Source organism: Thermococcus sp., assembly GCF_027023865.1.
Classification (GTDB): domain Archaea; phylum Methanobacteriota_B; class Thermococci; order Thermococcales; family Thermococcaceae; genus Thermococcus.
Window position 1 is genome coordinate 1 of sequence record NZ_JALVUC010000010.1, and the last position, 52,396, is coordinate 52,396.

Below are 52,396 nucleotides of genomic sequence, written 5' to 3' on the forward strand. Positions count from 1 at the left end.
ATGACCGACGTCAACAGGCGCGCTGTCAAAATCGCGAGGAAAAATTTAAAAATCAACGGCGTTAGAAACGCCGAGGTTAGATGGGGGAGCCTCTACGGGCCGGTTAGGGGCGAAAAATTCGATACCATCATTACTAACCCCCCGGTGCACGCCGGAAAGGATGTCCTGAGGGAAATAGTTATAAACGCTCCCCGGCATCTCAACGATGGAGGCCTCCTGCAGCTCGTTATCAAGACAAAGCAGGGGGCAAAGTATATTAAGGCTCTAATGGATGACCACTTCACTGAAGTGAGAGAACTGGCTAAGGGATCTGGCTATCGCGTGTATGCCGGGATCGCCTAGCCTGGGATGGCGCGGGCCTTGAGAGCCCGTGTCCACTTGGACACCGGGGTTCAAATCCCCGTCCCGGCGCCAAAATCCTCTAAGAAGGATGTGGAGGTGTATTCGCAATGACCGAGAATTTCAGACACATCGTCCGTGTGGCGGGTGTTGACCTTAAGGGAGATAAGCAGCTGAGATGGGCCCTCACGGGCATTAGGGGTATAGGAATAAACTTCGCCACGATGGTGCTCAGAGTCGCTGGCATAGACCCGTATATGAAGACTGGCTACCTGACTGACGAGCAGGTTAAGACAATAGAGAAAATCCTCGGGGACCCAGTTGCCCACGGTATTCCTGCTTGGGCAGTCAACAGACCGAAGGACTACGGAACCGGTAAGGACATGCACTTTACTACCGCCAAGCTTGCCATGGCTTGGCGTGAGGATGTCAACAGGCTGAGGAGGATAAAGTCCTACCGTGGCATAAGGCTCGAGCGCGGTCTGCCCGTTCGCGGCCAGAGGACGAGGTCGAACTTCAGGCACGGTAGTACACTCGGTGTCAGCAGAAGGAAGAAGTGAGGTGATGTAAATGGGAGACCCCAAGAGACAGAGAAAGATGTATGAGACTCCATCTCACCCGTGGATCAAGGAGAGGCTCGACCGTGAGAGAGTCCTCATGAAGAAGTATGCCCTCAAGAACAAGAAGGAGCTCTGGAGACACGAGACCCAGCTCAAGGAGTTCAGGAGAAGGGCTAGGAGACTCCTCGCCGCCCGTGGAAAGCAAGCTGAGATTGAGAGAGATCAGCTACTTCAGAGGCTCAGCAGACTTGGCCTCCTTCCTGCAGATGCGATGCTTGATGACGTTCTCTCGCTTGCCCTTGAGGACGTCCTTGATAGACGCCTCCAGACGATAGTCTTCAAGAGGGGCCTTGCTAGGACCATCGGGCAGGCTAGGCAGCTCATCGTCCATGGCCACATTGAGGTAAACGGTCAGGTTATCCGCTCTCCAGGTTATCTTGTCCTCAAAGAGGAGGAAGGGGTCATAACCTACTCGAGAAACTCTCCCTTTGCCAAGGAGAGCCACCCCGAGAGGATGGTTATTGAACAGGCCAAACAGGGTGGTGAAGCATGAGTGAGGAAGTTCAGCAGGTTAACCTCAAAAGGAAGGAGAAGTGGGGAGTTGCCCACATCTACTCCTCCTACAACAACACCGTCATCCACATCACCGACCTCACCGGGGCCGAGACGGTCAGCAGGTGGAGTGGTGGTATGGTAGTCAAGGCTGATAGGGACGAGCCTTCCCCATACGCGGCTATGATAGCCGCCAGGAGGGCCGCTGAGGAGGCCATGGAGAAGGGCTTTACCGGCGTTCACATCAAGGTTCGCGCCCCAGGAGGAAGCAAGAGCAAAAGTCCCGGTCCGGGTGCTCAGGCCGCAATACGTGCCCTCGCCAGGGCGGGCCTCAGGATAGGAAGGGTTGAAGATGCCACTCCCATTCCGCACGACGGTACCAGACCGAAGGGCGGGAGAAGGGGCAGGCGTGTCTGACCCCTTAAAACCTCTTTTTTGGTGATGCCTATGGAGCCAAAATTCCGGATTCTTGAGAGAAGAGATGACTCGATTAAGTTCATCGTCGAGGGCATCGACGTTCCCTTTGCCAACGCCCTCAGGAGAACCATCCTCGCAGACGTTCCTACCTTTGCCGTTGACGAGGTCGAGTTCTTTGAGAACGGTTCTGCTCTCTTCGATGAGATAATCGCCCACAGGATAGGAATGATTCCACTCACCACTCCCATTGAGAGGTTTTCGCTTGATGCACTTGAACTCGATGATTACATCGTTACCCTCTCTCTGGAGGTTGAGGGTCCTGGGATGGTGTACTCCGGCGACTTGAAGAGCAGCGATGCAGGTGTAAGGCCAGCCAATGAGGACATCCCGATAGTAAAGCTCGCCGAGGGACAGAAGCTTACACTCAACGCCTACGCAAAGCTCGGCCGAGGAAAAGATCACGCCAAGTGGCAGCCCGGCTTCGTATACTACAAATACCTCACGGAGATACACGTGAGCAAGGAAGTTCCGGGCTGGGAGGAACTCAAGGTCCTCGCCGAAAGACGCGGTCTGCCAATTGAGGAAACCGGAGAGGAGTTGGTCGTAACTACCACCAAGGCCTTCTACCTGCCGGGGAAGTTTGACGAGTACACCGGTGATAAGATACGTGAAGAGGTAATCCCCGGTTCGTTCGTCTTTACCGTGGAAACCAATGGTGAACTTCCCGTTGAGGAAATAGTGACCACAGCCCTTAAAATCCTTATGAGAAAGAGCGATAGATTTATAAACGAGCTTCATAAACTAGCCGACTGACGCGGGGGTAGCCGAGCCTGGCCAAAGGCGCGGGATTCAGGGTCCCGTCCCGTAGGGGTTCCGGGGTTCGAATCCCCGCCCCCGCACCAGTATTTACGCTCACCCCGTTAAACTGTCGGTTTCCCTGCGAGAGCTTTAAGGAGGTATGTTCATGGTTAAGAGAACCGGACCCACTGACATCAACCTGAGGAGGCTCATCCGCTACCTCAGAAAGAAGTCGAACGAGGAGGGCGTCAAGATATGGAAGGACATAGCCTGGCGCCTTGAGAGACCTAGGAGGCAGAGGGCTGAAGTAAACGTCAGCAAGATCAACCGCTACACCAAGGAGGGAGACACCATCATCGTTCCAGGAAGCGTCCTTGGTGCGGGCAAGCTCGAGCACAAGGCCACCGTTGCCGCTTGGAAGTTCAGTGAGACAGCCAAGAGAAAGATATTAGATGCCGGTGGAGAGGTCCTCACCATTGAGGAGCTCATCGAGAGAAATCCCAAGGGTATTGGAGTAGTTATAATGGAGTGATGGGCCATGAGGATTATCAATGCTGAAGGACTTATCCTTGGAAGGCTCGCCTCGAAGGTCGCCAAGATGCTCCTCGAGGGCGAGGAGATAGTCATAGTCAACGCTGACAAGGCCATCATCACCGGCAACAGGGAGGACATCTTTGCCAAGTACAAGCAAAGGACCGGACTTAAGACTAGGAGCAATCCAAGAAGGGGGCCGTTCTATCCAAAGAGGAGCGACGAGATAGTCAGAAGAACCATTAGGGGAATGCTTCCTTGGAAGACCGACCGTGGCAGGAAGGCCTACAGGAGGCTTAAGGTCTACGCGGGAATCCCAAGGGAGTTCCAGGATGGAGCGTTCGAGACGATAATTGAGGCAGATGCCTCGCGGATTGCTACCCCTAAGTACGTCACCGTTGGAGAGATTGCCAAGTTCCTCGGTGGAAAGTTCTGAGGTGAGAAAGATGAGGGTCATCCAGACTGCTGGTAAGAGAAAGACGGCCATCGCGAGGGCCACCATCCGAGAAGGAAAGGGTAGGATAAGGATCAACCACAGGCCGGTTGAGGTAATCGAGCCAGAAATTGCTCGCTTCACCATTATGGAGCCGCTCGTCCTTGCCGGCGAGGAGATTGTGGGCAAGGTTGACATCGACGTAAGCGTTGAAGGCGGCGGCTTCATGGGGCAGGCCGAGGCCGCGCGCGTTGCCATAGCTAGGGCTTTAGTTGAGTGGACCAACGACATGAACCTGAAGGAAAAGTTTATGAAGTACGACAGAACCATGCTCGTTGGGGACAGCAGGAGAACCGAGCCCCATAAGCCCAACCGCTCAACCAAGGGTCCCAGGGCCAAGAGGCAGAAGTCATACCGCTGATGCCTTTCCTTTAATATTGAAAGGGGTGATACGGGTGATAGTCCCCGTCAGGTGCTTTACCTGTGGAAGGGTTATAGGAGACAAATACTACGAGTTTAAGGCTAGGGTCGAGAAGGGTGAGGACCCTGAGAAGGTGCTCGACGACCTCGGCGTTGAGAGGTACTGTTGCAGGAGAACCCTGCTGAGCCATGTCGAGCTGATTGACCAGGTAATGTCGTACAGGGTGTACTGAAAAACCGCATTTCTTGGGGGGCCGTGGGGTAGCTTGGTCTATCCTCTCGGCTTGGGGTGCCGGAGACCCGGGTTCAAATCCCGGCGGCCCCACCAAAATTTGCACTGGTTTCCTGAAAGTTAGTGGGGGTGGTGGCAGTGTTTGAGTATACCCGCTTTGAAAAGGCCCGCATTATAGGGGCTAGGGCACTCCAGATAGCGATGGGAGCGCCAGCCCTCATAGACGTCCCGGAAGGGATCACGCCGCTTGAAGCTGCTCTGCTCGAGTTCAGGAAGGGTATAATACCTCTCACCGTAATAAGGCCGAGCTGATGTGAGATGACGGTGATAGCGAACGTTGTCGGCAGGGTTGCAGTGCTCAGGGGTAGCAGATACTCCGTTGAGGTGGATGTCCTGACAAACTCGGGCTTCGGTCGTTTTGCTTCACCCGTAGATGAGAGCCCGAGCCTCTACATAGCGGAGGCTCATAGGGCCGTCAGCGAGGTTGACGAGATAATCGGTCCCGAGCTTATAGGCCTCGACGCGAGCGAGCAGGAGCTTATAGACAGTTATCTCTGGGAGATAGATGGCACAGATGACTTCAGCCACATTGGGGCAAACACCGCTCTTGCCGTTTCGGTGGCCGTTGCGAAGGCCGCCGCAGGTGTGAGGAAATCTCCACTTTACAGCTACCTCGGTGGAACGTTCACGACAGAGCTTCCTGTGCCGATACTTGAGGTTGCCAGTGGGGATGACTTTGATTACTACGTTACCGTCCGTGACCTCATGGAGATTACGGATATAGTTGATGCAGCCATAAAAGTCAGCGAAAACGTGGTTGCTCCTGATATGGGCGTTGAAGCACTATCCAAATCGACTGAGAGGGCATCCAACGAGCTGGGTCTTGATGTTGCGCTCGGCCTTGCCCAAAAGAGACCTCTCGAAACCGAGGAAGTGCTCTCCCTTGTGGAGGACAACAATATAGCCTATATAAAACCCCTCGGCGACGAGGAGCTGTTCCTTGAACTAATCGCGGGAACCCATGAGGTGTTCATAGACGGCGAATACCTCTTCCGTGAGAAGGGCATCCTCGACAGGCGCTACTTCAACGCGCTTTCCATAAAACCCATAAACCTTGGCACTCTCACCGACTTATACAATCTCGTAAACGACGCGAAGTCGGAGAGGATTGTTCCTATCCTCTCGGAGGCTCGCTACGAGTCCTCCGATGAGGCCCTGGCTCACGTTGCGGTGGGCCTCCGCTGTCCGGCGATGGTCTTCCGGAAGGACTCCATCGCCAAGCTCAACGAGCTGATAAGAATCGCCGAAGATTTGGGCGAAAGGGGAAGGATAATAACCTTTGAAGGATGAGGAGGTGTAAAGAATGGAGGAATACCTTGTTCCACTCGACCAGTACCTTGCAGCGGGTGTCCATATAGGCACCCAGCAGAAAACCCAGGACATGAAGAAGTTTATCTACCGTGTCAGGCAGGACGGCCTCTACGTCCTCGACGTGAGGAAGACCGATGAGAGGCTTAGGGTCGCCGGCAGATTCCTCGCCAGGTTTGACCCAGAGAACATCCTAGCCGTGAGTGTCAGGCTCTACGGTCAGAAGCCCGTCAAGAAGTTCGGTGAGGTCACCGGTGCCCGCGCCATACCGGGCCGTTTCCTCCCGGGAACCATGACTAACCCCCAGGTTAAGAAGTTCGTTGAACCTGACGTTCTCATCGTCACCGATCCGAGGGCGGACCACCAGGCCATGAAGGAGGCCATCGAGATTGGCATCCCAATAGTTGCCCTAGTTGACACCGAGAACTTCCTGAGCTACGTTGACCTTGCCATCCCCACCAACAACAAGGGAAGGAAAGCTTTGGCTCTTATCTACTGGATCCTCGCGAGGGAGGTCCTTTACAACAGGAAGGGGATCGGGAGCAGGGAGGACTTCAAGGTTCCGGTTGAGGACTTTGAGATGAGGATCATTAGGACTTGAGGGGGAAGCTTTTTAATTCCCCCTTCTTACTCTGGCTCACGCGGGGGTGCCCGAGCCTGGCCAAAGGGGGCGGACTTAAGATCCGTTGCCGAAGGGCTACGCGGGTTCAAATCCCGTCCCCCGCACCAAAGGTTTAAAAGCCGTCCCGTGTAGGTGTGGACGGTTCAATGTCACGAGGTGATCATGATGGCGAGATTCCCTGAGGCTGAGGCCAGAATCTTCAGGAAGTACGTTTGCATGCGCTGCGGCGCCACCAATCCGTGGAAGGCCAAGAAGTGCAGGAAGTGCGGCTACAAGGGCCTTCGCCCGAAGGCAAAGGAACCGCGCGGTGGAATGGGACGCTGAGATTGTTCAGCTTTGCGTCTATTCCTTCTTTTCAGTGTTTTGAATTCTAAAATACTCAAGGTTGTCATTCGCCTTTCAGCTTGGAGACCATTTCCTCGAGGAACTTAACACCCTCTTGAAGGAGTTTTTCCCCTTCCGGCGTGAGGATGTAGTACTTCCTTGAGGGCTTCCCAGTGTGACTCTCTTGCCATTCCGCAGTCACATAGCCCTCTTTCTCAAGCTTGTACAGAACGACATAGGAGCTAACGGTGGCAGGTTCAAACTCAAACGCCTCCCTTATCCTCTCCTTAAGCTCGTAGGCGTACATTGGCCTCTCCTTTAGAAGCCTCAGAATGTAAAGCCACAGTACTTCCTTGGTTATCTTGTTCCGGAGCCTCTCCATAGGGGTCGTCATGCTCTCACCCTGTTTTACAATCTGGAAATATTTTGCGTTTGTTTAATTTAAACGTTTTGGCGATAAGGTTTTATCTTCCGAGGTCTAGTTTTTCCTAGGTGATGGGATGCAGTTCGACGTTAACACCATGATGGGCGACGTGGGTGTAGGTGCGGTGGTGGGCTTTGTTACTGGCTACGCCATAAAGAAGGTGATGAAGCTGACGCTGGCTCTCATTGGAGCCTACGTTGCAAGCCTCTTCTGGCTCCAGCAGAAGGGAGTTATAGTGATAGACAAGGATAAGCTCTTTAACCTCGTTGGGCAGTGGAGTCAGGAGATACTAACAGCAGGAGAGAAGGTAATAGGCCTCCTCCCTGGGACGACGGCTTTCCTTGGCGGGTTCATCCTTGGCTTCCACAAAGGTTAAATTTCCTTCCCCGCTTCATTTTGCATGAGCTATGAGAGGAAGGTTCTGGTTCATCATTCCCTTGCTTCCATAGTTGCCCTTGGAATTACTGGGCTTGCCAGGCTTCTCTATAGTGTTATCATAGCTCGCAGGTTCGGCGTTGAAACTCTTGGCCTTGCCAACGCCCTTATCTCCCAAGCATTCTTCCTTGCAATTCCCCTCAGTTTCTTTGCAGTTGCCGTTAGTAAGTACTCCGCAGAGTTTCTGGGCAGAAATAGTGGGGAATCCATCAGGGCTATCACCCTTCCCGCGTTCCTCCTCCCCTTCGCCGGTTTGATACTCCTTCCATTCAACGTTTACATTGCTATGCTGGCGGTGTTCAGAGGGGTACAACTTACCCTCAGGGGCTTTCTCTATGGAATTCACCGGGGGGAGCACTATGCGTATATAATATCCCTTGCCTTTCTCGGCTTTTTGGTGGGTTTTCTTCTGCCGAACGCCCTAGCACCTTACATCCTCTTCCTCGGGATTATATCCGCCCTAGCGTGGGCTTACCTTCTCCGCTTTCGGCTCATCAGCCGCCCTCGCGGGAAGGAGCTTCGGCTCATAACATCCTACTCTACTTTTGCGTTCCTCGGCACTCTTTCGGGTGTTTTTCTCATCCAGGGTCCTTACTTCATGAGCGAGCGACTCTCCAACGCTGAAGTTGCAGGAATGGTCTCCGCGGTTCTCTCCACGGTGTTTTTGCTTACATATCTTCCCCAGGTTCTTCAGTCTGCCATAATGCCCCTCTTTTCTTACAAGCATGGGAAGAACGAACGGGAGTACATAAGGCGCCTGGCGGATGAGAGTACCCTCTTTCTCATTCTTGTTACCTCTGCAACCGTTTTTGTCCTCATGCTCTTTGGTAGAGAGCTTCTCTCGCTCGTCTTTGACTTTAGAATAGGCCCCTCACTTTACATTGCCCTCATGGCGGTTGAGGTTTACATAGCCTACAACCCGAGCATAGTGGCCTTGAACTCCACGTCCTACGTTAAGCATGCCACCGCGGTTTCCCTCGCCGGCGCCAGCGTGGCTCTAATCTCGTGGTTTCTCCTCATACCTGCCTTTGGGGACGTTGGGGTCATGATTGGCCTGTTCCTAGCTTACGCCTCCATCTTGGTCGGCGTTGCGTGGCTGTCCAACAGGCTCCTACAGGTTTCCCCCAGGGTTTATGAACCTTTGGCAGTCTCCCTTCTCCTCCAGGTGGCGGTTTTCGTCTCAAAATCCGTGCTCCTCGCAGGTTTTATTGTGTTCCTCGTCTATGAGAGGAAAAACCTTTTGAGAATAATCTCATCCCTCGGGACTTGAATCCTCCGGAAAGCACACAGAATAGCCTGGTGGGGCCGCCGAGATTTGAACTCGGGTCCCCGGCTCCCGAAGCCGGAAGGATAGGCCAAGCTACCCCACGGCCCCACTATCCGGTGATAAGGGAATTCGCAGGACTTATAAAGTTTACGGATTTACTGGATGCGTTGGAGGGGGGAACGTGAGGGTTTCCATAGTGATACCAACGTACAACGAGAGGGACAACCTTGAAGAGCTGTTTGAGAGGATAAGCAACGCTATGAAAGGTTATGACTATGAAATCATCGTTGTGGACGATGATTCTCCTGATAGAACATGGGAGTTTGCCCAAAAGCTCTCGGAGAGGTACCCCGTGAAGGCCATTAGGCGGATGGACGAGAAGGGTCTCTCCTCTGCTGTAATTAGGGGCTTCAAAGAGGCCTCTGGAGATGTTTTCGTTGTCATGGATGCTGACCTTCAGCACCCGCCCGAAAAGATCCCCGAGCTGGTAGAGGCGATAGAGAAGGGAGCAGACATAGCGATAGCCAGCCGTTACATCCCCGGCGGGGCAGTCAAGAACTGGTACTGGTACAGGAAGCTTATCTCCAAGGGTGCGATAATGATAGGTCGGCTCGCCCTCCCAAAGATAAGGGACGTGAAAGATCCTGTTAGCGGATTCTTCGCCATCAAAATGGGGGTCGTTGATGGAATCGAGCTTAATCCGATAGGCTTCAAGATACTCATGGAGATACTCATAAAGGGACACTACAACAAGGTCGTCGAGGTACCCTTCACCTTTGGTCTCAGGAAGGCCGGCGAGAGCAAGCTGAGCGGGAAGACGATGGTTAAGTACCTGAAGCACGTTTACCGTCTTATGCACTGGGAGGGTGAGCTGGACAGGATAATCAAGTTCACTCTGGTCGGTCTCTCGGGGGTTTTTGTCAATGAGGGATTTCTCTGGGCTTTCGTTAATTTCCTAGGCTGGGGTAAGATACTCGCCAACATCCCGGCGACCGAGCTGGCCATCCTCAACAACTTCACTTGGAACGACCTCTGGACCTTCAAGGACCTCAAGAGAAAGCCCCCCTGGAGGCGGCTCCTTGACTACCACATTGCCGCACTGACAGGGGCGCTGGTTCAGTGGGTTCTCTATGCTGGCTTGGTCTCCCTTGATTTCAACTACCTGATCTCGAACCTAATAGGAATAGTGGTTTCCTTTGTCGTCCGTTTCCTCTTCAATAGGCACGTTACATGGGGGTAATCCGCACCGTTTAAATACTACCGCACCTTTATACGTTAGGGGTGAGAGGGTGTACGTTGGGGAGCTGCTCAAGAGCCTTGACAGGGTTTCGAGTGGGGTTCTAGGTCTCGATAACCTCTTGGGTGGTGGCTTCATTCCAGGAAGGATATATCTCATCGTCGGTCCCCCTGGAAGCGGAAAGACAACTATAGGCGTCCAGTTCCTCGTTGAAGGCGCAAAAAACGACGAGAAAGGCCTCTTTATCTCCTTATATGAGAACCCCACGATTATCACCCAGAACATGCTCCGCTACAATCTAGGACTCCTTGGCTACATCCAGTCGAAGAGGATCGTTTTCCATGACTTCGGTGAGGCCCTATTTAGTGCAGGTCGGAAGTTCACCTGGGATGAGGTTCTTGAGGCAATACTCGAGCTTATACAGCGAGAAGAGGGTATTAAGAGGGTCTACATCGACTCATTCAACTCCCTCGAATCGTCGGTCATTGACCCCGAGAACAAGAGGATGGCGATGGGCAGGTTCATGCGCAAGCTCCATGGTATTGATGTCACCGTTCTTTTCTCCTCGGAGATGCTAAGCTCCGAGAATTACACCGACGAGTACTATCTGTCGGATGGTGTTATCGTCCTCCACCACTTCATGCGCAACTTCCAGATGGTTCGTGCCCTTCAGGTCCTTAAGATGCACGGCGTTTCCCACGACAGCAACCTCAAGAGGATACGATTCACAGACGAGGGCCTGAGGGTCTATCAGGAGGCACCCTTCTGAGGTGGGATGATGGATAGAGGAGAGGTGAAAAAGCTGGTCAAAGAGGCCTACGAGTTCGGCTACTTCGTGGGCTACAAGGGGCACAGTGCCTGGGCTGAGTGGGTCAGGAACACACGGGAGAGGCTCTACTCTGAGGCCGAGGGGCTCGGTGTTTACGACGTCGTCAAAGCCGCATACAACAGAGGGCGCGAGGAAGGTGCCAAGAAGCGCGGGGAGGAGATACACTTTAGCCTCATCGAAAAGGGGACCGTCCGGGAGGAGAATCCGAAGCCCAAGTTCAAACAGGTGAAGGTTAAAACACCCCCTGAGGAGAAGCTTGAGGAGGAGTTCATCCGCTTCACCGAGAGCACGAAAATCCTTCTTCCTCCGGAGATACTGAGCTCCATAAAGAACCTCGAGATTCCGAAGATGCTCCGCCTCGACAGAAAGTAGTCCGATGGTCTTAAATAATCTCCACCCTAATCAAGCGGGGATCACCATGAGGAGATTTCTTGACAGTGCCAAAGTTTTGGATTCCACCAGGGTTCTACACTACATAGGTGAGATAAGCCAGTTCCACAGGATACAGGGTTCAAAGGATCTCGTTGGAGCCGTCCGTTTTATCCAGGAGGAGCTTAGCATCTGGGATCTTGACCCCGTTCTCCACAAGGAAACCTACGACGGAAAAACGGAGTACCTAACCTTCAAATCTCCGGTAGCTTGGGATCCGGTTGAGGGCTTCGTTGAGGTTCTTGGTGAGCGGCTCACTACATCACTCACCCCCCTCGTTGTGATGGCCCATTCCCAGTCCGGAGAGGCTGAGGGTGAAGTCCTCCACGTAACGCGGGAGTCCGACTGGAAAGACGCCGGGGGAAAAGTAGTTCTCGTTGAAAATGACTGGAGAAACGCCTACAGGAAAGCCAATGAAAGCGGTGCGATAGGTTTCATCGCCTACCGCCGCGACACTGGAGAACACGTTCCTTACATCGGACTTTTCCTGACCGAGAAAGACCTAGAGTGGGCACATTTACCAGCGGTGGCTGTCCCGGAGACTCTCGCGGAGAGGATGATCGCGAAACTCTCCTCCGGAGAGTCTGTTACGGCCAGACTCGGGGTAGATGCAGAGCTTCACGAGCGCCAGACCCTCCCGGTGCTGTACGCTGAGGTTGGAAAGCCTCCGTTCATCCTCTTCACGGCTCACATCTGCCACCCCAAGCCTGGAGCCAACGACAATGCCTCCGGAAGCGCAATGCTCATGGAGCTTGCACGCGTCCTGGGAAACCTCCACAACGATTCTGACCGCTTCGGCTTTGCGTTCCTGTGGGTTCCTGAGTACTATGGAACTGCGGCCTTCATCGAGAGGCATGCTGACCTCAGAAATTACTACGCGGTGACAAACCTCGACATGGTGGCCGGCAGTCCAGACCGGAGTGGCTCAACAATAATGCTAGTTAGAACGCCCCTTTCAAGATTCTCAGTCGTTTCCGGCGTCCTTGAGTATTACCTTGCCCTCGCGAACGGGCGGGGGAGTGACCTGGCCGGAAACCCCACGCCTGCGGTTCCCTTCAGGGCCTACCCCTATGAGATGGGGAGCGACCACGACCTCTTCAATTTCTTCGGGGTTCCTTCGGTAATGCCCATCACCTGGCCGGACAGGTTCTACCACTCGAGCGGCGACACCATTGACAAAGTCAGTCTAAATGTTGCCTCCATCATCGGCAGGGCTGTTCTTGCGGCTTCACTCGCTCTCTCCCGTGCCAGTTCTGAGGAGCTGGAGCGCTTTGCAAGGGGCTACACGATGAAGTACCTCGGTGAACTTGCTATGGATACAGAAACTGAAGTGGCCGAGAGGCTCGTCATGACCGGTTTGGCCCGTGACGCTTCCTTCCTCGGCTTTAGGTTGGGGCATCCCTTTGAGGCTCATCCCTGGGTGGTATGGAGGAAGAAGGGGATCTTAACGGCTGACTTCATTAGAAGGAGAAAAGAAAGCCTCGCTGTGGACTACGAGCGCCTCACGCGCGAGAGAAAGGTTCTCACCCTGCTCCACGAGCTTCTCATGCTTGGAGAACTGCTTCCAAAGGGAGAATCCTTCAAGGCACTTTCTGAGGAGTACGGTCAGGTCGATGAGGGAAGGTTGGAGAGGTTAATTACCATTCTAGAAGAGGCTGGAGTCGTCTCAGTTCTTGGTTGAGTCAGCTCCAAGTTCCCTCTCCAGCTCATTTATCCTTTTTATTAGACTCCGTTTTATGTTCTCGAGCACTTCCCCGGGAGAGACCGCGGTGTATGTGTAGCCTAACCACCCCTGCTCAATTAGATCCCTCCTAAGTATGCCGCTCCTGTACATTCTGATGACGTGTTCCCTGACCGAACGCTCGCTTATCCCGAGCTCCCTCTGAATCTCGGTTATGCGCATAGGCTCCTTCTTTTCAAGAAGAAGGCGGTATATCATCAGCTCTGTCTTCTTGACTCCCAGTGAGCGCAGTAATGCCTCAAGTCTCTCATATACGTCGGTCATTCGTCTCACCCTGGATGAACTTCTTCGAACCCATGAAGAATGGACTTCATAGGTGTTAATAAGCCTTTTCATTACCATCTCCAGTAGCTCCTTGTAAAGAGCACAAAGGCGGTTACTATCTCAAGCCTGCCGAGCCACATCAGAAAGAACATCAGAATCCTCGTGGACGGGGGGAAGATGAGGTAGTTGGCCATAGGGCCGACGGCCCCGATCCCGGGTCCTATGTTTCCAAGGGTTGCGGCAACGGCACTCATCGAGTCGGCGAGCGTCAGGGTTGTCCCGTTGGTCGTCCCGTTGATGACGACGATGAGGGATGAGACGATGAAGATAACGAAATAGAGGATGATGAAGGCTAGCACGCCTCTAACAGAACGCTCGTCAACGGGCTTTCCACCCAACTTGATGGGTTTTACCGACGACGGATGAAAGGCTTGGATGAGCTCCCTCTTGAGGGCTTTAATTCCGATTATCCAGCGGACCACTTTTATAGACCCAGCTGTCGAGCCGCTCGAACCCCCGATGAACATAGCGAAGAAGAGCACTGCCTGTGCCGGGAGAACCCAGTTGGCGAAGTTCATCGTGGCGTATCCTGTGGTGGTTACTATTGATGTTACCTGAAAGAGGGCCTGCCTGAAAGCTGGAAGGAACGAAAAGCCATACTGCCTGTTGAGCATGGGGACAAGGAGGAGGGAGAGTGCAACGAGCACCGACATGTAAGCCCGGAACTCCTCGTTCCTGAGAATCCTGAAGTCACCCCTCAGAAGGTACCAGAAGAGCGCAAAGTTTGCTCCCGCGAGTATCATAAAGACTATGATAACCCATTGGGTCGCTGGCGAAAACGCCCCCGCTGAGGCCGCTAGGGGGGAGAATCCACCCGTGCTCATGGTTGTGAACGCGTGGACCAGTGCCATGTAGGCCGTCATCTTCGGAGCCAGTCCGATGTAGTGCAGTAGTGTCAGTATCCCGGTTTCCAGAAGGGTCAACCCTATGTAGATTGCCCAGAATATCCTCGCCGTCTGGCCTTATATGGGGGGTGAGCTTCTGGAGCTGCGGCCCGGGCGCTTCAAGGCTCATCAGTTCCGCTCCGCCGACGCTGAGCCTGGGGAGAATTGCTATGGCAAGGACGACTATGCCCATACCTCCGAGCCACTGGGTCAGCTGGCGCCAGAAGAGGATGGCCTGTGAGGGTTCACTGAAGTTGTTGAGAACCGTTGCTCCGGTCGTCGTAAAACCGCTCATGCTCTCAAAGAGTGCGTTTACAGGGTTCGCCAAGGAGCTCTTTCCCGAGATGATGTAGGGCAGCGCCCCCATGATCGCCACGGCGAGCCATGAGAGGGACACCAGTAGAAACGCCTCCTTTGTTCCCACCTCCGGGTTTCTATCGAGCATACGGAGGAGGAGGCCGAGAACAACGCTAATGAGCAGTGGTATCAGGAAGGGTTTCAGAGACGTTCCATCGTTTAGAGCCACAATCAGAGGCAGGACGAAGGCGAACCCAAGGAGTATTATTATTTCACCTAACAGGGCGAATACCGCTCGGATTCTCATATCTCCAGCTCTCCTAACATTTCGTTTTCAACGATGAGAATGGCAACGTCTCCCTTCTCCAATCTAGAGTTTGCCCCGGTGATTATTACCTCCCCGTTTCTTACGATTGGACCGAGGATTGCTCCCACTTCCTCCGGTGTTTTTCCTGCCAGTTTGTCCCCGACCTCTACGGCTAAGACAGTCACGCCCGGTATTCCGGAGACGATGCCGAGAATACGTTCACTCTTGATTCCAATGGTTATCCTCTCGGCGGTCTCGATCTCGGGGCTAACAACGAATACACCATTTTTCTCAAAGAGGTCGCTGAAAAACGCTTCGTGGACTATGGAGAACATCCTACTGACTCCGAACTTCATGGCCATGAGGCTCGCCAGAAGGTTGTCGCCGTCATCCCCGAGACATGCGACGCCCAAATCCGATAGGTTAAGTTCCTCTTCGTGCCATAACTCCGGATCAAAAACGTTTCCCTGAATGACTAGAGTAGAATTGAGCTTTTTCGAGGCGTATTCAACCTTTTTCCTGTCCTTCTCAACGAGCTTGACGTTGTATCCCTTGGTGGAGAGCATCTCTGCGAGCAGTATTCCCGTTTCACTCCCCCCCATTATCAGAACGTTCTTCGACTTCCTGGGTTTGTACGCTTTCTTTATCTCCCCGAGCGTTCCCACCACGAGCTTTCTTCCCTTGACCTCAACGTTCCATATGTTCCCTGGGGCTGAGAGAACCTCTCCCACGTAGAGGTCGCCGTACACCTTTCTCAAAAACCTTACCTCGGGGTACTCGACGACGTTTATTACGCTCCGTGCAACGAGCGGAACGGCACAGACCATTATGTCGACACCAAGAACCTCCCTCCCGCGCCCCCATACGTGCAGATAGTCCATGTTCTTGACGCGGGCAATGGTTTTTGGATTTGAGAGGGTCTTCGAGAGGGAGCAAACGATTATGTTAACGTTGTCGTTGTTGGTCGTGGCTATTACGTAGTCGGCCTCTCTTACACCTGCTCCTTCAAGTGTTTCCGGGAGTGTTGCGTCGCCTTCAACGGTTAGGACATCGAGAGAGTATTGGAGTTCCTCCACGAGCTTTCCATCTATGTCGACGACCGTGACGTCGTGCCTCCTTGAGAGATGCTCGGCGACTCGTCTTCAACCCTACCGGCACCAACCACTATTATCTTCTTCATTATTATCCCATTTCACTATGATGTGAGAACTTTAAAAGGTTGATGCTTCCGAGATGAATTCCCTCGGGCAGAAAAAGCTCTGCTGAGGGTGCATCCTTTAAAAACGGCACCATCCTGATTCCCTCACGCACGTCGAAACCCTCTATAAACGGGTTTATCGTGGGTAGTATCAGGAACCTACCCGCCCTGACGAAGACCTTAACCTTCCGCGAAACCCCTCCCCTCTTGAAGGTGTATGCCGGGTGTATGTGGCCAAGGTAAGCTTCGTTGAACTCTACCCTTGGAAGGGTGGTGTGCCCGTGAAGGAACAGGGTATCATCCAGAAGCAGGTAATCAGCAACCTCAACATTTCTAAACTTCTCCGCGACTTCCCCTATCCTTCCGTCGTGGTTGCCCTTGGTTATAGCCGTTGGGATCCCACGGAGGTCGGAGAAGAAGCCCATTAGGAGTCTCTTGATCATAAAGCTCAGTCCTATTGGTTCCTTTACGTCGCCAAGGATGATGAGAAGGTCGGGGTCTTCCTCTAATATGAACTCCGCCAGCCTCTCCTCGAAGTGCGTTCTCACCCTAAGTCCCCTGGAGAGCTCGAACCCTATGTGCGGATCGGCTATGAGAAGCGTCCTTCCGCGCGGTGTCTCCACGTTAAGGGAAAGCCTTTCAAACTCCTTAAAAAAATCCATGGAACCACCGGAAGAAACGGTAAAAAAGGAAGGGTGTCAGATCAAACCGCGCTCCTTCCTGCGCTGCCTCTTTAAGCGCCTGACCCTCTTCTTTATCCACTTCCACCTCATCCTTCCCTTCTTTTTCCACTTCCTAGGTCTGCGCTTCATGAGCATCACCCCTGAATTCCTCTCCAGCTTACCTTAAGGTGCCCCTTTTTAAGCTTTTTGCAGTGGGAGGGTTGAATCCCTTCTTCCAGCCCAGGGAGTTCCATTGAAGTTTCTCCACCAAAAGAACGGCATTTAAAGGCTGATTTGTTCATCTTATTTTCACGTTTTTGTTAGTTCTCTGTTTGATAATTCTAGATTGATTGTGGCTTTAGATACTTATTGCGTTTCTCTATAAATCGCAATATCGATAAATAAACTACAAAGTTGTCAATTGGTGCGTATGGCTTTTATAATTCGCGTCTTTAATACTACAACTGTCCCGCTAACCTTATCTGTCCTTAGGCCAAATTTCTCCGGTGGTACCATGAAGGTTGCCTATGTCCAGATGAGGCCGGTTTTTCTCGAGCCTGAGGTCAACTACTCGAAGGCTGGGGAGCTGATTCGAGTGGCGGCGGACAAAGGTGCAAAGCTCATCGTCCTTCCCGAGCTTTTTGACACGGGCTACAACTTCAGGAGCAGGGAGGAAGTTAATAGCGTCGCCGGGGAAATCCCTGACGGGCCAACAACACAGTTCCTCATGGAGCTTTCGAGAGAACTTGGGGTTTTCATAGTCGCTGGAACCGCTGAGAGAGACGAGCGGGGCAGGCTTTACAACTCCGCAGTTGTTACTGGACCGATAGGAAGTGGCTACATCGGCAAATACCGCAAGGTCCACCTATTCTATAGGGAGAAGCTCTTCTTCGAGCCTGGCGACCTTGGCTTCCGCGTTTTCAATATAGGCATCGCGAAGATCGGCGTCATGATATGCTTTGACTGGTTCTTCCCGGAAAGCGCGAGAACACTGGCACTGAAGGGGGCCGACATAATAGCCCACCCCAGCAATCTCGTTATGCCCTACGCTCCGCGGGCGATGCCGATTAGGGCCTTGGAGAATCGTGTTTACACGGTGACCGCTAACAGGGTCGGTGAAGAGTTCGGACTGAGGTTCATAGGTAGGAGCACGATAGCCTCTCCAAAGGCGGAAGTCCTAGCGATGGGCAGTGAAGATGGGGAGGAGGTCGGGGTGGTTGAGGTTGACCTCTCCCTCGCGAGGGACAAGAGGATTAACGAGATGAACGACATCCTTAAAGACCGCCGGCCGGAGCACTACTCGCTTTGAGCTTCGCCACCTTTTTATCCGGTTTTTTGAAGATTAAGACATTTCCAACTGCCTCAATTCCGTGTTCCTCGCGCCTTATGAGCCCGTGCTCCCTGAAGAAGATGCTTCCTATGGCTAGTTGCGTCGCTATGTCCCAGTAGTGGAAGTCAACGTCGCTTATCTTCCTGAAGCCCGGGATGATATAGTAACCCCGTTTGAAGGTGCCCTTCACGAAGTCGTAGCCCTCGTGCATCGAGGCGATGGTGTAGTTCTCCCTGTGTCCTTCGACCAGGAACTCCCTGTAACCTGCCCTGTAGAGTATTCCGTAGACCCTGTCCATGTCCTCTATCATGAAGACTCCGTCGTCGCTGAGGACAAGCGCGATGTTGGCGAACAGCCTCACCGCGTCGAATGGGTCGAAGTGCGGCATCGTGTAGCCCCAGAGAATCGCTGTATCGTGCTCCCCGACGAGGCTCGCGGTTTCCCTTGCGTCTCCCTGAACCGTTCTGAGTTCTGGGTTTATACCGGCAGTTTTAAGCCAGTCGTGGGCCAATTCTAGGTCTTCCTTTCTGGCATCGAGCACGGTGAGGAGCCTTGCATCGGTCGCCTTTGCAAGGGCGGTCCCCGCTATCCCCGTGCCGGCGCAGAGGTCGAGAACCCTTCCATTCCGCGGAAGCTGTTCCCGGATTGATTTAAAGAACTCCACTATCCTGTTGAACCTATCCCTCGCCCTTTCATCTTCTGGATTCATCCTCCAGTTTATGTAGCGGTAGAGCTCCTCCAGGGACATGACACCACCACAGGGAGAAGTGAGTCGAGTAATTTAAGGCTATCGGAAGGCTTCATGGTGGCGAGAGGGAGTGCGGCGATAAGACCGCCCGCGTTTACGTCTTCTACCTCTCGGATGGGGGATTCTTCAATGGTGATTTTCCGGACTACGCCCTGGAGCACGCGGCCCGCATCGCTCTGATAGAAAAGAAGGAGGGTGGTGAGCTGGTCAGGGTTCTCGAGGGATGACTACCTCCCGACGCTCGCCAGCCTGTATATCGCGAGGAAGACGAAGGCCAAGAATATCCACACCGAGTAGTTTACCCACTCCACCGATACGCTCTCCAGGTTGTAGAGGACCACAATAAAGGACATCGCAATGAGTCCAAGGTTAATCATCGTGTTGAACTCCGCCCAGGCCTTCCAGCCACTTGGCGAGAAGTGCCGCATCCTCGCGAAGAAGCCTGGGTCCCTTCCGGTTATCGTAAGGCCGAAGAACATGGTTCACACCATCAGGGGTATTCCCACGGCTCCCCATGCTTTTGACATGAAGCCGTTCGGGTTTCCCGATGCATCGAAGTGAACAGTCATTGGCTCCGGAAGGGCGCTCCAGTTAAGTGCGACGAGGAGCAGGTAGGCTCCGAGGGCGACCAGTTGCAGGAGCAGGTATGGTCTTATGTTCACCTCTATCTTCTTCCCAGGGGGCTTCTCCGGGGCCTCCCTTGAGAGTTCCTCAAGTTCGTACGTCCTCTTGGCGACGGCCACGGATACGCCCACGCCGGCAAGGACCCCGACGATTAGGGCGAGTAGGAAGGCCTGTATGGAGACCCCCGTGAGGGCCATGATAACCAGGACGAGGGAAAACCCCACGAAGAACAGTCCCCCTGCGGTGTTCGCCTTCCTCCAGGCTTCCTCCGACATGTAGGTGTACCCAATCCTGACTCCTATGAAGGAGTTCTGTCTGTTCCTGAAGGCCAATGTCAGAATGCCAGCGACTAAGAGGGTCAGGCCTATGAAAAGGTCAAAGGCGGTTTGAAACTCCATCCTACCACCTTCCGTTAACCTTCTCAATGACCAGCACGGTCTCCTTGATTTCATCCCTAAGCTCTTCCAAAACCTCCCTTCCAAGCTCTGTCAGGCGGTAATACTTCCTCGGTCGTCCTCCTGCTTCAGCCCACTCATCCTCGACCAGGCTAAGCCTCTTCAGTCCCTTCAGAATGTCGTACAGGGCACCTTCACTCGGAACTAGCTTCCCATTGCTCAGCTCGTTGAGTTTCTTCCTTATAGCGTAGCCGTGAAGCTCGCCTTCCTTCTCTAGAATAGACAGGACCAAGTAGGAATATAAACCCGAGCGGAGCTCTTTTCTGAGCTTCTTGAGTGCCTTTTCCTTCGGGTTTCCGAGCAAGTTGTTCCCTCCCTCGTAGGTGGGAGGGAAATAATAAAAAGCTTCACCACTTAACAGTTTCTTTCTCCCGTTCCGCCTTCACCCCTGGCAGGAGCTTTATGAGGTAGAGCCCAACAGCGAGCATCACCGCGTAGCTCACTCCGAGGATGATGTAGCTCGGGCTGTAGTGCCAGTAGGCCGCGAGGGAATCCACGAACCAGTGGATTAAAATCAAAGCCGTCAGGGCCTCCCTGCCCTTGCCTTGCCCGTATGCCCTTGAGAAAATCACGGTCGTGGATGCGTGAAAGAGGAGCGCCAAGAACCTTTCGAGTGCGCTTAGTAACACTACTGAGCCACCACTTACCATGCTTATCAGTGATACGTAGATGGCCTCCCCAAAACCGAAGCCGGCCCCTATGTAAAGGGCTTTTCTCTGGCTTTTGCCCCGTGAGGCGTAATACTTAGCGACCTCCTGAAGGAGCCCGGCTATAAAGCCCGTCCAGAGGACGAGGAAAGTGATGTTTGAAACGCCAAGGAAGGTGGGGATCGATTGAATCAGTGGTTGGATGAGGAGCACGATGAAGAGGAGGACCATGCCGAAGATGACCTCCGCGATGCCAAGCCTCCTCACGTAGGCCCAGATAATCAGAAAAGCCAGTAGGGCGCCCAAAATAGGATAGAGGGCACTGGCAGTGGCTTTAAAGGGCACGCCCTTGAGGTGGAATCCATCCACCTTTCCGTCCCTTACGGTGACGGTAACGGTGTAGGTTCCCTTTGAAGCGGTGACGCGGTAGTAATACGTAATGTAGGGCCCTTCCTCCTCGCGTTTCACGAATTCATATGACTGTATCTCGCCGTGAGCCCTTATCAGGCTCTTGCGTATTGCCTCGAAGGAACCCTCGGTGAGGGCTTTTTTCATAATGGGTGAGAGATACGGCTCAACAATCGAGTAGTTGCCAGTTTTAAGGGCCCCAATCATAGCATCCTGCGGTGTGAGGGCTTTCTCCTGCCTTTTGGAGACCCCCACTATCCAGAGCCCCGCTATCTTTCCACCTTGGATGACGAGCTTGAAGCTCACGGAAGCCCTTTCAAAATCGACCCTAACGTACTCGTATCCCCCTTCTGCGCCGGTGTAGCTCGCGTTGACGAGCCCCCCGTACTTCTCAACGAGCGAACTCCTCAGCTCCACGAACTTGGATTCTGGAAATGCCGACTGCATCTGGGGGCTTAGATACGGCTCGAGGTAGGAGTACTTCCCTGACCCCATGGCTTTTATGAACGCCCCAGCAGCTCCACTCTGGGCAGTGACTAGGGGAATGAACAGGAGAAGAAAAACTATGGGGAGAACCCAGGCCCTCATCTGCCTCCCCTCTACTCGGGCTCTACCATAACGGCCGTTCCAAAGGCGTAAACCTCGGCCATCCTCTGCCCAACGTTGGAAGTCATGAAGCGCATCCCGACGACGGCGTTGGCACCCATCTTCTCCGCGTTCTCTATCATCCTCTGGAGTGCTATCTCTCTCGCCTCGGCCATCATCTCGGTGTACTCTTTGACCTCACCGCCAACGAGGTTTCGGAAGCCGGCTATTATGTCCCTGCCTAGGTGCGTTGCCATCACAACCCCTCCCCTGGCTAACCCCTTAACTTCAACAATGCGGTAGCCAGGAATGCCCTCTGTCGTCACTACAATCATACCCATCACCCGATACATCGAACTTCGAGGTATATTGGGTGGAGGACTATAAAAGCGTTTCGAAAGGGAAGATGAAGAAGAAAAGGAATCAGACTGAGTTGTAATATATGACGTAGGTGTTGGAGTCGTCGTATATCTCCTGAGGGGCAACACCGTCGAGGTATTTCCAGCTCCAGCCGGGGTTGGCGTCGATATCAGGTCCGCCTGCCGCCATGTAGGCCGCCCACACGAGCTCGGAGCAGTAGTAGCTGTCGCCGTAAACATGCTTTGTCCACCACTTCCAGTCGTAGGGCTTGCCAAGCTGCTGGAGGGCGAATTCAACCGCTGCCTGCCTTACGTAGTTGGTTGTTTTAACCCTGAGAACCGCGACGGTGTCGTACCTCTTGAGGAAGTCGGAGAGGTAGACCAGCCTGACCTCGCTCGGGTTGTCCCAAGCTTCAACAACCACCCAATCATTGGCATTGTAGTCATAGTAGGCTATTATCCCTGTGTGGGTCCAATAACCGGGTATTACGAGGTCGCTGACAGGGTTGTGCCCCATGACAATGTCGCCCGGGATAAGCCCGTGCGGGTACGGATGGTGGTAGTTCGAGCCTCCCAGACTCCCCGAAGCCGCGACCGGGTGCATCATGGTCACGAGAACCAGAAGTCCAACTATAACCCCTGCTGTCGCAAGTTTGCTCCTCATTTGAAGGCACCTCCGGATTTTGGATTTTAAGTGACCCTTCATGTCTAATAAATGTTGTGTATGCTATTTTCTGGGCTCTAGTACACCCTGATGTCCCTTTAAATTTTGAATATCCCATAATCAAACAGGTTGTTCAATGTACTAATTGAGATTCCTTCATGTTTATGGTTTGATATTGTACTTGACACTGGCCGCCGATGGCCATTTAAACCGTTCCTTAAAATGTAATTGGGTGGTGGAATGCACGATGTCCCAATGGGTGAGATACTAAAAAAGCTCCGTGAGCTTAACGCTGAGAGGGTGCTCATCCAGACTCCCGAGGGGTTGAAGTCGGAGGCACAGGTACTCGCGGACTTCCTTGAGGAGAACGGGATATATGCGATAATAAGTGGGGACGTGAACTACGGTGCCTGCGATCCTGCCGATACCGAAGCGAAGAGGCTCGGTTGCGACGCGCTGATCCATCTCGGCCATAGCTACATGGCGCTCCACCTTGAGATTCCAACGATATTCGTCCCTGCCTTCGCGAAGGTCGACGTCGTTCCTGCCATTGAGCAGAACATCGATGAAATCAAAAAGCTCGGGAGGAGGATTGCCCTCGTCACAACGACCCAGCACATCCACCAGCTTGAGAGGGCAAGAGCTTTCTTGGAGGGGAACGGTTTTGAAGTTCTCATCGGAAAAGGTGACTCCCGCGTCAGCTGGCCGGGGCAGGTTCTGGGATGCAACTTTAGTACCGCCAAGGTGGACGCGGATGGTGTTCTCTTCATCGGTGCCGGCTACTTTCACCCTACAGGCGTTGCTATGACAGTTAAGAAACCTACCTTGGCAGTCAATCCCTACTCGGGCGATGCGGTATGGATGGACAGAGAGGCCGAGAGGCTTATCAGGAAGCGCTGGGCGCAGATAGCGAAGGCGATAGACGCTCAGAGGTTTGGCGTAATCACGAGCACCAAGAAGGGTCAGCTCAGGCTCTCTGAGGCGAAGCGCATGGTGAAGCTCCTCCGCGAGCACGGGAAGTACGCCAAGCTCATCGCTATGAACCACGTAAATTATTTTGCTTTAGAAGGTTTCGACTTTGACGCTTACGTTGTGGTCGCCTGTCCCCGTGTCCCGGTAGATGACTACGAGAGCTGGAGGAAGCCGGTGCTTACTCCGAGGGAGGTGGAGATACTGCTCGGCCTGCACAATGAGTATGAGTTCGACGAAATAGTCGGTGTTGAGCGGGGGACGGATGAACCACTGGGGTTATCATTAAAGGGACCTGTGACTTAATTGATGAATATTTGGATTTTTTATCTAATCTCTGAATATTTCCCATGGGACTTTTCCTAATAATGGGAACATATATAAGTTCCTACTTCAAACACGCTGTGATGACAACCGGAGAAAATATTGGCGGGCTTTTAGGGGAATATCTTTCCTCATGGGAGATAGATAAGGTTATTGAGTTGGCGCTGAGAGATGATGCCGCCCTGAGGGGACTCTTTAAGCTTCTCCACAGTCGTGATGACGAGATGAAACTTCGGGCATTGATGGCCATTGAAGGGGTTTTAGAGGCTTTACCTGAAGTTAAACGGCTCTTTCTTGTTCGTGAATTTCTTGATGACCTGATAAATGCTGCTAAAAGCGACAATGACGCGGTCTCAATCCGTGCACTCAAGGCCATCGCTCTCCTCATCAACGGCATTCCCCTAGACCCCGGAACGTTTGTGGATTTGGGTCATGTTCTTAAAGACCTCGTGAAGTCTCGGAGAGAGGATGAGGTTCTCTTAGAGATTCCCCAAGTACTCAAAAATATGCGCGTCCTCTCCCCAAGCCCGCAGGTTCATGATGTCGTGGCTAGACTGCTCAGGTCTAAGAATCTACGGTTAAAGGCGATGGGTCTGCGCCTTCTCCTCAACGTGAGTGTGTATACCGGGGATCCATCCCTTCTTAAGGACATCTTCTCTGCTATCGGGGATATGCTGAGCGGAGAGCATGTCTCGCTGGCGGACTTTGCACTTGGTATCCTCCTTGAAATAGCTGAACATCCTCTTATTGAGGAAATACTAGATGACGTTGCGAGAACCTTGACCCTCGTGAAAAACCTGGCCCTGGGGAAGAACCCGGAGCTGGGGGAGAAGGCCCGCTTGGTGGCAGAGAAACTTGAGGACGCGATTTGCCGGTACTATAATGGAAGGCCTGAAAAGGCAAAGGAGAAGATAAACGAACTCCTGATAGAGGAGCGCTTCCATGAGGCAATCGACCTTGCACTGGCTGTCGGTGACACCTACATCCTGAAGTGGCTCGCGGAAGTCCTTAAGGAGATGGGAAAGGAAACCCTTAAGATAAACGAGCGCGTTCTCCCCGGGCTGAGGTACCCGTCTCTGCCCCCAGAGAAAAAGGCCCAGAGGTATCTGAAGCTGCCCTCCCTATCGCAGTTCAAAACATCGAGAAAGAGCGCCCTTGAGGTGGCGCTCAAAGAACCCCCCTTAGGTGGGGGTAAACTCACAAAGGTGGAGAGGGCTGAGCTGGAGCGTGCCCTTGAGTCAGGGAAAGAGGAGAAACTCTTTGAATTATCGAAGGAAAGACCTGAAGTGGTGTTTGAACTGACCCACAAATTGGAGGTGGGTGATAAGTTTGAGAGGATGGATGCCCTTTGGGCGCTCTCAAAGCTCGCAGAGAAACTTGATGAGGAGAGAACGTTTATCCTAAAGCCTGCTGTGGGACCCTTGATAAGGATTACAAAATCCTCCAACCGCTGGGCGACACTGAGGGCCACTAAAACGCTCGCAAAGCTGGCCTCCAAGGCTCCCTACGGGAACGAGATAGTTGGACACTTCCTTGAGGAATACATCTCCAATGAAGGCGATGGTGTCCTGCCATCCCTTGTGTTCTTCAGCTACTACTTTAGTGAGAGATGGGATGAAAAGACCGCCAGGGCGGTGCTCGCGAAACTCGGTGATTACCTTAGGAGTGAGACTCTCTTCGACACCCTCCTCGTTCTCGATGCGCTTGTATCTTCGATCCCTCCTGAGAAGTTGCACCTCCTCAGACCCTTCGTTGAGAGACTGAAGGAGGTCAAAAAAATTGCCTCATCGGACGAGCAGAAGCTCGCCTTGAGAGTTCTTGAAGGAATAGCAGAGAGGTCCAAGGCCCTGGTCACTTCTTAGACAGGAGTTTTATTGCCCTTATGACGTCTGCACAGGTCTTGATTTTAATACCGGGGCTTTCTCATCGGATACTCCCTGGAGCATTATGGCGAGAATCTCGTACCGAGCCTTGAGGACTTCGAGTATCTTCTCTGCAATAGCCCCCACCCACGTAGTTTTTATGGCCTTTAGGAGGCCTTCCTCGCTCTCCTCTTTGACTCTCAGGTGGAGCTCCTCACCAAGATCTGAAGGAACATTAAAACCACGGGCGATGGGTGTGGAGCGCTTTGGCGTAATCACGAGCACCGAGAAGGGTCAGCTTCGATTGGCCGAGGCGGGGAGGATCGTGGGACTTCTTTGCGAGGGCGGATGTACGTCAAACTTATAACCATAAACCACGTAAATTATTTTGCTTTAGAAGGTTTCGACTTTGACGCTTACGTTGTGGTCGCCTGTCCCCGTGTCCCGGTAGATGACTACGAGAGCTGGAGGAAGCCGGTGCTTACTCCGAGGGAGGTGGAGATACTGCTCGGCCTGCACAATGAGTATGAGTTCGACGAAATACTTGATGTTGATCGAAAGGTTGATGAGCCCTTAAAGGTGTCCGTTCATGGCGTTAAGGATTCTCTTTGAGATTCTGGAGTTCATTTTCCTCACCCTTTCCGCTTACTGGGGCCTTAAAGAGGCCGCGGAAACCCTTACTTACGTCCGTCTGCGCGGACTGCTTTTGCTACTGCCGCCCCTACTCGTGGTGACCTTTAAATACGGTGGTTTCTTGGCTTCGTTCGTCCTCGTGATGCTCTTCTTCCTCCTTGAGAGAACTGGAATTGTGTTATCTCTGATGGCTTCGATCTTCGCATTCACTCTGTTTTTAATAGGTGCAATGGCGAGCACGATAGCCCTTGGAGTGCTGGGAACCGCGCTCCATGTTTCCGGATACGAAATGCAGGGCACCCTTCAGGAGCTGCTTCACAGGGCAGTGATGAGGTGAGGCGTAAGCACCTCGTGATGATCCTTCCCGGACTGAAGGACTTCCAGGAGTCTAAGCCGGAGCTGGGAGTGCCCTACAATTGGAGGTGGGTGATAAGTTTGAGAGGATGGATGCCCTTTGAGCGCTCTCAAAGCTCATCTTGAAGGCCCCTCATGGTGGCGGTATCCTGTTATCCCTAGAGTTCTTCGGTGGACGGGATGAGAAGGCTACCGGGGTGGTGCTTGCAAAGCCTCAGGTTACTGGAAGGCTGAAAGGGGTCAAAAAACTACCTCATCGGACGAGCAGAATCTAGTTCTGGGATCCTTGAGGGGATAACTAGGAAATCCAAGGCCATGGTCACTTCTTAGCGAGAAGTTCTATCGCCTTTATCGCGTCCTCCCCGGTCCTTATCCTGATGCCGAGACCCCTCTCGTCGGCTATCTTCTGGAGCATTGCCTTCGTCGGGAACTCGCCACATATTTTACGAGGATTTCGTAGATCCCTTCGGGGTCAGTCTCCTCTGAGATGTCCTCCATCGCCCCCTCAAGGCTCTGGAGCGTTATGCTGAGGAAGTCATACTTCACTTTGAGGACTTCGAGTATCCTCTCGGCCATATTACCCACCCACATAGCTTTTCAGGGTATCTAAAAGGCCCTCCTCACTCTCCTCCTCAACGCTCAAGTGAAGCTCCCTAACCAGGGTCTGAAGGAACATTAAAGCCGCGAACTCCCCGAAAAGGTTCTTGACTGCATTGTAGAAGAGCTCTGGGTCATCATCGGCCAGTTCTATGCCCTCCCTGTACTTGGCTTTCAGGTATGCCTCCACTGTGACAAGGAAGTGAGAGCCAAACTTGCTGAGAAGCTCCTTGGCGGTCGCCACCACCATCCCCCTGTTTATCTCGGAGGGAAGTTCACTCAATCTCTATCCCTCCGCTTCCTATTGTGAAGCGCCTCAGCGTGGGGTCGTTCTCCGAGTGCCGGGCCTTCAATACCAGTACCCTCCTTTCAAGGCTTTCCCCGGCATTTTTGGGCATGTGATATGAGAGGAACACAAGGTTATCGACGAGGGTGCTGAAGCCGGTGGTGGCTACTTTCTCCCCGTCCTCACTTGTATACGTAAGAAGAACCGTTAGGGCGCGCTCCTTGGCCAATAACTGGAGGTAGCGGACGGCTTTGATGAACTCCCCCTTGCTCATGTGGGCCTGCATTGCGGACAGGGAGTCTATTATGAGCAGTTCGACGTTTTCCCTCTCCACGAGGGACTTCATCATGACGTAGTACTCAACGGGTGTCTTCGCCTCCGGAACAAGGGATAGTATCCTGAACTCCCCATCGAGGCCAAGTCTCTCTTTGGTGTCCCTGAGTCCGGCAACGGTCTCCTCGAAGGCTATGTAGAGAACCTTCCTGTCGGCCTTTGAAATGTTTGAGGCTATGTTGAGGGCCAGTATTGTTTTCCCCGAGCCGGCCGGGCCGGCGACGAGAGTTATGCTCCCCTCGTAGAGATCCCCTTCAAGGAGGTCGTCGAAGCTAGGCACATTTGTCCTGATGCGCTCCCTTATCTTCTCCTCCACGAATTCTAGACTCGGTGTCGTGAAGACCTCTATCCCCTTTTCGGTGATCACGTACTTGTAGGAGTAACGCTCAAGGGGCCTGTTGCGCATCTTGGGTATCCTCATGTAGCGCCTGATTATCTCGCCGTACTTTTCCATCTCAAGGACTATAACCCCGTCCGCAACGAACTCCTCTATACCAAACCCTATGCCCTCCCCATCATAGGGTATCTCGTCGATCAGGAAGACGAGCATGTTGAGGGCGTTCACAAGTCTGCCTATTATCGAGTGCAGGAAGGCCCTGAGGTGTACCTCCCCAAAAACCTGGCCGAAGACCGTTATGGAGTCGAAAACGACTATGTCCGGTTTCCACTCCACGAGATCCTTCACGAGTAGTCCACAAAGTCCTCAAACTCTTCCTTCGGCAGGGTGAGCATGTCGTAGAACCTGAAGAGGTTTCTTTCCTCCATCTCCCTAAGGTCTATCCCCTGGTTCAGAGCACCCTCGTAGAACTGCCCCTTGGTCTCAGCGAAGGAGACGTAGGCTCCCTTCAGGTCTCTCTTCATGCTGTTGTAGAGGACGTGAAGCATGAGTTGGGTCTTACCGGCCCCGGGGTTCCCCGCTATTAAGACCATTGAACCCCTGTTGAAACCCCCCGCTCAAAGCCCTGTCGAGGCTCCCTATGCCGGTTGGTATGACTTCCATGTATTCCCCCCAGTAAGGTTTAATGCACAAAAGGTATAAATAGCTTTCCGAAATTCGAACCATTATGATGAAAAAGAAGCACCTCGCGATGATCCTTTCAAAGTTACGAGGCTTTGACAGCCCCCGACCGGAGCTTGAACAGTACAGAACCCCGGGAAACGTTGCGGCGGAACTCTTATGGTTGGCCCGCTCCCTTGGTGACCTTGAGGGAAAGGTCATTGCTGATCTCGGCGCTGGAACCGGCGTTCTCTCAATAGGAGCCTGTCTTATTGGAGCAAAAAAGGTTTACGCGGTTGAGATCGATGGTAAAGCCCTCGAAACTGCGAGGGAAAACGCCCTCTCTCTCGGCATTGACTGCATCGAGTTTATAAACGCCGACGTTGTGGAGTTCTCAGGGAAAGCTGACACGATCATCATGAACCCTCCATTTGGAAGCCAGAAACCCCACGCTGACAGGCCGTTTCTTCTGAAGGCATTTGAGCTGGGTGACGTGGTTTACTCCATCCACATCGCAAAGCAGGAGGTGAGGGCCTTCATTGATTCCTTCGTCTGCGACTCTGGATTTTCAATAACCCACCGGGTAACGATTTCCTTCGAGATTCCGGCCCAGTTTTCCTTTCATAAAAAACCCCTTGAACGGATTACCACCGACATTTACAGATTCCAGAGGATTGTCTGAGCGAACCGAAAGGAATATAACCCAACACCCCTTAATCCTCCGTTAGTGAAATAAGGTGATCATAATGGACGGGGACGCTGGGAACAACCTCCTTGAGCTGGTCACCTCTTGGCGGTTCAGGGAAGTGGTTCGGCTGGCCCTCGACGATGAGGGCGCGCTGGTTGAGATCGTCCGCCTTCTTCGCTTCGATGATTGTTCTGTTGTAGTGGGTGCCCTATCCGCCCTTGGGGAGGCCCTCCCTTATCTGAGCGAAGGAGGTAAGTTCAGGGTACTCCGTGAGGGTTTCGATGACCTTATTAGACTTCTCAATTCAGACGTTCCAGTGGCCCGGAGGGCCATATCCATCCTCAAACATCTCCTCTCCAGTGTTCCCCTCTCACGGAACCACCTTGTGAGTCTCGTGGAGATTCTCTCTGAGGTCGCTGGGGGTGAGAACGGGCCTATCCTCCTTCATGACCTGTTTGAGCTTGCTTCAAAGCCCCGTCCGATATTCTTTGACGAGCTTGTTGAGCCGGTCAGGCGGATGGTAACATCAGATAATCCCAACGTTGCACTCCTTGGTGCAAGGCTGGCCGTCACAATGGGAATACCCGTGTTCATCGGTTGGAGGAACGTTCTAAATGCCCTCGCCAGGGCCTTGAGAGGGAAGAATGCGGTGGCCGTAGAACTTGCACTTGAAGTTGTTTCAGACCTTGGTTCCCTCCTCCTCGAGGCTCCGATTCTCTACGTGATTAAAAGCCTCTATCCCCCCTTAAAACGCTCTCTGGTAGTGGGGCCGATGCCGTCATTCGTGGTAGGGCAGTGGAGGTCTTTGAGAGGTTCCGCAAGGCTGTTTTTAATTACTACAGAACAAGGCCGCTGGAAGCAGGGAATGATGCGGAAGAGCTCCTCAAAGAGGGTTTTACTGAGGAGGCCTTACTCGTGGCATCAGCCAGTGGGTACTCCGTTAACCTTCTAATGAGAAAGGTTGAAGGTCTCGTCCCAACGCCCAACTTCAAAACGCCATTTACCCCAGGTTAGTCTTTTAAGTACCGCCAGTTACCCTCTCAGGTGGCGGCCGTGGGAAAGCTCAAGTTATCCGATAGGCATCTCTACGCCCTTGTCGAAGCGATAAAGCTCGGCGAGGAAGTCAAGCCCAGCCAACAGGCCAAGAGGCGGGCCTTTGTCGGATACAAAATTGAAGGTTGGGAGAACTCCAAGCTGACTGGCATCTTCTACTCCATACAGCGGAGACTCGGCCTTATCGACGAGATCATCGGGGAGCTGGTGGGGGTTTCTCCGCTCATCCTCGACCCTTGGCTGAGAGCGGCTTTGAGGGTTGCCGTTGAGGTTGCCATCTTCCGCGCCCCGAACGGGAAGATCATCCAACACCTAAGGGGACTCGCTCAATTTTTATCTAAGAGAACGCACCCCTACGTTGGTTATTACTACTACGACCTTCTCCCAGAGATTCTGAGCTACGTCCCGGCCATAGACTCTGGAGAGAAGAGGCTGAAGTGGGACTGCCTCTTTCCCGAGTGGCTCATAAGGAGAATGCGTTTCCTCATTGGTGATGAGGTGAGAGAACTTCTAACGACCCTCAACGAAACTCCTCCAACGAGCATAAGGGTGAACCAGCTGAAAGTTACTCCCAGTGAGGTGGGGGACTATCTGAGGAGAAAGAACGTCCGCTTTGAGAGGAGCGAGCGGGTTGAGACCGTCATCAGAATCCTCGACCCATTCAACCCTGAATGGCTGTTTAACAAAGGGTACGCTGTAGCTCAGGAAGAAGCCCCTGCTGTTGCATCCCTCATCCTGTCCCCAAAACCCGGTGAGACTGTCGTCGACCTCGCCGCCGCTCCCGGAGGAAAGACAGCTCATATGGCGGAGCTGATGGGGAATGAGGGTAAAATATACGCCTTTGACGTAGATAATGCTCGGATAAAGCGGATGAATGGGATGCTCAGACGCACTGGTGTGAGTATAGCCGAGACCATGAGGATCGACGGGAGGAAGGCCCCGGAAATCCTCGGAGAGGGAATAGCTGACAGACTGACCTCCTCCTCGTCGTGAATGGCGAGGGTTCTGACAAATTAACCCCCCGCCAAACGCGGGAAGGTTTACGGGCACTCATCCACCTACTCCCGTTGCCGGTTTCGGTTCAGCCCGAAGGCCCGGTCTCGTGCCCATTACCCCTACCGCAGAGCGGTTTGGGGTTATCGTTCCAAAGACCACTCGTGAGTTTCAAACTGCTCAACGGCAGTCTTTCGAAGATGCTTAACAGCGTCAAACCACTCCAAGGGTGGAGTGGTAACTGAAACCCCCCACCTCATCGGATTGTTTTTAAGTGGCCTCCCCGAGGCCTTATTAAGTTGCAAAAACTTAAAAGGGTTTCGACCGTTGGAAAGCTGGATTGCTGGTTACCGCATCCCCGTCTTAAAGGACGAGGCTTTTGAGAGAAAAAGGTAATGCTCGACGCGCCGTGCACGAGCGATGGCACCATAGCAAAAAACCCCGAGCTGAGATGGCGCCTCCGCGAGAAGAACATCCCTAAGGTCGTTGCACTCCAGAAAGAGCTCCTTGAGAGCGCTTGGAAGCTTCTGAAGCCCAGGGGAAGGTTGCTCTACTCCACCTGTTCGATGTTACCTGAGGAGAACGAGGAGGTAGTGAGGTGGTTCCTCAAAGGGCATGGCGATGCAAGACTCATTCCCCTGCGCAGGCCCTACAGTGAGGGTTTTCTGGAGGGAACTATGCGAGCTTGGCCTCATATGCACGGAACTATCGGATTCTTCTATGCACTGATTGAGAAGAAGGGGGATTAAGCCTCACCCTTCTCCTCGGGCTTTCCTTCTACCTTCACCCTCAGCTCATTGGCAAACCAGTTAACCCTCTGCGGGAACGGTATCTCTATGCCCTCTCTGTCTAGGGCTGCTTTTATCTTCTGGAGGAGCTGGTACTTGGAACGGAGTATGTTCTGGCCCGTCCAAAGGGCACTGGGTACCCACGCCCATATCACCAGGTTTACGGAGCTGTTCCCAAGATCCTCGACGTAGACCCTCGGTTCGGGTTTCGCCAGAACGTAGGGCTCTTCATTGAGGACCTTCAGGATGGTCTCGATGGCCTTGTCGGCGTCTGCACTGTACGCTATCCCCACCGTTATCGTTGTCCTCCTCGCAGGATACCTCTGGAGGTTGATGATTTCACTGTTGAAGAGCTTCTCGTTTGGAATCCTGACGAGAGTTCCATCCCACTGTCTTATTCTCGTTGAGAGTATACGCATGTCCTCGACGATTCCCTCGAGGATGTTCCCGGAAGAGTCCCTCAACCTCACCGCGTCTCCTATTTGGAGGGGTTTGTCAAAATACATAAAAACTCCCGAGACGAAGTTCGAAACGACGGTTTGAGCCGAGAAACCTAGGACGATACCGGTTATACCCGCGGCTGCTAAGAGAGTGCCAAGCTCACCGCTTATCCCAGCTATGCTCAGGGCCAGGAAGAAGGCCACCGTAACGACGGTGTAGTAAAACAGCTTTGCCTTTACCTGGGTCTCTGGGAGCTTGCTTTTGGGGGCCCTGACGAGCATGTAATCCTTGGACTTCTTCGCTAGGAGGTAGGAGAAGTAGAAGACGAGTATCGCCGTAAGGAGGTTGCTAAGTGGAATACCCCAAAGCTTGTAGGAGAGTATTCCGATCTCCTCGAGAGAGTAGATGAGGGCGATGAACAAGATGAGGTTGTAGAGAGCAGATGCGGTCTCCTCGTTGATTATCCACACGTAGGTTGTGTTCCTTGTGGCCTTAAGAACCTGGATTTTGATCAATTTGGCGATAACGAAGCCAGCTACTAGTATCAGGCCGGCTTTTATGAGGGATAATAGGGTAATTCCAAAGGGGGCCGTTCCAAGGGTTCCTGAGAAAACGGTCGTGTTGAGAACGTTGCTCCCACTCACCCTTCACCACCTCATTAAGAAGTTCGGTAGGGGCAGTGGTTTTTTGCTCGGTGTCAGCCCCTCCCTCGGCGGCTCTCCCGTGTTGTTCACCTCAGGGACGTCTGATTTAAACTCGACCTTTACGAGTGGATAATATGCTCTATAATATGAGTAAAACATCACGGTGCCTGCGATGTACACAACGACGTGGTCCATTTCCATCCACTTGTTTGTTTTGTTAGTGATCATAATCCTGATGAGTCCCGGTGATTCCGGTTCCGATGCATATACCCCAGATCTCCAGTATCTTGCTATAGCACCTATTTCTGGGGTTCCATATAGTGCGTACTTTTCACAGGATATCTGGAATCTGTCTACAACTGTGTCTCCTAGGAGAACTTCCGCTTCGATTGGAGCGGTTAGATAAAAGTAAAGGGTTTCCCTTGGGGGTATCATTATCCTCTCTTCAAAGTCTATCAGGAGGAGTTTTACTCCGTAGCCTTCTGCCGGAGCTGGAACAATGCGGAATCCTCCGCGGCTTTTTTTTAATATTACCCTTACATTATCACGCCTATATTTAATCAGCTCTTCCGTCTCCTCCAGCATATGTATTTTAGTATCCCCTACTTTGACGAACTGAGTCCTAAGTTGATATTCTCCAAACATGTTTGGAAAATTGAAAAAGAGGATTTAAAGTTTAGCTCGATGTTTGCTGACATATCTATGAGTGACCCACACCTTCCACAGTCTGACCTTCTTCCTGCCCTGAAGGGCGAGGCTTTCAAAAGAAAAAGGTAACCATCCCCGCTCCCGCTCAATGTGGTGACCTCAATTTACTGAGTATCTCACAAAACGATAATGGAGTTCCCTCAAGGGTTTTTCCAACGTGTTTAGCTAGGTCGAAGGCTCCACTTACCTTGGCGATCACAGCTGTATCTGCCGTTGCAACGTTTTCAAACCCCCTAAGCTCGTGGTCTGGGCTTCTCACGAGGTAAACCTCACCGGGCACTCCTACCTTTTTGAGGGCTTTTCGCGTCATGGCCGCTACCAGCCCACTCTTTGGATTGCCCTTTCCGTAGAAAAAAACTGCTCTACCAACATTTAACCTCATTAAAGCCTCTGCCGTTTTTAAAATAAGCTTCTCGGTCTTCTCATTGATCCTATACTTCCCTTGATATTTGAGATCCCTGACAAGGCCATCCTCACAGAGCATTGCCCTCCCCTCCATGAGTGACTCGAGTGTTATGAGAACGTTAAATCCATCGATGGCTAAGATTCTCCCCCGAAGATCACTTGACTTCAAGAGTTTTCTCTCCACCTCTTTGATCCAGCCGTCTGAGAAAACGCATCTCGCCAGCAGGTGCCTCTCCCTTAGGGTCAGGCGGTAGTGGTTGGCCACGAAATCTAGGGCGTAGGTTTTTCGGTAGCCTCTGTTGAGGAGGTACTTGAAATCGCGGTACGCTTCGCTCAGCATGAATAAAGAAAAGGTGAAGACTTAAATAACCTTCTCCACGATCTCGTTCTCCATCCCGGTGTGTATCTTGAGTTTCACCTTTTCCCGCAGGAGAGAGCTTTTGACCTTCTTCGTCAGTATTTCGTCCACTTGGAAGATTCCGGCCGGGTGTTTCATCCATATCTCGATGAGTATCGGGTGCTCTTCATTGCCCTCCCTTATCTCGACCCGCTCGATGGCCAGCGCCGAAACCGCGTGTATATCGACCTTGTCCTTCTTGTAGGCCAACCTGCTCCTCCCCGCTTCCATGTCGCAGCCGTCCGCTATTGTCACGAGGGAGCCCTCTATGGTCGTGCACTGAACCTTCTCATCGTGGGTGTATATCGCGTTGAGCGTGAGGGCCTTGAGGAGGAGCGGGTCCCTCTCCTCGAACTTGCCTACGAGCTCTCCTATTACCGGCTCCGCGAGAAAGACACTGAACTCGTAGTGTATGTCCCTGTGTATCATGTTGCCTATGTCGTGGAAGAGCGCGCTGAAAGCCACTATGAACTTGCTCCAACGGTGCGGCTTCCCGAGCTTTTCCGCCGTTGTCTTTATTCCTGCTTTCCTGATTATCCTGAGGAGTTCGAGCGCGCGCCTCGTCGTCAGGAGAACGTGAACAGGACCGTGGTCGTTGAAGCCGTAGACGTTCAGGACAACGTAGTTGGTTGTGTCAAAGTAGTAGTGGTACTCTCTGAAGGCCCTCTCATACATCCCGAAAAGCTCTTCATCGCCCATAAGTTCCCTTATCTCAGACAGCAGTTCCTCTTCACTGTACATTCTTCCACCTGAGAGAAATGGTGGGGGTGGTGTTTTAAGGGTTTTGAGAATCTATCCAAGCATCCCCTCAATCTCAAGGATCTTCTTCGAGCGGAGGTAAACAACGGGGATGCCCCTCTCGCGGAGTCTCTTCTTCAAGCCCTTGTCATTGGTGCATACTATAACCCTCTCGTTCTTGGAGGCGAAGTCGAGGATCTGATCGTCTATCGGTTTTGCTCCAAACTGGCCCACCTCAACTGTTTCAAACCGCTCAACCAGCTTCTTCGCCATCCGGATTGCTAAAAGGTCCTTCCCGCGGGACTTCCGCTCTATGATATCAAGCTCTTGGAGTACGACGTCCGGGACTGCGATTTTGAAGCGAACGTCAAGTACCCTTTTGAGCTCAGAAAAGACGTCGACGCCGAACTGGCCTGGAACGAGGAGGAAGTTCGTGTCCGGAATGACCATCCACTCCCTCCTCTCTGTTATGGACATCGGGATCACCGAAGGAAAGGGGAGGAGTCACTCCCTTATGAAGCCGTAGCCGATAAGCCTCCACCTGCTTCCGACCTGTCTGCTTATGGCAACCCTGTCACCAACCTCGGCGCAGATGGGTATCTGGAGCTTCAGCTCAACGGTGTCCTTCCCGAGACCCGTAACGAGACCCATCGTCCTCGCCGTTCCAACGTTGAGGAGGAGAACCTCACGCCTCTTTACTGGCTCGACCCTGAGTTCTTCCTCCGTCCCGACGACACGGTCGAGGAGATGCACCTCTAGGGTCAGGTCATCCCATACTGGTGGGAGTTTCCCGGGCTTTCCAACGGCGTTTCCTGCCATGAGGTCGCCCTTAGTCAGGTACGGGTCGAGTTTGGTTCCAACCCCAACGAGACCGCCTGGATATGCCTCTTCAACGAACCTCCCCCCCGCCTGCAGGGAGACTATCTCCGTCGTTATCGGCTCGTAGCGTATCCTGCCATGATCCTCGTAGGGAACTCCGGGCCTTATCTCTATCTCCTCGCCGACCTTGAGCTTGCCCTGGATTATCGAGCCACCGATGACACCCCCCATGAGCTTCTCCGGCGGCGTTCCGGGTTTGTTGACATCAAAGCTCCTCAGAACGAGCATTTTTGGGGCCTTCCTGGCGTCCCTGTGAGATCGGGGTATAAACTCCTCAATGGCCGCGAGGAGGACGTCAATGTTGGCACCATGGAGTGCCGAGATCGGGATTATCGGGGCGTTCTCGGCGACGGTTCCCTTAACGAACTCCTTTACCTCCTCGTAGCGCTTCATCACGGTCTCCCTGTCCACGAGCTCTATCTTGTTGAGGGCAATGACCACGTTTCTGTTCCCTACTATCTGAAGGGCCATAAGGTGCTCCCTAGTTTGGGGCATTATCCCCTCGTTGGCTGCTATGACGAGAACGGCTCCGTCCATGAGTGAGGCTCCAGCCAACATCGTCGTCATCAGGGCCTCGTGACCGGGGGCGTCTATGAACGACACACGCCTTTTGAACTTCGTCTCGTGGCCGCAGTAGGGGCAGATTGGGGAGGTGGAGTACCTCCCACAGTTCGGGCACTTCCTTATCTCCGCGTCGGCAAAGCCTATCTTGATTGTGATGCCCCTTCTAAGCTCCTCGCTGTGGGTGTCAGTCCAGATTCCCGTTAAAGCCCTTGTGAGTGTCGTTTTGCCGTGATCAACGTGACCTACCATTCCTATGTTAACTTCAGCCTGCCTAAACTCCTTCTTCTTAGCCACTTCTCTCACCCCTAAGGGTAGAAGCGATGGGCGCTTATTAAGGTTTCTTCATCACGCTCTCTTGGGGTTTTAGTTGGGTGTGTCTCGGATTATCCTTTTGGCATGAAGCGGGGGTAAACAAGCAGATGACTCACAGGGTAGGGGTATCTTGCTTCATAGCGGCTCTTCTCTGAAGAAGATTGCCTTTTCATCCTCGCTAAGAGGGTATCCTGCCTCTGTAAGGAGCTTGGCCGCCATCAGTGCAAATAGCAACCCCAGCAGTCCTAAAATTGCAAGGTTGCCATCTGACCAGCGTCCAGAAAGAGAAGCTGTTATTGGTATAATCCCTATTATGTAGCGGGAAACCAGGAGGTTATTGGCCACTTTGTCGGCTTTTTCTTTGGGATACACTTTTGATAACGTTTTCCACTCCTCTCGGTAGATGTGCAGGATTATTGGGGTCATTGCGATTAGCCAGAGTAGGCCAAACTCTACACCAAGCTCCACCCCATACTTCCCGAAAATAACGACTAAGACCTCAGCTGCAGCTAGGCGTGTGAGGAAATTATGTACGAACTTTTTCCGGTCGTTGACAATCATGGGAGTCCCCCTATAATTTGGATTTAAGGTAATTAGTCTAATAAGAGATAGGGAAAGAAAATAAAAATTTACTTGTTGCCACTGCCGTTTGAATAGGATGTGGGACATATACCTTTGAAGCAGCCTGGGCCACTTGGAGGATCAGTTCTCTCGAAATACGTGTCGTATGAAAGTACTACGTTTCCGATAGTCGGCTTCTCCCACCCTTTAATCTGAGAATGTCCGCTGATAATATCACCGATAGCCCAGGACACCATTCCTGATAATACTTTAGTTCCCGTCGTTCCCAAGAGTGCAATACTCTCTGGGAAGAATACAGAAATAGCAACGCTTCCAACTGCATTAATGGCACTTGCACGGCTATACGTGTGAATATAATACATTGCAGTGGTCACTTCCAATCCTTGATACTCGAGTTTTGGTCTAACGCCAACATACATAATAACCACTTGAGATGTCATCATCGACTTTTATTGTTATCTTCATGAATCTAAACCAGTACCCCTTGATCTTTTTTGGTGACCATGTTATTAGCCCCATAGAATTTAAGGACCACCCTGAGGGGGGATACTTCAATAACTGGTTGTTCCATATAAAAGAGGTCTTCCCAGTGCCCATTGTGGTTGTCAATATCCTTTTCTAGTTCCGCTGGGGTATCAATGCCAGATTTTATGTGCCCGTTTTTGTCGACATACACTTGCCAGGGGAGTGTTATTACGATATAATCGTTAGGTCCATCTATAATTTTCTCAGTGTGATCCCATTCCCAGTGATATGCTAAATATATCCTCCCTCTATACACATAAGACAGATATGGCTCAAAGCTGAGGTGCAATTCACTTTTGTCTCCAAAGATCATCGGTCGAACTGGATTCTCAATTGAGTTTTCTGGCGTTGATGTTGCTGCCGCGCTTCCAGCTGTAACTCCAACCATTAGCAGTCCCAACAGGACTGCGAACAACGGCTTCCACTTCACAAGGTTCACCTCTTTGAGGTTTTTGCATTATGGTCTAATCAACTTATCTTTATAAACTTTTCCTTTTACTCTAAGTAAAAATTCTTCCTTTTTTTCGAGTATAAATTCGTTCCGAGTTAAGTCCCCCTTTTAGAATGAACCAAAAGAAGGCCAAGTAAAAGAGTTGCATGAAGATGCACTTGGAGAATTCACACGCACGTAGGAAGATCAAAGAAAAGGTTTGAAGCTCAGAAGACGAGCTTCATGTTGACCTGCACGACTTCGGGGCTGATAGTGTTGCCCCTGACGGTCTTCTTCCTCCTCTCACCGCGCTCCTTTGGCCTGAAGCCCGGGCCGCGGGAGATGAGTATCTTGACCCTCCTTGGGCCGTGGACGTCCGGCCTCATAGCAAAGCCGTCCTTGTCTGTTCCCCCGGTTACCCTGAGCTTAACGTTGCCCGGAATCTCCTCGCCGAATATCTCTGTGAGGTTGAGACCGAGCTCGCTTGCCGGAACCTCGTCTCCTATGCGCTTTCCAACAAGCTTCTCAGCCTCTTCTCCGCTTATCTCAACCTGCCTAGCTATGCCGTTCTTCGGGTTCGATATAACCAGCTTGAAAGTAGCCATTTCCTCCCACCTCCTGTGTCATTAGCGGGATTCATTGGGATAACCCCTTATCCACCCCCGGGTGCGGCTCAGCCTTTAAAAAGTTTCTCTTCCATCATCACAACTTTTTTATACCCGGGCGCGAGCTTTATGTAAAGGGGTGAGAGAAATGGCGAAGGAAAAGACGACCCTGCCGCCGACGGGAGCGGGATTGATGAGGTTCTTCGATGAAGATACGAGGGCAATAAAGGTTGGACCAAAGGGAGTCATCGCGATGGCTCTTATCCTAGTGGCGGCCGAGATACTGCTCTTCGCATTCGGGCCTCAGATCTTCGGTTAAATGAAGCTCGTCTTCTTCAGTCCCCTCGCGTTCAGTTCTTCGTTTATTATGTTCCTGACAGCCTCTTCAAGACCTCCTTGGGCGAGGCCGTCAACGTCCTCTTTTATCTTGTCTATGTCGTGCCTTAGCCCCTCGAGGAGTTTTATGTACTCCTTGGCCATCTCAAGCTGGCCCTCCTGTCTGACCAGTTGCTCCTTGAGGTGTTCAAAGTCGTCCTTCATGACCTGGAACTTCCTAAGCTCGTGCTGGAGCTCGTCGATCTGCTTCGTAAGCGAGTAGTTCTCCTCCTTCAGCTTCTCTATCGTTTTGTCTTTTTCCTCAAGCTCTCTGACGAGGGTGTTGTACTCCTCTGCCACCTCATTGAGCCTCTCAATCTCCCTCAACGGTGGAACCTTCCCGTTCCCGAGGATTATGACATCTGGACCGACGTTCACTATGTCGTTCGGCTTTATCTTCAGCTTCTTCTCGCTTGAGAACATGCTCTGTCCCTTTCCAAGGTTCTCAATCTCCCTCATCTTTAGGATGAAGTAGAACTGGTCACCCTCGACCTCGACGTTTATATCCGTCACATATCCGAGTATCTTCCCTTCGGTTAGAGATATGACGAACTTGTTTATGAGCTGATTGGCCTTCGCCTCGCTCCCTTCGGGCATAGAACACCACCGCACATATTTTGAGGGGAGGATACTTAACCTTTCCGGCGCCGGCAAGGTTTTATAGGCTCGCCCTGACTCCCTCCGGTGAGACCATGATAATATTCGCGGGACGCTCAAACGTTGGGAAGAGTACTCTCATATTCCGCCTGACCGGGAAGTGGGTGAAGCGTGGGAAGAGACCAGGGGTAACGAGAAAACCTATGGAGGTCAACTGGAGAGGGAGGACGGTAGTCGACCTGCCGGGCTTTGGCTTTATGAGCGGCGTTCCGAAAAGGGTTCAGGAGAGGATTAAGGACGAGATAGTTCACTTCATCGAGGACAACGCGGATGAGATAGAGTTGGCAGTTCTGGTTGTGGACGGAAAAGCGGCCCCAGAGATAATCGAGCGCTGGGAGAGGAGGGGGGAGATACCTGTAGACGTTGAGTTCTACGGGTTCCTACGGGAGCTGGGCATACCAACGGTGGTAGCTGTTAACAAGCTGGACAAGATAAAGAACCCTGAGAGGACAATGAACTTCCTTGCCGAGAAGTTCGGTGTTCCTTACTCCGAAATCGATGAGACCTTTGTGCCGATATCGGCAAAGTTCGGAAAGAATCTTGACGTACTAAGGGTGCTCATAGAGCGGAAGATGCGGGAAAAGAAGGGAAAACCGGAGGAGAATTCAAAGGACCTCGAGGACAATGTGGGTGATGGTCTCCTTGACGCCATCGAGGGATGATATCTCTTCCAGTATTTCGTCGAGCTTCGTTTTATCGGCCTCGACTATGAGGTCAATGTCCCCCGTGACACGGTAGATTTTCTTTATGTTGATCTTCTTTATGGCCTCGTACACACTCTTCCTCTTGGTCGGCTCTATCCTAACGAAGACGAAGACGTCGCCCTTCTTCTCTCCGAGTAAATCCAGGGCCTTGTCGGTGAGGTCGATAAAGCCCCTACCGGTTCTGATATAGCCCCTCTCCTTGAGGACCTTGAGGTGGTTGCTGAGCGCCTGCCTGGTAATTCCGAGCTCCTCGGCAAGCTCGTCTTGGGTCTTCTCAACGGTGTGGACCTCTATGGTCTTACCCTCCTCATGAAACTTCTTGAGGAGCCTTATCTGCCTGGGGGTGAGGGTGTTCTTGTCCTCCATCTCTAAAACCTCCTTTGCATGTCCCACTTTTACATTTTATTAAACTAGGGTATGGTCATTGTCAATGTCAAACTTCCGATTCTATACCCATGCCACTTAAACCACTTATAAGCCTTTTCATCACTTCAGTTAGATTTTTAACGCTCCGTACTTAGTTTAAAACATGAACAAGGCCTCCTACACGACCGACGTTCCGGAGGACAGGTTTGAGCTGGTCAACGTGATACTCCACACCCCAAAGAGACCCCTTCGTGTCATGCTAATAGGCGGTTCCGACAGCGGCAAGACGACGCTCCTCACCTTCCTAGCGAACGAGCTTATCAAGGATGGCCTCCGCGTTGCGGTTGTGGACAGCGACGTCGGCCAGAAGGGTATTCTTCCACCTGCGACGGTGAGTTTTGCCCTGCCAGACGGCCCGTTTTCAAACCCGAGCGAGCTGAGTGGTACTGCCCACTACTTCATTGGCACGACTTCCCCGGGGCAGTACGTTGGTGAAATGGCTGTTGGTGTTGAAAGATTGGTCAATGGGGCATCATCCCTTGCGGACGTGGTTCTCATCGATACCACGGGCTTTGTAACCGGCCCTGGAGCCGAGATGAAGCGCCTGAAGGTCGAACTCATAAAACCAGAGTTGACCGTTGTCCTCGAGCGGAGGGGGGAGATGAAATACCTCTCGAAACTCCTCACCCCGTACACCAAGGTGATTAGACTAGGAATAAGCCCCCACGTGAGAGAGCACTCTCCCAATGAGAGGGGATCCGTTAGGGAGGAGAAATGGAGGGCCTACTTTGCAGGTTCCTCCCTTGCGGAGGTTGACCTCGGTGAGCTGGCCGTTGGTGGGATCTCGCTCTTCCAGGGCAGGCCTCTTTCGACCCAGGAAAAGGAGCTTTTCTCCTCCGTTTTTGGCTGGCTTGTCCTGGCGGGATGGAAGGGAGAACGTTACACCGTCATCAAGTCCGATGTTGGAAGGTTTCCAAGGCACTACAATCGGTTCTCCCTCCGGGCGATTGACTTTGAGAAGATGAGCAACCTCATTGTGGGCTTCGTAGATAAGACCGGCCTCTGCCTTGGCCTAGGAATCCTCAAGTGGATAAACTTCAGTTCACGCGTTGCACAGGTCCTCACGCCCCTTCCTCAGGAAGTCCTTGAGAACACCGTTGAACTGCGCTTTGGCAGGATACGTGTCCTCGAGACCGGTGAGGAGCTTGGACTTATCGGGAGGGACGAGCTTTAGCAAAGATTTTTAAGGCAATCTCCTAAATGAATTAGGTGGCCCTAATGGAACTCAAGGCTTTCATCGAGATTACCCGGCCCCACAACTGTGTTCTCGCTGGAGTAGTTGGTCTTCTCGGCTCGGTTGTGGCGGCGGGTCACTTTCCCGATGCTCTAATCGCGCTCCTCACCTTCCTTGTGGTCACCCTGGGCTGCGCCGGCGGTAACACGGTAAACGACTACTTCGACTACGAGATAGACAGCATAAACCGACCCGATAGACCCCTCCCACGGGGGGCCATGAGCAGGGGGGCTGCCCTTTGGTATGCGATGGCCCTCTTTGCGGTAGGGCTTTCCCTCGCGGCCCTAATAAACGTCTACGCCCTAGCCCTAGCGGTTGTAGCGTACGCTACGATGTTCCTCTACGCTTGGAAGCTCAAGCCCCTACCGTTCATTGGAAACCTTGCCGTTGCCGGGCTGACGGGGCTCACGCCCCTCTACGGTGCGGTGGCAGTCGACCACATTGGTCTGGCCGGAACACTCGCCATTTGTGCCTTCCTCGTCAACGTGGCTCGGGAGGTCGTTAAGGACATTGAAGACGTTGAGGGAGACCTGACCAAGGGCGCCAGAACCCTTCCGATATTATGGGGGCAGAGGAAAGCGGCTTACGTTGGGGCAATATTTGCGGTGCTGACTGTCATAGCCTCATTTCTCCCGGTTAAGGCGGGCGTTGGCCTCGGCTACTATGCCATGCTACCGGTAGATTTAATAATCCTCTACGCGGCTTACCTCATACTCCGCTCCCAGGACAAGGTGACCGCCCACAGGGCGCAGAAGCTACTGAAAATAAGCATTTTCCTTGCGGTGATGGCTTTCCTGATCGCGGCTCTGGTTTGAGGAGGTGATGCTCATGAAGATGGAACTTTGGGATGAACTCGTAAAAGCATTGGAGGAGGACGGTCTCTGGACCGTTGTAACCTTCAAGACCCCCCACGGCCCTGGGGCAACCCTTGAGGAGCTTGCAAAGGCAGTTGAAAAGGCTGGCTGGCGCGTTACCTTTAAGGCCAACTGGTGGACCGCTGATATACCCTACGGGCTGGCCAGAATGGATCTCAGAAAGGACGGCAGGGAAAAGATACTGCTTGGAAAGTGGATACTCGGAAGGGAACTTGAACTCGTCAAGCTTGAGAACATGCCCCTCGAAAAGGGACGTGACGAGTTCTTCAGAATGGTGGACAGTATAACCTCAACACTGATCTATGACCCCGTGATAAGAACCATGAGGGAGCAGTACTAACCCCCCACCTTTTGGTTTGGTGCGTCCTTTTCTGGGGCTACCTACTAAAGCAGTAAAGTAGAAAAGCTCAGAGCGGCTCGTAGTAGCCTATCTCCGGCTCGTAGATTTCGCCCTCCGCTAGGAGCTGGGTTATGGCATCCTCGAGGATGTCCTCATCGAACTCAGAGGAAAGCTTTTTGACGATGAACTTGTGGGATAGCGCTTTTCCCTTCTCCCTTAGGAGTTCCACAACCGCTTTCTTGGCCTTCTTGACCTCCAGGTTCTCCTGCGGCTCCTTCTCAGGGGGTTCCTCCTCGAAGAGCTCTTCCTCCAGGTTCCTCTGCTCCAATACCATCGTGTATAATTCGTCCATGGTCATCAGCAGGTCCTCGTCAACGCCCTTGTTCTTCGCTATGACCTTTGCCTTGGCCGTTATCCCGTAGCGGTTGTATATGTCGAAGGCCAGTCTGGCTTTTTTCGCGTGCTCGGTCTTCTCCTTGAGGGTCTCATAGCGGTGGAGTATCCAGAAGTCCGGGTCGACCTTGGTAACCCCTTCCACGAGTATCTGCTTATCGTCGCGCCATTCTGCTACTTTCCCGATTACCTGAACCAGGTCTCCCTTCTTCACAAGCCTGATGAAGCGCGTGTCGTCGCGGAAGCCCAAAACCCATATCGTTCCCGTCCCATCGTCAATCTGGAATTTTCCGTAGGTCTCGTCGTCGCTTATCACTGGCTCCCTGACGACTGTTGCGGCCACCTTGGCGCGGTAGACCTTTCTCGCGTCCCTTGTTATGAGGTAGTTCGGCTCGAAGTCGCCCTCGCTCCTGACGTAGTAACCGTTTAGGATATCCTTAATGTAAACTCTGCTCGCTGGAAGGCGCTTTTTCATGATTCCTCACCTCCGAAGAATTCGATGATCCCCTCGAGCTTTGGAATGACTTTCCTCTCAAGCTCCCTTATCTCCTCAAGGGCTTCAATGTCGGCGTTGCTGAAGTCCTGCACCACCTCGCCGTAGATGTGGACCCCTTCGTCGTTCCTGATGATCCTTCCGATGACCCTCACTATCTGACTGTTCTCTGGTAAAACGTTCTCCTCGCTCTCGATGAGTATGACGCCGGTTCCGTCGTCGATCCAGAAGGTGTAGTCCATTTTGTCCACCTTGAAGGCCTTCCCGATTAGGGAAATGCGCGTGTCGTCTTCTTTTATCTCACTTATTTTCCTCTCGACGGCGGGCTTCCTCCTCTTAAAGCGGACCTCCTCCATTTCACTCACCCCCCTCAAGCTCGGCTATGGCCTTCTTAAGTTCGGCCTTGGCCCTTGATATCTCCCGGCGCGGGTTGACCTCGTCCCATCCAAAGGCCTTAAGAAGAAGTCCAAGGAACTTGTCGTCCACTGCGTTTCCCCTGACGATTATCTCCCTTCCGAGGAGGTGATAGTACTCGTCCTCGGCCAGCTTCCTTCCGGCCTCTTTGATGGTCAGGCCGCTTTCAACGAGTTCTCTGAGCTTCTCGGATATCTCCTCAGGGTCGGCCCCTATAAGCTCCGCAGCATCGTCCCCGAAGAGGGTCGTTCTTATGTAGCCGGTAGAGTCGTCGAGGCCGAAGTCGAGGATAACTACCTTTATCGGCTTGACCTCACCATGTTCTGGGCATATCCAGGTGTTCGTTGTTGGGTCGTGGTCTACCTTCCTCCTGCACTGGGGGCATGCGTCATAGGCAGTAACGCGATAGAGCCTAGCTATTGTCCCCCTCACTTCAATGAACCTCTCTCCCCCCGTGAGCTCTCCTATCTTTCTCCGCTGGTAGTTGTAGCTTCTGACTTCATCGAGCGGAGGGATCTCCCCAACGCGCGGATCTTCCGGGTCGATTATTATCCTTGTTCTGAAGTTGGCGTGGAGCTCTATCCCGTTCCGCCCTTCCCTTACTGTGGGGTCAATGACCTTTATCACATCCCCCGGGTTGAGTTCGTCGTAGTATTTGACAACAGCGTTGTCCCAGAGGACAAGCCTGGCTTTGCCAGTTGAGTCGTAGATCATGAGGTTTGCGACCCTGCCAGTAGAACCGTTTCGTTTTTTATACTCTCTGGGGGGGTATTTCCTCATAATCCTGGCGACGATGTTTATACCGGTCATTCCTGGAACGAGGTCTTTTATGTGGGGAAGTTCCTCGCTTCCTTCGAGGCTGATACCAAGTTCTTCGGCGAGCATAACCGCGGCCGCGTGCTCCGATATGCCCTCGCGCTCCGCTATTTTTCGTATCCTAGCCTCGATTTCATCCAGTGAGAGGCCCTTTCGTCTCTCAATCCTGCTTATAATCTCCTCCTTTGTTAGCACTCCCATAACACTCACCTTAATGGTAATCATAGTTCCAGGTATTTAAACCTTTCTCTGGTGTCCTATTTTCAAAAAAGGCCTCCCCTTTGGTTCCAGGAGGAACGGGGCTTCACTCCTCACCGGACGTTTTTGGCTCGACAATTTCTGTCTCTTTTACCTTCCCGGAGGAATTTTCATTCCCTCCTTCAATCTTCACGATAAGGTCGCTGTACTCAGCGTGGACCACCTTTTTGAAGGTCTCTTTGATTATTACCGGGTTGTTCTCTGGGAACCCATAGAGTTCCGCGAACTTCGATGTCGTTCCGAGGAGCTTCGTTCTCTCGTAGGGTTCCGCGTATATCATCCCCATGTCAAGTAGCTTCCTTATGTGCTCGTAGGCTTGGCTTCCGCGGAGCTTCACGACTTTACTCTGCTCTATCGGCTGGAGGTAGGCTATGAGAGCGAGTGTCTTTAGTTCTCCCGTTCTGAGATCAGGTCTTGGCATAAGGTGGGCAACCCTCTGGCTGTATTCCTGCTTGACCTGCATGACGTATTTATCGCCCAAAACCCGTACAACCTCAACTGCGCTCTTCCTCTCGGCGTATTCAGCGGCAATGAGGTCTATGAGTTTCTCCAGATAGTCTAGTGACTTTATTCCGAGTGCCCTCGACAGCTCCTTTACGCTTAGGGGTCTACCCGACACAAAGAGGGCCGCCTCCACGAGAGCCTTATCCTCAAGCAGTCCCATTATTTCCACCCTCCATATTTCTGAGCCGGATTCTATAACCTTTTCCCTGACCGCAAACTTTATAAAGTCCACTCGGGAGGTTGGTACCGGTACGGCGGTCATAGCGGTGGGGTCATACCCGGTCTCGTTTCGACCCCGGAAGTTAAGCCCGCCTGCGTTTCCGGTTGTACTGCCCTCCGGGAGGGGGTGGGAAGCCGGAAACGCCGCCGGCCTCTATTCATGCGCCCGGGTGGTGTAGCCCGGCCCATCATACGGGACTGTCACTCCCGTGACCCGGGTTCAAATCCCGGCCCGGGCGCCACACTCACAAACTTCGCCTTCGTGAAGTTTGATCAAGGTTTGCATGTCACTTTTAGAAATTCCCAGTTTTGGGAAGGGTTTGCTCTTTCACTTGTAGGGTTACAGTGTTTCACTGTTAGAATAACACCCTCCGGGTGTTAAGGGGAAGTTGAAACCTTTTTTAGATTGCGTTTTCAGGTGCAAACCCGCTTTGAGCTTGCGACTTGAGGAGACATGCAAACTCATTCTTGAATTTTTCGGGAAGTTCGCCCTTTGATCAAAAACCTTGTACTGCAAAGTTTGCTTGCTTCGCAAAGCGCTGATGGAAAGATCGCGTACCTTCTGAAAAACTCAAATTCTCGAGGGGTTTACTCCTCAATTGCCAGTTCTTGAGCGTTTGGTCTTCTCAAGACGCCCGAAGGGCGCCAGAATAAAGTGCAAGATCTGTTTAAGGACTTCGTTTAGAGGTAATCCCCAAAACTGCACCGGGATATTGAAACGTGCACACCGGTGCTATACACTTGTAGTAGATCAAGGGTTATGATTCTTGTTTGAAAGCTCGTTATGGTGGGATTTTCAATTGGAATTGCTTTTTGGATTGTGGATTCCTTATCGGGAGTGTTTTCAAGTGAGTTCGAGTTTTTAGCGCTCCAACGGAGCGCGGTAAGAGTGAACCCTTTCAAGAGTCCCTCCCGCAAAAATTCACCCTCATTTTGGCATCTCAAAAAAGAACTACCAACTTTGATGAAACTTTTGCCGAGCAAAAGTTTCTTATGGAGCCCCGGGCGGGGTTTGAACCCGCGGCCTGCCGCTTACCAAGCGGCCGCTCCGCCAGGCTGAGCCACCGGGGCGTCGATGATACGATGCCTGGGGAGCTTTATAAATTTTTCCCCTGTCCAGACCGCAACCTTATTTAGTGGATGGGTGGATAACTCCTCGGGTGAAAACGTGAAGGTTGGGATCGTTTTTGGGATTAGCGAGCTTGCTAACCCTAAGGACTTTGAGAAGAAAGCTTCGGAGTTTATCACCTCCCTTGCCAGCGAATTCGACGTCGTTGGAGGTTTCTTCATCTCAACTAAGGCGGACTTCAAAGAGGCCAAAGCGACGGTGAACTTCAACGAGGTTGACACGATAGTCATCTATCCGCTAACCGGCGGCACGGAGGGAGCGTTGAAGGAGTTTACTGTCTACAGGAGGCCGGTTGTCGTCTACGGCGACCCGTTCAACAACTCTCTCGCTGCGGGAATAGAACTCAGGGAGTACTTCCGCGAGCGGTTAGTCCCATCAACCCTCGTCAAAAACTTCAACGAGCTTAGGGCAGCTTTACTAGGCTACGACGATATGAGGGAAACCCTAGACAGGTTCCTGAAGATGCGCATCGGTCTGATAGGCCGCGTTTCGCCCTGGCTCATAAACGAGAAGTTCGAGTTGCCCTACACGAGGATCAGCCTCAAGAAGTTCTACGAGTACTACGATGCGGTTACGGATGAAGAGGGCTGGAATGCCGTTGAGGGGATAGTATCCAAGGCGGCTGAAATTAAAGAACCCGATAGGAAAGCTTTAGTCAAGGCTGGCAGGATATACGTGACGATAGGGAGAATTCTCGAGGAGTACAACCTCGATGGTTTTACCATAGGATGTTTCGATCTCATAGGGAAGATCGGCTCAACCCCCTGTCTGGCTTTGGCCATGTTCAACGCCCGCGGAGTCCCCGCTGCATGTGAGGGCGAGCTTAACTCCCTCTTAGGTATGATGATAGTGCAACGCTTCTTTGGCAAACCTGCCTTTATGGGTAACGTAGCGGACTACGGCGAGAGTCACCTGATTCTGGCACACTGTACCGCGCCGCTAATCGGGCGTTACGTTCTAAGAAGCCACTTCGAGAGCGGAACCGGTGTCGGTGTTGACGTGCAGTTACCAAAGGGAAAGGCGAGCCTGCTAAAGATGCGTGGAAGGAAAGCGGTCGTTGCAGGCGTCGAAGTTGTCGGGCAGGAACACAGCAACATGCGCTGCAGGACGCAGGTCAAGCTCAGAGTCGAGGATGCCGTGGACTTCATAGATGGAACCCTCGGAAACCACCACCTTCTCGTCTACGTCGAGGGTGAGGAACTTGCGGATCTGCTCAGCGAGCTTGGCTTCGAGGTCATGCTCTACTGATTTTCCTTTCTGTTAAGTTCTAGAAAAGCTAAAGGGAAGAAAAAGAAACTCATGCGGTCTCTTTTATCCCAGCAAACTTCGCTCCATAGAGCTTCAGGCCCAGCCAGGTAACGAAGCCTGCCCCAACGAGTACCGGGTTCAACGTAACCCCAACAAGGCCTAAGACCCCAACGAGGCCGCGGACCCATTTCTTCAGGTGTGTTCCGTAGAAGCCGGTCAGCGATATCGCCAGCAGGTACATGACGAAGAGCGTTGCCACCATGTAGTAAACCACCTCCAATGTTGCCATGACGCTCCAGTGGGGCACCGTTATGAGGAACATCTTGGGGTGGGTGAAGTAGATGTAAGGTCCGACGTAGCCCGCGAGCGCGTACTTGACCGCATTCATTGCCGTTTTCCAGAAGTCTCCTCCCGCTATGGCAGAGCCAGCGTAGCTCGCGAGGGCAACTGGGGGGCGTAACGTCCGCGAGGATTCCGAAGTAGAACACGAAGAAGTGGGCTGCTAAGAGGGCTATGAGGGTTGTGTATCCCGGAACCGGCTGGTCGTAGGGGGGGATGTTCTGGACGAGCATGTAAATGGCCGGTGCGGAGACGAGTGAGGTTATGATGTAATTCGCGGTGGTTGGAACGCCCATTCCAAGGATGAGGCTGAAGACCATCGTCAGGATGAGGAGGAGCCAGAGGTTGCCGCCGGTTAGACTTACGAGACGGTAGCCGATGTTGGTCAGCTCACCGGTCATGGTGAGGACGCCCTGTATTAGTCCAGCGGCCGCCGCGGCCAGCATGACGCTGACACTCGTTTTGCCCGCGTCTATCATGGCCTCGTAGGTTGCCCTGTACATCATCTTGCCACTGTCTATCTTGGAGTAGTAGCCGACAAGGATCGAGAACAGGATTCCAAAGACGCCGGTCATGAGGACTATCTGCTCCTTCGTCATCATCAGGTACTTCGTGAGGGCCACGAAGAGCAGGAACGAGGTTGTTATCCAGTACTTCTCGTTGAACTCCACGCCCTTCTTGACGAGTCCGAGACCGGTAAGGACTAGGAAAGTGGCGAAGAGCGTCAGTGTAGAGACCATGACCCAGTTCTTGCCCGTGAACATGAGGAACGTCGCAAGGAGCGCTATCACCACGTAGAGCTTCTCGTTTCCAGCTATCTCATCCCTTGAAATCCACGCCACCCAGATGGCAACGCCAAGGGATGAAACCGCGGAGATGTGCGGCGGAATTCCCCAGACGAGGGCAACCGTGATGACAACTATGGGCAGGAGGATGTAGAGCTTCCTGATGAAGTAACTCATGGTCTTGAAGGCCTCTGCGGCCATACCCTTGAGTCCAAGCCTCTTGGTCTCGAGGTCGATGAAGAGGTAAACGCCACCGTAGTAGACCAGCGCCGGAATGACCGCCGCGATTATAAGCCTGTTGTATGGGATGTTGAGGAACTCTGCCATTATAAAGGCCGCTGCACCCATAATGGGCGGCATCAGCTGGCCGCCGGTTGAGGAGACAGGCTCTACACCTCCAGCTATCTCCGGAGGGTAACCTGTCTTCTTCATTAGGGGTATCGTGAAAGTTCCGGTGGTTAAGACGTTGGCAACGCTCGAACCGCTGACCATCCCCATGAGGGCGCTCGAGACAACTGCCGATTTGGCTGGACCGCCGGGCTTCTTTCCGAAGAGCGCTATCATAAACTCCGTTATGTAGTCACTCACGCCTATCTTTAGCAGGAACGCCCCAAAGAACACGAAGGCGAAGACGTATATCGTCATGACGAAGAACGGGATTCCGAAGATACCCTCGTCGAAGTAGAGCTGCTGGACGAAGCGGCTCCAGTTGAAGCCAATGGCGTAGATGCCGTAGGCCAGGAAGAGAACCACTATTGCCGGTAGAACCCAACCCAAAACCCTCCTCGTCGCCTCGAGGACGATGGTTATTGCTATTAGACCCATTACATTTTTCTTTTACAAGCCTCGCCCTTCGGGGCGGGGTACGAACAACCACCCAGCTAGCCCTTAAGCGGGAAAGCAACACCCTTTTAAAGCCTAAGAACAATACCATGCTTTGAAATGAAACGCTCAGTAACCATCAAACTCCAGCCGAGCAAGGAGCAGGAGAAAATCCTTTTTGAGTTAGCTCAAGCCACCGCAGTAATCTGGAACAAGCTCAATTACCAGCGTTTAAAACAATTCAAAGAATTCGGCAAGATTGATTTTAATGAAACAGAAAAGGAAGCTTATCACGAGTTCAAGGACTGGATTGGTGGTTCGACAGTCCAACAATTAGCCAGAAAGAACGCTGAAAGCTGGAGGAGCTTCTTCTCGCTCAACAAGAAGAAAAAGAGTGGAGAATTACCAGAATGGTTCAAGCCCAAACCGCCCGGCTTTGTCAGGAAGGAAAACGGGAGGAAAATCTTCATAATTCCCCTCCGGAACGACCAGTACAGGATTACCGGGAATGTTATCGAACTGCGAAGACTTGGAAAGTTTGGAAGACTGAGGATTCAATTCAAGGGCAGAATTCACCTGAAGGGCAAGCAGGGGCGGCTTGAGATAACTTACGACGAGGTAAAGCGGAAATGGTATGCTCACGTTAGCTTCACCGCCGAGGAGAAGCTAATCAACTGCGAGTGGGTTAGTGTTCCGAGACAACCCGTAGGAGACCTCTCGGCGGGTATTGACTTAGGAGTAAACAACCTGATGGCCGTTTACGTTGAGAACGGTGAGAGTTTTTTGGTCAATGGAAGACCGCTGAAGA

At 52.5% G+C, this 52,396-nt stretch carries 65 protein-coding genes, 7 tRNA genes, 1 rRNA gene and 7 pseudogenes (1 of these 80 cut by a window edge); 42 read left to right on the plus strand and 38 right to left on the minus strand.

What is annotated here, in order from left to right:
• From MV421_RS02370 to MV421_RS02450, 17 genes are all read left to right on the plus strand, one after another.
• Positions 1–342, plus strand: a 342-nt coding sequence (locus tag MV421_RS02370) for a methyltransferase (protein WP_297419969.1), incomplete at its 5' end; no start/stop codon positions are given.
• Positions 328–414 (plus strand) — tRNA-Ser (locus MV421_RS02375). The genes MV421_RS02370 and MV421_RS02375, both read left to right, overlap by 15 nt.
• A gap of 35 nt (positions 415–449) precedes the next feature.
• Positions 450–899 carry a 30S ribosomal protein S13 gene (locus MV421_RS02380; RefSeq protein ID WP_297419972.1) on the plus strand — a complete coding sequence of 150 codons (450 nt, stop codon included), beginning with the start codon at positions 450–452 and terminating at the stop codon, positions 897–899.
• A gap of 10 nt (positions 900–909) precedes the next feature.
• Positions 910–1,452 carry a 30S ribosomal protein S4 gene (locus MV421_RS02385; protein ID WP_297419974.1) on the plus strand — a complete coding sequence of 181 codons (543 nt, stop codon included), beginning with the start codon at positions 910–912 and terminating at the stop codon, positions 1,450–1,452.
• The gene (locus MV421_RS02390) at positions 1,449–1,868 is read left to right on the plus strand and encodes a 30S ribosomal protein S11 (RefSeq protein WP_297419978.1); all 420 of its coding nucleotides are present in this window, start codon (positions 1,449–1,451) and stop codon (positions 1,866–1,868) included. Before MV421_RS02385 ends, MV421_RS02390 begins: the two co-directional genes overlap by 4 nt.
• A 30-nt stretch (positions 1,869–1,898) precedes the next feature.
• A complete protein-coding gene (locus MV421_RS02395) occupies positions 1,899–2,681 on the plus strand; it encodes a DNA-directed RNA polymerase subunit D (protein ID WP_297420041.1) in 783 nt (260 codons plus the stop codon).
• Position 2,682: 1 nt separating this feature from the next.
• Positions 2,683–2,770: transfer RNA gene (locus tag MV421_RS02400), tRNA-Leu, on the plus strand.
• Between the two features lie 62 nt (positions 2,771–2,832).
• The gene (locus tag MV421_RS02405; protein ID WP_297420044.1) at positions 2,833–3,198 is read left to right on the plus strand and encodes a 50S ribosomal protein L18e; all 366 of its coding nucleotides are present in this window, start codon (positions 2,833–2,835) and stop codon (positions 3,196–3,198) included.
• 6 nt (positions 3,199–3,204) lie between these two features.
• Entirely contained in the window at positions 3,205–3,633 is a 429-nt protein-coding gene (rplM, locus tag MV421_RS02410) for a 50S ribosomal protein L13 (RefSeq protein WP_297419981.1), read from the plus strand.
• A gap of 10 nt (positions 3,634–3,643) precedes the next feature.
• Complete coding sequence (locus MV421_RS02415; protein ID WP_297419985.1) at positions 3,644–4,051, plus strand: 30S ribosomal protein S9; 408 nt, start codon at positions 3,644–3,646, stop codon at positions 4,049–4,051.
• Positions 4,052–4,085: 34 nt separating this feature from the next.
• On the plus strand, positions 4,086–4,283 hold the full coding sequence (locus tag MV421_RS02420; protein WP_297419988.1) for a DNA-directed RNA polymerase subunit N: 198 nt from the start codon (positions 4,086–4,088) through the stop codon (positions 4,281–4,283).
• A 17-nt stretch (positions 4,284–4,300) separates the two neighbouring features.
• Positions 4,301–4,378 (plus strand) — tRNA-Pro (locus MV421_RS02425).
• Between the two features lie 42 nt (positions 4,379–4,420).
• Positions 4,421–4,594 (plus strand): DNA-directed RNA polymerase subunit K, encoded by a 174-nt coding sequence (locus MV421_RS02430; protein WP_297420047.1) that lies wholly within the window; start codon positions 4,421–4,423, stop codon positions 4,592–4,594.
• Positions 4,595–4,600: 6 nt separating this feature from the next.
• On the plus strand, positions 4,601–5,632 hold the full coding sequence (locus MV421_RS02435; RefSeq protein ID WP_297419991.1) for a hypothetical protein: 1,032 nt from the start codon (positions 4,601–4,603) through the stop codon (positions 5,630–5,632).
• A 13-nt stretch (positions 5,633–5,645) separates the two neighbouring features.
• The gene (rpsB, locus tag MV421_RS02440) at positions 5,646–6,251 is read left to right on the plus strand and encodes a 30S ribosomal protein S2 (protein WP_297419995.1); all 606 of its coding nucleotides are present in this window, start codon (positions 5,646–5,648) and stop codon (positions 6,249–6,251) included.
• A gap of 40 nt (positions 6,252–6,291) precedes the next feature.
• Positions 6,292–6,379 (plus strand) — tRNA-Leu (locus MV421_RS02445).
• Between the two features lie 58 nt (positions 6,380–6,437).
• The gene (locus MV421_RS02450) at positions 6,438–6,596 is read left to right on the plus strand and encodes a 50S ribosomal protein L40e (RefSeq protein WP_297419998.1); all 159 of its coding nucleotides are present in this window, start codon (positions 6,438–6,440) and stop codon (positions 6,594–6,596) included.
• A gap of 64 nt (positions 6,597–6,660) precedes the next feature.
• On the opposite strand, the gene MV421_RS02455 is transcribed toward MV421_RS02450, so the two are convergent.
• Positions 6,661–6,990, minus strand: a complete 330-nt coding sequence (locus MV421_RS02455) for a PadR family transcriptional regulator (RefSeq protein WP_297420001.1) — start codon at positions 6,988–6,990, stop codon at positions 6,661–6,663.
• Positions 6,991–7,096: 106 nt separating this feature from the next.
• Between MV421_RS02455 and MV421_RS02460 the strand changes: the two genes are divergently transcribed.
• Together MV421_RS02460 and MV421_RS02465 are read left to right on the plus strand one after the other, a co-directional pair.
• Positions 7,097–7,396 (plus strand): FUN14 domain-containing protein, encoded by a 300-nt coding sequence (locus MV421_RS02460; protein WP_297420005.1) that lies wholly within the window; start codon positions 7,097–7,099, stop codon positions 7,394–7,396.
• A 24-nt stretch (positions 7,397–7,420) separates the two neighbouring features.
• Positions 7,421–8,725: an MATE family efflux transporter gene (locus MV421_RS02465; RefSeq protein ID WP_297420008.1), complete on the plus strand. Its 1,305-nt coding sequence runs from the start codon at positions 7,421–7,423 to the stop codon at positions 8,723–8,725.
• Positions 8,726–8,752: 27 nt separating this feature from the next.
• Here the strand turns inward: MV421_RS02465 and MV421_RS02470 are convergent.
• Positions 8,753–8,830, minus strand: a tRNA-Pro gene (locus tag MV421_RS02470).
• A 73-nt stretch (positions 8,831–8,903) separates the two neighbouring features.
• On the opposite strand from MV421_RS02470, the gene MV421_RS02475 reads away from it, so the two are divergent.
• The 4 genes from MV421_RS02475 to MV421_RS02490 are packed head-to-tail and all read left to right on the plus strand — an operon-like array spanning position 8,904 to position 12,898.
• Positions 8,904–9,962, plus strand: a complete 1,059-nt coding sequence (locus MV421_RS02475; RefSeq protein WP_297420011.1) for a glycosyltransferase family 2 protein — start codon at positions 8,904–8,906, stop codon at positions 9,960–9,962.
• A gap of 49 nt (positions 9,963–10,011) precedes the next feature.
• Positions 10,012–10,728 (plus strand): ATPase domain-containing protein, encoded by a 717-nt coding sequence (locus tag MV421_RS02480; RefSeq protein ID WP_297420014.1) that lies wholly within the window; start codon positions 10,012–10,014, stop codon positions 10,726–10,728.
• Positions 10,729–10,737: 9 nt separating this feature from the next.
• Complete coding sequence (locus tag MV421_RS02485; protein ID WP_297420017.1) at positions 10,738–11,160, plus strand: hypothetical protein; 423 nt, start codon at positions 10,738–10,740, stop codon at positions 11,158–11,160.
• A 46-nt stretch (positions 11,161–11,206) separates the two neighbouring features.
• Entirely contained in the window at positions 11,207–12,898 is a 1,692-nt protein-coding gene (locus MV421_RS02490) for a DUF4910 domain-containing protein (protein WP_297420020.1), read from the plus strand.
• Here MV421_RS02490 and MV421_RS02495 read toward each other — a convergent pair.
• The 6 genes and pseudogenes from MV421_RS02495 to MV421_RS02520 form a co-directional block, all read right to left on the minus strand.
• A complete protein-coding gene (locus tag MV421_RS02495; protein WP_297420023.1) occupies positions 12,884–13,222 on the minus strand; it encodes a transcriptional regulator in 339 nt (112 codons plus the stop codon). The genes MV421_RS02490 and MV421_RS02495 overlap by 15 nt on opposite strands.
• Before the next feature lie 71 nt (positions 13,223–13,293).
• Positions 13,294–14,205 (minus strand): TrkH family potassium uptake protein, encoded by a 912-nt coding sequence (locus MV421_RS02500; protein WP_297503565.1) that lies wholly within the window; start codon positions 14,203–14,205, stop codon positions 13,294–13,296.
• 115 nt (positions 14,206–14,320) lie between these two features.
• Positions 14,321–14,770: pseudogene (locus MV421_RS11020) on the minus strand (potassium transporter TrkG); the annotation flags it as partial.
• A complete protein-coding gene (locus MV421_RS02510) occupies positions 14,767–15,597 on the minus strand; it encodes an NAD-binding protein (protein ID WP_366938869.1) in 831 nt (276 codons plus the stop codon). The pseudogene MV421_RS11020 and the gene MV421_RS02510, both read right to left, overlap by 4 nt.
• Before the next feature lie 12 nt (positions 15,598–15,609).
• Positions 15,610–15,900 (minus strand): annotated as a pseudogene (locus MV421_RS02515) (NAD-binding protein); the annotation flags it as partial.
• A 52-nt stretch (positions 15,901–15,952) separates the two neighbouring features.
• A complete protein-coding gene (locus MV421_RS02520; protein ID WP_297420029.1) occupies positions 15,953–16,630 on the minus strand; it encodes a metallophosphoesterase in 678 nt (225 codons plus the stop codon).
• A gap of 514 nt (positions 16,631–17,144) precedes the next feature.
• Between MV421_RS02520 and MV421_RS02525 the strand changes: the two genes are divergently transcribed.
• A complete protein-coding gene (locus tag MV421_RS02525) occupies positions 17,145–17,939 on the plus strand; it encodes a nitrilase (protein ID WP_297420032.1) in 795 nt (264 codons plus the stop codon).
• Here the strand turns inward: MV421_RS02525 and MV421_RS02530 are convergent.
• From MV421_RS02530 to MV421_RS02560, 7 genes are all read right to left on the minus strand, one after another.
• Entirely contained in the window at positions 17,905–18,708 is an 804-nt protein-coding gene (locus MV421_RS02530) for a class I SAM-dependent methyltransferase (RefSeq protein WP_297420035.1), read from the minus strand. The genes MV421_RS02525 and MV421_RS02530 overlap by 35 nt on opposite strands.
• Before the next feature lie 227 nt (positions 18,709–18,935).
• A complete protein-coding gene (locus MV421_RS02535) occupies positions 18,936–19,187 on the minus strand; it encodes a hypothetical protein (protein ID WP_297503567.1) in 252 nt (83 codons plus the stop codon).
• Between the two features lie 3 nt (positions 19,188–19,190).
• Positions 19,191–19,730, minus strand: a complete 540-nt coding sequence (locus tag MV421_RS02540) for a DUF1648 domain-containing protein (protein WP_297503569.1) — start codon at positions 19,728–19,730, stop codon at positions 19,191–19,193.
• A 1-nt stretch (position 19,731) separates the two neighbouring features.
• Positions 19,732–20,091 (minus strand): PadR family transcriptional regulator, encoded by a 360-nt coding sequence (locus MV421_RS02545; RefSeq protein WP_297503571.1) that lies wholly within the window; start codon positions 20,089–20,091, stop codon positions 19,732–19,734.
• Between the two features lie 43 nt (positions 20,092–20,134).
• Positions 20,135–21,430, minus strand: a complete 1,296-nt coding sequence (locus MV421_RS02550; protein WP_297418171.1) for a DUF3887 domain-containing protein — start codon at positions 21,428–21,430, stop codon at positions 20,135–20,137.
• 11 nt (positions 21,431–21,441) lie between these two features.
• On the minus strand, positions 21,442–21,780 hold the full coding sequence (locus MV421_RS02555; protein ID WP_297418168.1) for a heavy metal-binding domain-containing protein: 339 nt from the start codon (positions 21,778–21,780) through the stop codon (positions 21,442–21,444).
• Positions 21,781–21,850: 70 nt separating this feature from the next.
• Positions 21,851–22,450 carry a YiiX/YebB-like N1pC/P60 family cysteine hydrolase gene (locus MV421_RS02560; RefSeq protein WP_297418165.1) on the minus strand — a complete coding sequence of 200 codons (600 nt, stop codon included), beginning with the start codon at positions 22,448–22,450 and terminating at the stop codon, positions 21,851–21,853.
• 240 nt (positions 22,451–22,690) lie between these two features.
• On the opposite strand from MV421_RS02560, the gene dph2 reads away from it, so the two are divergent.
• Complete coding sequence (gene dph2 / locus MV421_RS02565) at positions 22,691–23,725, plus strand: diphthamide biosynthesis enzyme Dph2 (RefSeq protein ID WP_297418162.1); 1,035 nt, start codon at positions 22,691–22,693, stop codon at positions 23,723–23,725.
• 101 nt (positions 23,726–23,826) lie between these two features.
• On the plus strand, positions 23,827–25,605 hold the full coding sequence (locus MV421_RS02570) for a hypothetical protein (RefSeq protein WP_297503573.1): 1,779 nt from the start codon (positions 23,827–23,829) through the stop codon (positions 25,603–25,605).
• Between the two features lie 18 nt (positions 25,606–25,623).
• Here the strand turns inward: MV421_RS02570 and MV421_RS02575 are convergent, their stop codons facing one another.
• A complete protein-coding gene (locus MV421_RS02575; protein ID WP_297418186.1) occupies positions 25,624–25,884 on the minus strand; it encodes a hypothetical protein in 261 nt (86 codons plus the stop codon).
• Here MV421_RS02575 and MV421_RS02580 point away from each other — a divergent pair.
• The 3 genes and pseudogenes from MV421_RS02580 to MV421_RS02590 all read left to right on the plus strand — a co-directional run.
• Positions 25,850–26,217 (plus strand): annotated as a pseudogene (locus tag MV421_RS02580) (diphthamide synthesis protein); the annotation flags it as partial. The gene MV421_RS02575 and the pseudogene MV421_RS02580 overlap by 35 nt on opposite strands.
• Positions 26,195–26,575 (plus strand): hypothetical protein, encoded by a 381-nt coding sequence (locus tag MV421_RS02585; protein ID WP_297418156.1) that lies wholly within the window; start codon positions 26,195–26,197, stop codon positions 26,573–26,575. The pseudogene MV421_RS02580 and the gene MV421_RS02585, both read left to right, overlap by 23 nt.
• The gene (locus MV421_RS02590) at positions 26,572–26,718 is read left to right on the plus strand and encodes a hypothetical protein (RefSeq protein ID WP_297418154.1); all 147 of its coding nucleotides are present in this window, start codon (positions 26,572–26,574) and stop codon (positions 26,716–26,718) included. The genes MV421_RS02585 and MV421_RS02590 overlap by 4 nt, the downstream gene beginning before the upstream one ends.
• Positions 26,719–26,991: 273 nt before the next feature.
• On the opposite strand, the gene MV421_RS02595 is transcribed toward MV421_RS02590, so the two are convergent.
• The 4 genes from MV421_RS02595 to MV421_RS02610 are packed head-to-tail and all read right to left on the minus strand — an operon-like array spanning position 26,992 to position 28,738.
• Positions 26,992–27,168, minus strand: a complete 177-nt coding sequence (locus tag MV421_RS02595) for a hypothetical protein (RefSeq protein ID WP_297418152.1) — start codon at positions 27,166–27,168, stop codon at positions 26,992–26,994.
• Between the two features lies 1 nt (position 27,169).
• Positions 27,170–27,472, minus strand: coding sequence for a NitrOD5 domain-containing protein (locus MV421_RS02600; RefSeq protein ID WP_297418150.1), 303 nt, complete (start codon positions 27,470–27,472; stop codon positions 27,170–27,172).
• Positions 27,465–28,481, minus strand: coding sequence for an ATPase domain-containing protein (locus MV421_RS02605; RefSeq protein WP_297503575.1), 1,017 nt, complete (start codon positions 28,479–28,481; stop codon positions 27,465–27,467). Before MV421_RS02605 ends, MV421_RS02600 begins: the two co-directional genes overlap by 8 nt.
• 8 nt (positions 28,482–28,489) lie before the next feature.
• The gene (locus tag MV421_RS02610; protein ID WP_297418145.1) at positions 28,490–28,738 is read right to left on the minus strand and encodes an ATPase domain-containing protein; all 249 of its coding nucleotides are present in this window, start codon (positions 28,736–28,738) and stop codon (positions 28,490–28,492) included.
• A 137-nt stretch (positions 28,739–28,875) separates the two neighbouring features.
• Here MV421_RS02610 and MV421_RS02615 point away from each other — a divergent pair, with 137 nt between their 5' ends.
• From MV421_RS02615 to MV421_RS02630, 4 genes and pseudogenes are all read left to right on the plus strand, one after another.
• A complete protein-coding gene (locus tag MV421_RS02615; RefSeq protein ID WP_297418183.1) occupies positions 28,876–29,487 on the plus strand; it encodes an METTL5 family protein in 612 nt (203 codons plus the stop codon).
• Positions 29,488–29,551: 64 nt separating this feature from the next.
• Entirely contained in the window at positions 29,552–30,445 is an 894-nt protein-coding gene (locus MV421_RS02620; RefSeq protein ID WP_297517788.1) for a hypothetical protein, read from the plus strand.
• A gap of 101 nt (positions 30,446–30,546) precedes the next feature.
• Positions 30,547–31,515, plus strand: a pseudogene (locus MV421_RS02625) (Fmu (Sun) domain-containing protein); the annotation flags it as partial.
• A gap of 413 nt (positions 31,516–31,928) precedes the next feature.
• Positions 31,929–32,288: pseudogene (locus tag MV421_RS02630) on the plus strand (Fmu (Sun) domain-containing protein); the annotation flags it as partial.
• Here MV421_RS02630 and MV421_RS02635 read toward each other — a convergent pair.
• The 10 genes from MV421_RS02635 to MV421_RS02680 all read right to left on the minus strand — a co-directional run bounded on the left by MV421_RS02635 (position 32,285) and on the right by MV421_RS02680 (position 39,557).
• Positions 32,285–33,412 carry a mechanosensitive ion channel family protein gene (locus MV421_RS02635; protein WP_297418138.1) on the minus strand — a complete coding sequence of 376 codons (1,128 nt, stop codon included), beginning with the start codon at positions 33,410–33,412 and terminating at the stop codon, positions 32,285–32,287. The pseudogene MV421_RS02630 and the gene MV421_RS02635 sit on opposite strands and share 4 nt — an antisense overlap.
• Before the next feature lie 3 nt (positions 33,413–33,415).
• Positions 33,416–34,057, minus strand: coding sequence for a DUF432 domain-containing protein (locus MV421_RS02640; RefSeq protein WP_297418135.1), 642 nt, complete (start codon positions 34,055–34,057; stop codon positions 33,416–33,418).
• 148 nt (positions 34,058–34,205) lie between these two features.
• On the minus strand, positions 34,206–34,865 hold the full coding sequence (locus tag MV421_RS02645) for a DUF434 domain-containing protein (protein ID WP_297418133.1): 660 nt from the start codon (positions 34,863–34,865) through the stop codon (positions 34,206–34,208).
• A 21-nt stretch (positions 34,866–34,886) separates the two neighbouring features.
• Positions 34,887–35,663 (minus strand): HD domain-containing protein, encoded by a 777-nt coding sequence (locus MV421_RS02650; RefSeq protein WP_297418131.1) that lies wholly within the window; start codon positions 35,661–35,663, stop codon positions 34,887–34,889.
• A gap of 51 nt (positions 35,664–35,714) precedes the next feature.
• On the minus strand, positions 35,715–36,137 hold the full coding sequence (locus tag MV421_RS02655; RefSeq protein WP_297418128.1) for a PIN domain-containing protein: 423 nt from the start codon (positions 36,135–36,137) through the stop codon (positions 35,715–35,717).
• A gap of 27 nt (positions 36,138–36,164) precedes the next feature.
• On the minus strand, positions 36,165–37,397 hold the full coding sequence (gene eif2g / locus MV421_RS02660) for a translation initiation factor IF-2 subunit gamma (RefSeq protein WP_297418125.1): 1,233 nt from the start codon (positions 37,395–37,397) through the stop codon (positions 36,165–36,167).
• Between the two features lie 153 nt (positions 37,398–37,550).
• Positions 37,551–37,976, minus strand: a complete 426-nt coding sequence (locus MV421_RS02665; protein WP_297418122.1) for a translation initiation factor 2 — start codon at positions 37,974–37,976, stop codon at positions 37,551–37,553.
• Between the two features lie 68 nt (positions 37,977–38,044).
• A complete protein-coding gene (locus tag MV421_RS02670) occupies positions 38,045–38,416 on the minus strand; it encodes a hypothetical protein (RefSeq protein WP_297503579.1) in 372 nt (123 codons plus the stop codon).
• Between the two features lie 50 nt (positions 38,417–38,466).
• Entirely contained in the window at positions 38,467–38,952 is a 486-nt protein-coding gene (locus tag MV421_RS02675) for a hypothetical protein (RefSeq protein WP_297418116.1), read from the minus strand.
• A gap of 227 nt (positions 38,953–39,179) precedes the next feature.
• Entirely contained in the window at positions 39,180–39,557 is a 378-nt protein-coding gene (locus tag MV421_RS02680; protein ID WP_297418113.1) for a 30S ribosomal protein S6e, read from the minus strand.
• A 148-nt stretch (positions 39,558–39,705) separates the two neighbouring features.
• Here MV421_RS02680 and MV421_RS02685 point away from each other — a divergent pair, with 148 nt between their 5' ends.
• Positions 39,706–39,876 carry a preprotein translocase subunit Sec61beta gene (locus MV421_RS02685; protein WP_297418110.1) on the plus strand — a complete coding sequence of 57 codons (171 nt, stop codon included), beginning with the start codon at positions 39,706–39,708 and terminating at the stop codon, positions 39,874–39,876.
• Here the strand turns inward: MV421_RS02685 and MV421_RS02690 are convergent.
• A complete protein-coding gene (locus MV421_RS02690; protein ID WP_297418107.1) occupies positions 39,873–40,529 on the minus strand; it encodes a hypothetical protein in 657 nt (218 codons plus the stop codon). The two genes, MV421_RS02685 and MV421_RS02690, sit on opposite strands and share 4 nt — an antisense overlap.
• A 95-nt stretch (positions 40,530–40,624) precedes the next feature.
• Between MV421_RS02690 and engB the strand changes: the two genes are divergently transcribed.
• Positions 40,625–41,251 (plus strand): GTP-binding protein EngB, encoded by a 627-nt coding sequence (gene engB / locus MV421_RS02695; protein ID WP_297418104.1) that lies wholly within the window; start codon positions 40,625–40,627, stop codon positions 41,249–41,251.
• Here the strand turns inward: engB and MV421_RS02700 are convergent.
• The gene (locus MV421_RS02700) at positions 41,195–41,659 is read right to left on the minus strand and encodes an Lrp/AsnC family transcriptional regulator (protein ID WP_297418101.1); all 465 of its coding nucleotides are present in this window, start codon (positions 41,657–41,659) and stop codon (positions 41,195–41,197) included. The genes engB and MV421_RS02700 overlap by 57 nt on opposite strands.
• 163 nt (positions 41,660–41,822) lie before the next feature.
• Between MV421_RS02700 and MV421_RS02705 the strand changes: the two genes are divergently transcribed.
• Genes MV421_RS02705 through MV421_RS02715 form a run of 3 tightly spaced genes read left to right on the plus strand, consistent with a single transcriptional unit; the run spans position 41,823 to position 44,168 of the window.
• Positions 41,823–42,893, plus strand: coding sequence for a Clp1/GlmU family protein (locus tag MV421_RS02705; protein ID WP_297517791.1), 1,071 nt, complete (start codon positions 41,823–41,825; stop codon positions 42,891–42,893).
• A gap of 44 nt (positions 42,894–42,937) precedes the next feature.
• Positions 42,938–43,768 (plus strand): geranylgeranylglycerol-phosphate geranylgeranyltransferase, encoded by an 831-nt coding sequence (locus tag MV421_RS02710; RefSeq protein WP_297418179.1) that lies wholly within the window; start codon positions 42,938–42,940, stop codon positions 43,766–43,768.
• 19 nt (positions 43,769–43,787) lie between these two features.
• Positions 43,788–44,168, plus strand: coding sequence for a ribonucleoside-triphosphate reductase (locus MV421_RS02715; RefSeq protein WP_297418177.1), 381 nt, complete (start codon positions 43,788–43,790; stop codon positions 44,166–44,168).
• A 67-nt stretch (positions 44,169–44,235) separates the two neighbouring features.
• On the opposite strand, the gene MV421_RS02720 is transcribed toward MV421_RS02715, so the two are convergent.
• The 4 genes from MV421_RS02720 to scpB all read right to left on the minus strand — a co-directional run bounded on the left by MV421_RS02720 (position 44,236) and on the right by scpB (position 47,206).
• Positions 44,236–45,036, minus strand: coding sequence for an OB-fold nucleic acid binding domain-containing protein (locus tag MV421_RS02720; protein ID WP_297503581.1), 801 nt, complete (start codon positions 45,034–45,036; stop codon positions 44,236–44,238).
• On the minus strand, positions 45,033–45,410 hold the full coding sequence (locus tag MV421_RS02725) for a replication protein RepA (protein ID WP_297418092.1): 378 nt from the start codon (positions 45,408–45,410) through the stop codon (positions 45,033–45,035). The genes MV421_RS02720 and MV421_RS02725 overlap by 4 nt, the downstream gene beginning before the upstream one ends.
• Before the next feature lies 1 nt (position 45,411).
• The gene (locus MV421_RS02730; protein WP_297418090.1) at positions 45,412–46,485 is read right to left on the minus strand and encodes an OB-fold nucleic acid binding domain-containing protein; all 1,074 of its coding nucleotides are present in this window, start codon (positions 46,483–46,485) and stop codon (positions 45,412–45,414) included.
• Between the two features lie 103 nt (positions 46,486–46,588).
• Positions 46,589–47,206: an SMC-Scp complex subunit ScpB gene (gene scpB, locus MV421_RS02735; protein ID WP_297418174.1), complete on the minus strand. Its 618-nt coding sequence runs from the start codon at positions 47,204–47,206 to the stop codon at positions 46,589–46,591.
• 90 nt (positions 47,207–47,296) lie between these two features.
• Here scpB and rrf point away from each other — a divergent pair.
• Positions 47,297–47,418: ribosomal RNA gene (gene rrf, locus MV421_RS02740) — 5S ribosomal RNA — on the plus strand.
• A gap of 11 nt (positions 47,419–47,429) precedes the next feature.
• A tRNA-Asp gene (locus MV421_RS02745) sits at positions 47,430–47,507 on the plus strand.
• Between the two features lie 752 nt (positions 47,508–48,259).
• Here the strand turns inward: MV421_RS02745 and MV421_RS02750 are convergent.
• Positions 48,260–48,336 (minus strand) — tRNA-Thr (locus MV421_RS02750).
• A 97-nt stretch (positions 48,337–48,433) separates the two neighbouring features.
• Between MV421_RS02750 and MV421_RS02755 the strand changes: the two genes are divergently transcribed.
• Positions 48,434–49,642, plus strand: a complete 1,209-nt coding sequence (locus MV421_RS02755) for a hypothetical protein (RefSeq protein WP_297418232.1) — start codon at positions 48,434–48,436, stop codon at positions 49,640–49,642.
• Between the two features lie 49 nt (positions 49,643–49,691).
• Here MV421_RS02755 and MV421_RS02760 read toward each other — a convergent pair.
• A pseudogene (locus MV421_RS02760) lies at positions 49,692–51,594 on the minus strand (TRAP transporter permease); the annotation flags it as partial.
• Positions 51,595–51,708: 114 nt separating this feature from the next.
• On the opposite strand from MV421_RS02760, the pseudogene MV421_RS02765 reads away from it, so the two are divergent.
• Positions 51,709–52,396, plus strand: a pseudogene (locus tag MV421_RS02765) (RNA-guided endonuclease InsQ/TnpB family protein) (it continues 627 nt past the right edge of the window).

What these genes read in the sequence shown, in the direction of transcription:
- MV421_RS02380 (WP_297419972.1), top strand. Translation starts at nt 450, where the DNA reads ATGACCGAGAATTTCAGACACATCGTCCGTGTGGCGGGTGTTGACCTT.
- MV421_RS02385 (WP_297419974.1), top strand. Translation starts at nt 910, where the DNA reads ATGGGAGACCCCAAGAGACAGAGAAAGATGTATGAGACTCCATCTCAC.
- MV421_RS02390 (WP_297419978.1), top strand. Translation starts at nt 1,449, where the DNA reads ATGAGTGAGGAAGTTCAGCAGGTTAACCTCAAAAGGAAGGAGAAGTGG.
- MV421_RS02395 (WP_297420041.1), top strand. Translation starts at nt 1,899, where the DNA reads ATGGAGCCAAAATTCCGGATTCTTGAGAGAAGAGATGACTCGATTAAG.
- MV421_RS02405 (WP_297420044.1), top strand. Translation starts at nt 2,833, where the DNA reads ATGGTTAAGAGAACCGGACCCACTGACATCAACCTGAGGAGGCTCATC.
- rplM (WP_297419981.1), top strand. Translation starts at nt 3,205, where the DNA reads ATGAGGATTATCAATGCTGAAGGACTTATCCTTGGAAGGCTCGCCTCG.
- MV421_RS02415 (WP_297419985.1), top strand. Translation starts at nt 3,644, where the DNA reads ATGAGGGTCATCCAGACTGCTGGTAAGAGAAAGACGGCCATCGCGAGG.
- MV421_RS02435 (WP_297419991.1), top strand. Translation starts at nt 4,601, where the DNA reads ATGACGGTGATAGCGAACGTTGTCGGCAGGGTTGCAGTGCTCAGGGGT.
- rpsB (WP_297419995.1), top strand. Translation starts at nt 5,646, where the DNA reads ATGGAGGAATACCTTGTTCCACTCGACCAGTACCTTGCAGCGGGTGTC.
- MV421_RS02450 (WP_297419998.1), top strand. Translation starts at nt 6,438, where the DNA reads ATGGCGAGATTCCCTGAGGCTGAGGCCAGAATCTTCAGGAAGTACGTT.
- MV421_RS02455 (WP_297420001.1), bottom strand. Translation starts at nt 6,990, where the DNA reads ATGACGACCCCTATGGAGAGGCTCCGGAACAAGATAACCAAGGAAGTA.
- MV421_RS02460 (WP_297420005.1), top strand. Translation starts at nt 7,097, where the DNA reads ATGCAGTTCGACGTTAACACCATGATGGGCGACGTGGGTGTAGGTGCG.
- MV421_RS02465 (WP_297420008.1), top strand. Translation starts at nt 7,421, where the DNA reads ATGAGCTATGAGAGGAAGGTTCTGGTTCATCATTCCCTTGCTTCCATA.
- MV421_RS02485 (WP_297420017.1), top strand. Translation starts at nt 10,738, where the DNA reads ATGGATAGAGGAGAGGTGAAAAAGCTGGTCAAAGAGGCCTACGAGTTC.
- MV421_RS02490 (WP_297420020.1), top strand. Translation starts at nt 11,207, where the DNA reads ATGAGGAGATTTCTTGACAGTGCCAAAGTTTTGGATTCCACCAGGGTT.
- MV421_RS02495 (WP_297420023.1), bottom strand. Translation starts at nt 13,222, where the DNA reads ATGACCGACGTATATGAGAGACTTGAGGCATTACTGCGCTCACTGGGA.
- MV421_RS02510 (WP_366938869.1), bottom strand. Translation starts at nt 15,597, where the DNA reads ATGGTCTGTGCCGTTCCGCTCGTTGCACGGAGCGTAATAAACGTCGTC.
- MV421_RS02520 (WP_297420029.1), bottom strand. Translation starts at nt 16,630, where the DNA reads ATGGATTTTTTTAAGGAGTTTGAAAGGCTTTCCCTTAACGTGGAGACA.
- MV421_RS02525 (WP_297420032.1), top strand. Translation starts at nt 17,145, where the DNA reads ATGAAGGTTGCCTATGTCCAGATGAGGCCGGTTTTTCTCGAGCCTGAG.
- MV421_RS02530 (WP_297420035.1), bottom strand. Translation starts at nt 18,708, where the DNA reads ATGTCCCTGGAGGAGCTCTACCGCTACATAAACTGGAGGATGAATCCA.
- MV421_RS02535 (WP_297503567.1), bottom strand. Translation starts at nt 19,187, where the DNA reads ATGTTCTTCGGCCTTACGATAACCGGAAGGGACCCAGGCTTCTTCGCG.
- MV421_RS02540 (WP_297503569.1), bottom strand. Translation starts at nt 19,730, where the DNA reads ATGGAGTTTCAAACCGCCTTTGACCTTTTCATAGGCCTGACCCTCTTA.
- MV421_RS02550 (WP_297418171.1), bottom strand. Translation starts at nt 21,430, where the DNA reads ATGAGGGCCTGGGTTCTCCCCATAGTTTTTCTTCTCCTGTTCATTCCC.
- MV421_RS02555 (WP_297418168.1), bottom strand. Translation starts at nt 21,780, where the DNA reads ATGTATCGGGTGATGGGTATGATTGTAGTGACGACAGAGGGCATTCCT.
- MV421_RS02560 (WP_297418165.1), bottom strand. Translation starts at nt 22,450, where the DNA reads ATGAGGAGCAAACTTGCGACAGCAGGGGTTATAGTTGGACTTCTGGTT.
- dph2 (WP_297418162.1), top strand. Translation starts at nt 22,691, where the DNA reads ATGCACGATGTCCCAATGGGTGAGATACTAAAAAAGCTCCGTGAGCTT.
- MV421_RS02570 (WP_297503573.1), top strand. Translation starts at nt 23,827, where the DNA reads ATGACAACCGGAGAAAATATTGGCGGGCTTTTAGGGGAATATCTTTCC.
- MV421_RS02585 (WP_297418156.1), top strand. Translation starts at nt 26,195, where the DNA reads ATGGCGTTAAGGATTCTCTTTGAGATTCTGGAGTTCATTTTCCTCACC.
- MV421_RS02595 (WP_297418152.1), bottom strand. Translation starts at nt 27,168, where the DNA reads ATGGCCGAGAGGATACTCGAAGTCCTCAAAGTGAAGTATGACTTCCTC.
- MV421_RS02610 (WP_297418145.1), bottom strand. Translation starts at nt 28,738, where the DNA reads ATGGTCTTAATAGCGGGGAACCCCGGGGCCGGTAAGACCCAACTCATG.
- MV421_RS02615 (WP_297418183.1), top strand. Translation starts at nt 28,876, where the DNA reads ATGAAAAAGAAGCACCTCGCGATGATCCTTTCAAAGTTACGAGGCTTT.
- MV421_RS02620 (WP_297517788.1), top strand. Translation starts at nt 29,552, where the DNA reads ATGGACGGGGACGCTGGGAACAACCTCCTTGAGCTGGTCACCTCTTGG.
- MV421_RS02640 (WP_297418135.1), bottom strand. Translation starts at nt 34,057, where the DNA reads ATGTTTGGAGAATATCAACTTAGGACTCAGTTCGTCAAAGTAGGGGAT.
- MV421_RS02645 (WP_297418133.1), bottom strand. Translation starts at nt 34,865, where the DNA reads ATGCTGAGCGAAGCGTACCGCGATTTCAAGTACCTCCTCAACAGAGGC.
- MV421_RS02650 (WP_297418131.1), bottom strand. Translation starts at nt 35,663, where the DNA reads ATGTACAGTGAAGAGGAACTGCTGTCTGAGATAAGGGAACTTATGGGC.
- MV421_RS02655 (WP_297418128.1), bottom strand. Translation starts at nt 36,137, where the DNA reads ATGTCCATAACAGAGAGGAGGGAGTGGATGGTCATTCCGGACACGAAC.
- MV421_RS02665 (WP_297418122.1), bottom strand. Translation starts at nt 37,976, where the DNA reads ATGATTGTCAACGACCGGAAAAAGTTCGTACATAATTTCCTCACACGC.
- MV421_RS02670 (WP_297503579.1), bottom strand. Translation starts at nt 38,416, where the DNA reads ATGTATGTTGGCGTTAGACCAAAACTCGAGTATCAAGGATTGGAAGTG.
- MV421_RS02680 (WP_297418113.1), bottom strand. Translation starts at nt 39,557, where the DNA reads ATGGCTACTTTCAAGCTGGTTATATCGAACCCGAAGAACGGCATAGCT.
- MV421_RS02685 (WP_297418110.1), top strand. Translation starts at nt 39,706, where the DNA reads ATGGCGAAGGAAAAGACGACCCTGCCGCCGACGGGAGCGGGATTGATG.
- MV421_RS02690 (WP_297418107.1), bottom strand. Translation starts at nt 40,529, where the DNA reads ATGCCCGAAGGGAGCGAGGCGAAGGCCAATCAGCTCATAAACAAGTTC.
- engB (WP_297418104.1), top strand. Translation starts at nt 40,625, where the DNA reads ATGATAATATTCGCGGGACGCTCAAACGTTGGGAAGAGTACTCTCATA.
- MV421_RS02700 (WP_297418101.1), bottom strand. Translation starts at nt 41,659, where the DNA reads ATGGAGGACAAGAACACCCTCACCCCCAGGCAGATAAGGCTCCTCAAG.
- MV421_RS02705 (WP_297517791.1), top strand. Translation starts at nt 41,823, where the DNA reads ATGAACAAGGCCTCCTACACGACCGACGTTCCGGAGGACAGGTTTGAG.
- MV421_RS02710 (WP_297418179.1), top strand. Translation starts at nt 42,938, where the DNA reads ATGGAACTCAAGGCTTTCATCGAGATTACCCGGCCCCACAACTGTGTT.
- MV421_RS02715 (WP_297418177.1), top strand. Translation starts at nt 43,788, where the DNA reads ATGGAACTTTGGGATGAACTCGTAAAAGCATTGGAGGAGGACGGTCTC.
- MV421_RS02720 (WP_297503581.1), bottom strand. Translation starts at nt 45,036, where the DNA reads ATGAAAAAGCGCCTTCCAGCGAGCAGAGTTTACATTAAGGATATCCTA.
- MV421_RS02725 (WP_297418092.1), bottom strand. Translation starts at nt 45,410, where the DNA reads ATGGAGGAGGTCCGCTTTAAGAGGAGGAAGCCCGCCGTCGAGAGGAAA.
- MV421_RS02730 (WP_297418090.1), bottom strand. Translation starts at nt 46,485, where the DNA reads ATGGGAGTGCTAACAAAGGAGGAGATTATAAGCAGGATTGAGAGACGA.
- scpB (WP_297418174.1), bottom strand. Translation starts at nt 47,206, where the DNA reads ATGGGACTGCTTGAGGATAAGGCTCTCGTGGAGGCGGCCCTCTTTGTG.